Genomic DNA, 57,671 nt, shown 5'->3' on the forward strand with positions numbered 1-57,671 from the left:
ATTGACAAATTGGATGAAGATGATTGGTATAGGGGATAACGGTATAAAAGGTTTGTTGCCTCAATATATCGATTGGATTAATAACTGTGATGTTTTAGTTGGGGGAGAACGTCATTTAGCATTCTTCCCACACTTTTCTAAAGAGAAAAAGGTTATTAGAGGTGGTTTATCTAAGCTTGTTGCTGAACTACAACATGAAACTCGTAATGTTGTGATTTTAGTTTCGGGAGACCCGTTATTTTATGGGTTAGGTGGTGTAATTGCTAAAAAACTGCCAATAGAAATCTATCCTTATACAAGTTCTGTACAGTTGGCATTTTCTAAAATGCAGGAGAGTTGGCACGATGCTTATATCGTTAGTCTGCATGGGCGTTCTATAAAAGGATTTGCACAAAGAATTGATGGACGTAAAAAAATAGCAATTTTAACAGACGATAAAAACACACCTCAAGTAATTGCTTCCTATTTAAAATATTACGGTATGAATGAATATGAAGTATTTGTTGCTGAAAATTTAGAAGGGGACAATGAACGATGCTGTTATATGACATTAGATGAGATGGAACAAGCTGAGTTTTCCCCTTTAAACGTAGTTATTTTAAAACAGCGACATTCTGTGAAAAGAAGTCCACTTGGTATAGCAGATGAAGAGTTTCATCAGCGTAAACCAGAAAAAGGTTTAATAACGAAGAAAGAAATTCGAGTTCTTTGTATACAAGAATTACAGCTTCAAGAAGATAGCATCGTGTGGGATATCGGTACATGTACAGGTTCAGTGGCGATTGAGGCAGCGAAAATTGCGCGTAATGGTGCAGTTTATGCCATTGAAAAAAATGAAGGCGACTTAGAAAATTGCTTCCGAAACCAAGCAAAGCATCGTGTTGATATAACGGCCGTTCTAGGAAAAGCACCAGATCGCTTAGATGAATTTCCTGATCCAACCGCTATTTTTATAGGTGGCAACGGTGGTAATATGGAACATTTATTGGAAACATGTATTACACGTTTAATACCAGGTGGTCGCCTCGTGATGAATATCGCAACAATTGAAAATTTGGCAGATGCCGTGAAGTATTTGAAAAATTTGGGATGTGAAATTTCAATTTTACAAGCTCAAATTTCTAAAAGTAAGCCAATTTTAAACTTAACACGCTTTGAACCATTAAATCCCATTTTTATCGTGACAGCACAGAAAGGAAATGACAAATGACATTAGGTACTTTATATGGATTAGGCGTTGGTCCAGGAGATCCCGAATTAATTACAGTTAAGGCTTTCAGAAAATTACAGGAGTGTCCAGTAATAGCTTATCCAAAAAAACTTAAGGGTAGTAAATCCTATGCGCATCGTATTGTCGAAGTGTATATTAACCCATCTGAAAAGAATATGCTTGGTCTAGTGTTTCCAATGACAAAAGACGAAAAAACGCTTAACGTAGAATGGGCAAAATCAGTTGAAGCGATTTATAAATATCTAGAACAGGGACAAGATGTTGCATTTGTAACTGAAGGCGATCCCATGTTATTTAGTACATTTATTCACTTAATGAAATTGATGAAAGAAATGCATCCTGAAGTACAAATTGAGACAGTTGCAGGTATTTCATCATTTAACGGTTCAGCTAATCGTTTAGGAATTGCATTAGCTGATGGTGATGATCACGTAGCTATGGTTCCAGCAACGGAAGATATGGAGGAAATGCGACGTGTATTAGAGACACATGATGCGGTGGTGTTTATTAAAGTAGCAAAAGTTTTAGATAATCTGCTTGATCTACTTGAAGAAATGAATTTACTTTATGGTACTCATGTTGTCACAAAAGTAACGTCAGATGAGGAAATTATTTGGAATGTAGATGAATTGCGCGGCGCAGAGCTGAATTATTTATCGTGTATGGTGGTGCGTAAATAATGAAAAAAATATGGATTATTGGTGCAGGTCCTGGTGACCCGGATTTAATTACAGTAAAAGGTTTGAAGTTATTACAAACTGCAGATGTTGTCATGTATACAGATTCGTTAGTTAGTGACGAATTGGTTGCTCAAGCAAGACATGATGCAGAAGTAATTCGCACAGCAGGTATGCATTTAGAAGAAATGGTTAATTGTATCGTTGAGCGTGTAAATTCGGGAAAAACAGTTGTTCGTTTACATACTGGGGATCCAGCAATGTATGGTGCAACTATGGAACAAGTTGTACTTCTAAAACAGCATGATATTGGCTATGAAGTTGTACCTGGTGTAAGTTCCGTATTTGCTTCTGCAGCTGCTGTTGGAGCAGAACTAACGGTCCCTGATTTAACACAAACATTAATATTAACTCGCGCAGAAGGACGCACTCCTGTACCTGAACGTGAAAAATTACAAGCGCTGGCAAGTCATCATTGTACGATTGCGATGTTTTTAAGTGCAACATTAACGAAAAAAATTATGAAGGAGTTAAAAACGGCTGGCTGGGAAGATGATACTCCTGTTGCTGTTGTACAACGTGCATCTTGGCCAGATCAAAAAATCGTTCGCACTACTCTTTCACAACTGGATGAGGCAATGCGAGTAAATGGTATTCGTAAACATGCGATGATTTTAGCTGGTTGGGCACTTGATCCTAACATTCATGAAAAAGAATATCGTTCAAAATTATATGATAAAACATTTACACATGGTTTCCGTAAGGGTGTGAAGGAAGATGATTAGCTTACAAGAAGGCATTATTCCAAAAGTTGAGAAACGTAAGCCCTATGCCCTTGTTGCAATTACAAAGCATGGTGTGGAGCATGCACGTGGATATGCTGAAAAATTCCCTTATGTAGACCTATATTATATGAAGAAATTTGAACGTGGAGATGAATTAACTCGTCATATTCAATTATTTGATGGAACCGTTCGTCTATTATTACCAGCATTATTCAAAGAGTATAAAGCGGTTATCTGTATTATTTCACTCGGTGCGGTTGTCCGAATGATTGCACCGCTTCTTGAGGATAAGAAGAAAGATCCAGCTGTTTTGGTGATTGATGATAAGGGAGAGTATGTCATTAGCGTATTATCTGGGCATATTGGTGGTGCAAATGCATTAACCCATGAATTTGCAGAAGCAATTGGTGCACAACCTGTCATTACAACTGCTTCAGACGTGCAAAAAACAATTCCAGTAGATTTATTTGGCGCAAAATTTGGCTGGGTTTGGGATTCTGAAGAAAAGCTAACACCTGTAAGTGCTTCCGTTGTTAATGAAGAACATGTAGCAATTGTGCAGGAAACAGGAGAGACAAATTGGTGGATGCATGATACTCCAATGCCTGAAAACTTAAAGATATATCCTTCCACTGATTCAGCACAGGCAGCGAAACCAGATGCGACTTTACTAATTACTGATAGATTAATAGAAACTTATGAGGAAGAACTGCTAAAAAATGGTGTAATCTATCGACCAAAGTCACTTGTTCTAGGAATGGGATGTAATCGCGGTACATCGGCAGAAGAAATTGAAGAGCTTATTGACGAAACACTTAAAGAACTTAAATTGAGCAAAAAAAGTGTTAAAGCAATTGCAACGATTGATCTGAAAAAAGATGAGGAAGGGTTAATTAAAGTTGCAGCTAAAAACAACTGGCAGTTTGTTACTTATACGCCCGAACAATTAAACGAAATGCCTCTAAAAAACCCATCTCAAACGGTATTTAAATATACAGGTGCATATGGTGTTTGTGAGCCAGCAGCACTGCGTTATGCAAATGTGACTGAATGGGTGTTAGAGAAAAAGAAAGGCGAAAACGCAACAATTTCGGTTGCACGTATTTCATTTCATGAGGAGGCTTCACAATGAATCGATTTGTATTGGCGGGAACGGGAAGCGGCGTTGGTAAAACCACATTTACAATTGGTATTATGCGTGCCCTTATGAAAAGAGGTTTATCTGTTCAAGGTTTTAAATGCGGACCGGATTATATTGACCCGACATATCATACTGCGGTTACGAAAAGACCTTCTCGAAATATTGATAGTTTTATGATGGAGTATGATGTTGTTCGAGATATTGTTGCTCGAGCAAGTAAAGATGCAGACGTAAGTATCATTGAAGGAGTTATGGGGTTTTATGATGGTAAATCACCATTATCGAACGAAGGATCAGCAGCTCAAATTAGTGAATTGACAAATAGCCCAGTCATTCTAATTGTTAACGGAGCAAGTATGGCGCGGAGCGTAGCAGCGATAGTAAAAGGATTTCAAATGCTAGATGAAAATGCCAATATAGTTGGAGTGATTGCAAACCAATTAGGAAGTAAAAATCATTTTGAAATTGTGAAAACAGCAATTGAAGCAGAGTGTGAAGTTCCAGTTATTGGATATTTGCCAAAAGGAGCAGTTCCAACTTTACCAAGCCGTCATTTAGGACTTGTGCCTGCAATCGAACGTGGTGATTTAGATGATTATTTTGATGAGCTAGCTAATGCGATTGAGGAAACAGTTGATTTGGATCAATTACTTGAGATTACGGAGGCACCAGAAATTAAGGTTGATTTCTCAATTTTTGAAAAGAAACCAGATAGAAAATCTGTTCATATAGCAGTGGCAAAAGATGCAGCTTTTAACTTTTATTATGAGGAAAATTTAGAACTATTGCGTGGATATGGTGCTGAAATACACTTCTTTTCCCCTTTGTATAATGAAAAAGTGCCTCCACAAGCACAGGGATTGTATATCGGTGGTGGTTTCCCAGAGGAATTTGCCGAACAATTAGGTGAGAATACTGTCTCAAAAAATTCAATTCGTTCTGCCATTGAAAAAGGCTTACCGACATTAGCGGAATGTGGCGGGTTTATGTATTTAACACAAAGTATTACAAATCGTGCAGGGGAAACATATGAGATGCTTGGTGTAATTGAAGGGCATATAAAAATGCAAGAGAAATTAGCTGCTCTTGGCTACCGTGAAATTACTGGAGTTACAGGCAACTTTTTAATTAATGAAAATGAACATGCAAAAGGACATGAGTTTCATTATTCAACATATGAAGGTAATCATCAAACACCTGCGTACTTTAGTAAAGGACGTTTTAGAGCGCAACACGAAGGATATTTACGAAATAATTTAGTTGCAGGATATACACATTTCCATTTTGCTTCAAATCCGAAACTTGTACAAAATTGGTTAGAAAAATGTTTGGAGGAGAAACGATGAATTATTTTCCTTTATTACTAAATATCGAATTTAAAACTGCCGTAGTAGTAGGCGGCGGGCATGTTGCACGACAAAAGGTTGAGGCATTAATTCCAACAAAAGCTAATATTGTCGTGGTAAGTCCTATTATTACAGAAGAACTTGCGGTCTATGTTGAACAGCAAGCAGTGATATGGAAGCAAAAAGAGTTTGAACCATCAGACTTGGATGATGCAGTGTTAGTATTTGCCGTTACAGACAAGAAGGAAGTCAATGATGCAGTGGAAGAAGCAACTCAACATTGGCAGTTACTCAGCCGTGCAGATGCATTAGGGCGTGTAGACTTTATTAACCCAGCTGTTGTTCGCCGTGGAGATTTTATATTGACAGTATCTACATCTGGTGCAAGTCCACGTCTAACTCGACAGGTGAAAGAACAATTAGCGCAAACATATGGTGACTATTACGAACAATATGTTGCATTTTTAGGCCAAGCTCGTCGAAGAATTATCGAAACCGTCGATGGAGAGACTAAAAAACAATATTTAATAGATTTACTAGATCCACAATTATTAGAGTGGGTTAAGGATGGCCGATTAGATGATTGTGAAAATTGGCTACAACAAAAACTAGGAGATTAATTATGAGTGGAAAAGTTTTAATTGTTGGAGCTGGACCTGGAGACCCCAAATTATTAACGATAAGAGGTTTAGAGTGCATTCAACAAGCTGATGTAATTTTATATGATCGATTAGTGAATCCTGTTTTACTTAAACATGCAAAAGATAATGCTGAATTAATTTATTGCGGGAAAGAGCCTGGAAAACATGGCTTAATTCAAGAGGAAATTCATCGTGTACTAGTTGAAAAATCACTAGCTGGTCATATAGTTTTACGTTTAAAAGGGGGCGACCCTTTTGTGTTTGGCCGTGGTGCGGAGGAAGCAGCAGTATTACGGAAAGCAAATATCGACTATGAAATCGTACCTGGAATCACTGCGGGCATTGCAGCTCCAGCTTATGCAGGTATTCCTGTAACTCATCGTGATCACGCAACTAGCTTTGCCATTGTAACTGGTCATGGGCGTGCACAAAAAGGACAAGATTTTCTGAAATGGGATGCACTAAGCCACATTGATACATTAGCGTTCTATATGAGTGTTGGCAATATCGAACATATTGCAGCTAGATTAATAGAAAACGGAAAACCTAGTGAAACACCAGTAGCAGTCATCGAGTGGGGAACTACAGAAAAACAACGGACAATTGTTGGTACACTAGAAACAATAACGAATCAAATTAAAAAGGAATCTATCCAAAATCCTGCAATGATTTTAGTAGGTAATGTAGTAAGTGTTCGTGAAGAGATCGCCTGGTTTAAAGAAAAGGGGTATGAATTTTGTTAAATGCATTAAAGAAACGTAGAGCGATTCGCAAGTTCGAACCACGTGAGGTAGAACGTGAAAAAATTGAAACAATATTGGAAGCAGCTACCTATGCGCCAAATGATCGGATGCGAGAACCATGGCACCTTTATGTAATGCAAGGCGAAAGCTTAAAAGGCTATGAGAAAGTGGCACTGAAGTATTTAGAACAACGTTTTCCTACAAAACCTCAATTAATCGACAGTTCTATGGAGGCTATTACAAAAACTCCACTAATTATTGTTGTAACTTCAGCAATTGTAGAAGGGGATGAAGGTGCTACGAAAGACAATGAATTTGCAGTAAGTAGCGCTATTATGTCGATGTGGTTAATGGCTGAAGAGTTAGGCCTAGGAATGGTTTGGCGAACGCGTGGTGTAGGGTTAGTACACGATACAGCACTACATACCTATATCGGTGCAAGTAACCAGGAACAATTAGTAGGTACATTATGTATCGGGTATCCTGCAGAAACAATCACTACTCCTAAAAAGCGTACACCGTTTAAAGAAAAAACTACTTGGCTATAAGTGAAATAGTGTGGCAAGTGATTTTCACAATAGGTCGTGAAAATATAATAGATTCTGTTAAATATTTCGGTTATTTAACATTAATAACTAATTTACAAACAGTGTTATCTCCTTGAGTCAAATACAAAATTACATTTTGCAAAAAGAGAGGAGCTTCTACAGATGAATCGATCCCCTTTACAAATTGATTTTGAGCAGCTATGGAAACAGGGTATGTATGATTGGCATGGTAAGATGCCTGAACGGATGATAAACGATGAACTAGAAGAAGCATTTTGGACTGAATCAATAAAGAAAAAAACATATCGTCAAACAGATGCACATGCAAAGCCAATCTATGAAAAAATAAGAAAACACATTCCTGAAAATGCAACTTGTTTGGAAATTGGACCTGGATGGGGGAATTATACTTTCCCGCTTCGTGAGGATGTAAATCAATTAACATTAGTTGACAGTTCAGAAAGTGTACTTCGTTATTTACAACAATATTTTATCGATGATGATGCAGTGCGTTATGTTCATGCAAAATGGGAAGAATCAGAAATAGAACCACACGATGTTGTTGTTGGAGTTAATTGCTATTATCGGATATATGAAATGAATGCAGCCTTATTAAAAATGAATCATATTGCCAAAAAGCGTGCCATTATTGGTTTAACAACAGGTCAAATCCAGCCGCATTATGTGGTTCTCGATCAAAAGTATGGTTATGATATAAAATATCCACGCCGAGATTATATTGAAATTTTTAATATGTTATATCAACTTGGAATTTACGCAGATTGTGAAATGCTTCCACTTGAACGTACCTATTACTATGAGAGCTACGAAGATTTATATGTAGCGCAAAGTAAGAAGATTTTAAATGAAACTTTTCAACTTGAAGATGTGAAAAATGCATTAGCTGATTTTATAACAGAAGAGAATGGTCAAATCGTTTATCGCCATAAATTTTATGCAGCGATAATTAGTTGGCAACCAATTAATATTTAACTAATCGAACTTTTACTAAAAAGTTATCTTTGAAAACTGTTTAAGATTACTAATCTACTAAAAGCTTTATATATTAGGGGGATTATAATGACAACATGGAATTTGTTGCCTATGCAACGTCACCTTTTAATCTGTAATGGGGCTACCTGTATGGGGGCAGGTGCAGAAGAAGTAACCCAGCAGATCCGAGAGGAAATTCGGATTAATAACTTAGATGAAGTGATTCATACTTCACGTACCCGCTGCAATGGGCGTTGTAAAGATAAATGTGTAGTCATTGATTATCCAAAAGGTACATGGTATTCAGTACAACAACATGAGACTGCAAAAGCAATCGTGCATGAAAAAGTTTCTGAAGAAAATATTATTTATTCTATGGAAAAAGGTGAACGTTTGCTAGGTAAGAATCGTGTTAAAGGAATTGAAAAAAATAGAGAACGAAAAGGGAAAAAACAAACAGCTGTATTATTTGTTGGACATGGTAGCCGTTTAGAAGCAGGGAATGAAGAAGTACGTCGCTTTGTTAAAAAAATGTATTCTAGAATTGATCCAAAATTTATTGTTGAAACGTGTTTTTTAGAATTTGCATCTCCAAATATAGAGGATGGAATTCAGCTATGTATAGAACGTGGGGCTAATGAAATTCATGTTATACCGATTATTTTATTACATGCAGGACATTCAAAACTTCATATTCCAGCAGAAATCGAAGAAGCAAAAGAACAATTCCCAGACATTCGTTTTACATATGGTCAGACGATAGGCATTCACGACGAAATATTTGAAGTTCTAAAGTCTCGTTTACAAGAGGTTGGATTTGATCCATCTGTCAAGCACGAAGATACTGCAATATTATTAATTGCTCGAGGTAGCAGTGATCTTGATGCGAAAGGAGATTTTTATGAAATTTCTCGTAAGTTCTCAGAACAAGTGAATGTTCCAATTCTTGAGTGTGCATTTATGGGTATCACAACGCCAACTGTGGAACAAGGAATTGCAAGATGTATCGAATTGGGTGCAAAAAAAGTTATTATGCTACCATACTTTTTATTTACAGGTATTTTAATGGAGCGAATGGGACGTATGGCAAAAGAATTTTCTAAACAGAATCCAACTGTAGAAATTCAAATTGCAAATTATTTTGGATATCACCCGAAATTACAAAATATATTACTAGAACGCTTGCAACAAGCAATCGATGGTACTTCAACAGGAATACAAGACTTAGAGAATTTCCGAAAATATGTTGAAGAGCATGGATATGAGCATCATCACCATCATTAAGATATTAATTGATCTAAATCAATGAAAATTATATTTATAAAACAATTAATGACAATTTTGAAAGACAATGTTAAAATATTAAACGATGACGATAACTGAATAATAATTTTTGGCGCTTTTTAAAAGCTTAATAGGGAAGTACGGTGAAATTCCGTCGCTGTCCCGCAACTGTGACTCGGAGCATGTCTCAATTAAGCCACTGCATAATTATGTGGGAAGGCGAGATATGTGTTGAAGAGAAGCCAGGAGACCTACCAAAAATTTCGTAAATTCAACCTACGAGGATAGGTGCTAGAATAACAACATATAGTTGTTTTTTTGTGATGCACTTTTTCTCCTTAATAAAAGTGTGTTTTTTTATGCACTTTTTTCATCGTCATAAGGTAGTGTCAAAACTTCTATGAAAAATTGAAAAACACAAGGTATTGGGCGATAAGTACTCTCCGAACGAGGGGACAATCGCTCTTGACAAACATTCCGAAAAGGTTGCGCCCATATTTTTGAGGGCGAAGGGGAAAAAGTAGGCACACCAAATAACCCTCGCCAAATACCAATTTTAACCTTTTCTCCATTCGGTTTGTCAAGAGTTCGCTACGCCGATTGTCATTCGTATGTAGTTATTTGAGGGCTCTGCTAAAAAAAGTAGGCTGCGGTTATTTCGTTAACTCCAATTGGGCCAGTTCAATCAGTTTTGTCCAACGTGCTGGCATATGTGGCATCTGGTCCAACTCTGGAATCATGACCGGCACACGCTTTTCCAGCTTTGCATGCGGTCGAAGGAAATTAAAATAGGCCACAAACATCGTCACAAACGATACCGAGCCAGCTTCGGAACCAAAGCCTGTTGTCGCACGGTAATGCCCTTTAAATGTCCGGTTTAGACGTTCGATAATTTGTTTCAACCAACGATATTCGGCTGACACTGGATCTTCGTTCGTTAAGCCTATCACTTGTGTCACATCAAACCAAATGTCATGTTGTGCGAAAAAGTGTTGTGCTAATAAGTAAATGGGGTTGCCATCCACGATTAAATTCAGGTTTTCGGGAATCTCCTTGAACTTTTGTAAAACATCATCGATTGCTTTAATGGCAGACAATGTATCGCGATTAGGCGAAACACGGTAAGAGAGAATAACTTTTTTCGCCGCATCAAAGAAAAAGAATAAGTAATGCCATTTCCCATTAACCCGAATATACGTTTCGTCGCCACAAAATTGATCGGACAGTTCATAAGGATAACCATCAACGAAGGGCTTCATCAAGATGGAGACACTGTTCACGTAATTTAATATCGTTTGATGTGAAATGGAAACATTATGTATGTCTTGCATAATCGCTGCTGTTTTCCGTGCTGAAATACCGTAATTCACATGGTATGTCAAAATCAATCCAAGTGTATGGGATGACGTATGAATCCGTGATAAATCTACACGTGGTTTTACTGGTGATGCTGGAGATAAAGGTTGATAATCAAACAAAAATTCACGATAAATATAACGCACTTTAAACGCCTGTGGATCTTGTTTAAATCGGGTCTTTTCTTCCTTACTCATTCGACCTATATTGGATAAATAATAGGAACACTGATTACTTTTACACTTCCAAATGTGAAAATCTTTTCGCTCTTTAATTTTCTCTAAGGTCTTCATACAGTGGGGGCAACGAAGAATAGCCTCTTTCTGATAGCGACTTTTTTGATTAAATAAGCAATCACATACCTTACATTGATATTGTCCTTTTGCACCATTATTCGCATACAAATACGAGGAAGGTGCACCACACTTAGGACAACAGAGGTTTTCAGGTACTTTTGATTTGGACTTGGCGTGTCGTCTTACAGGCTTTAATTCTTTGCCATGTTCATGGAAGTAGGCGATTAGTAAATCCTGAAAGGATGCTTTTTCAGGTTGATACAGAATGGGTAACTTATCAACTTGTAACTTGCGGTATTCTTTATTAATTGGCTGTTCAGGACGCACACTTCCAACAGCCTTACCAAATATTATCACCATTAATATTTTAATTATTTTTTCTTGGTACTTGATAAATTCAATTAAATACGCTAATAATTGAGGGTACAAACTTGTCACTTCCTTTTTGGGTAGTTGTGTGGTGTGGTAACCTCAACTAACACCAAAATCCAGGGGGTGGCAAGTTTTTTTGCGTAAAAGACTATAAAACCAACGATTATTAGCGATTTATATATATAAGTTTTGACAATACGCGTCATAAAAAAGGAGGAATAGTATGAAAAACTTATTACCAAAGCTTGCGTACTTCGGTGTCGTATTTATGTTTATTCCGAAGCAAGCGTATGCCATGCACATTATGGAAGGTTTTTTACCAATCGGCTGGGCAATATTTTGGTTTGCCCTGTGCTTACCGTTTTTAGTCAAAGGGATTATAGCTATTCGAAAAGTAGTTAAGGAAAATCCCGAGAGTAGATTATTATTAGCATTATCAGGTGCGTTTACATTCGTATTATCTGCACTTAAGATCCCGTCTGTAACTGGCAGTTGTTCCCATCCAACTGGTGTAGGATTGGGGTCAGTGTTATTCGGACCGTTTGTAATGAGTGTATTAGGTTCTATTGTGTTATTATTCCAATCATTATTACTTGCTCATGGTGGTTTAACAACATTAGGTGCTAACATATTCTCAATGGCAATTGTTGGACCATTTATCGCAACTGGGGTATTTAAATTATCAACAAAATGGGGTTTATCCTTTAGTGTTGCTGTATTTTTGGCAGCAATGTTAGGAGATTTAGGTACCTATGTGATGACTTCAATCCAATTGGCACTTGCTTTCCCAGCGGCAGAAGGCGGTATTTTAGGTTCATTTGAAAAATTTGCAAGTATTTTTGCATTAACACAAATTCCTTTAGCTATTAGTGAAGGTTTACTAACTGTTATGATTATGAACTTCATACAAAAATACAATATGAGTGAGCTTGTTAAACTACGTATTTTAAAGGTAAAGGAGAACTAATATGCTGAAAAAAAACTTACTTTTATTATTTGGTGTTATTGTTCTTGCACTTTTACCATTATTATTTTTACAAGATGCTGAATTTGGTGGAGCAGATGGTGCTGCTGAAGAAGCTATTGTAGAAATTGCAAGTGATTATGAGCCTTGGTTTAGTTCTATATGGGAGCCTCCAAGTGGTGAAATCGAAAGCTTATTATTCGTACTTCAAGGTGTAATCGGTGCTTTAATCATTGGTTATTTCATTGGTTACATGCGTGGAAAGTACGTGAAAAATTCAGATGCTAAACATAGATAATATTGCTCACCAAAATGCACTACAAAAAGTAGCTGCAAGCCAAAAGCTTATAATAAGTTTATGTCCATTATTTATGGTGACAATTTCAAGAAATAATAGCATTGCACTTTGGACACTACTTTTTATGAGTAGTGTCATTGTCTTCTATGCGAAAGTGCCATGGAAGGTATATGCTACATTAATTCTAGCTCCGCTGGGTTTTAGCCTAGCTGGAATAGTGACGATTATTGTTTCAATTTCATTTAGCGGCGATGTACCAGATAATTCGCTTTGGAAAATTTCTACATTTTTTGTAGTGCTCTATATTTTGCCAAGTGACCTATGGAGGGCACTAAATATTTTTTTAGTCGCTTTTAGTTCGACAAGCTGTTTATACTTATTGATTTTAACCACTCCTATATATGAAATTAGCCCGTTACTTAAGAAATGTAAGTTACCAACAGTTGTAATTGAATTGATCGAGCTAATTTATCGATTTATATTTATTTTTTTACAAACATCATTGCAACTTCATACTGCACAACAGGCTAGATTAGGTTATAAAAACTATAAGGTTAGTTTTCAATCTTTGGTGCTTTTAATTAGTGCACTATTTCGATCCATATTCATCCATTATGAGAAAATGGTTTTTGCAATGAAAGCACGAAACATCGAAGAATTTATTATTCCAGATGTTTATTTGACGAAATATAAGTGGCAGTCCCTATTATCAATACTGATTATCGGTTACTTAGCAATTGCGGTTATATTACTTATTTTATAAGGAGGAACGAAATTGAAGACACCCTATTTTTCGTTTGAAAATGTATCGTTCCTTTATCCAGATGGTACAGAAGCAATAAAGAATATTTCCTTAACAGTTCCAATTGGGAAAAAAATTGCTATTTTAGGGGAGAACGGTTCAGGAAAGTCTACATTTTTTAAATTATTAATGGGACTTGAACGACCTACTAATGGGACAATCTTATTTAATGGTGAACCAATTGTTTACAATAAAAATGGCTTAAAGCACCTTCGTCAACAAGTAGGACTTGTGTTTCAAGAAGCGGATAATCAGTTGTTTGCTTCAACTGTAAAGCAAGATATATTGTATGGCCCGCTTAACTTAGATTGGTCGACAGAAACAGTGAAAGCTCAAGTAGATAAGGCCATTAAATTAACAGAGCTAGGGGAGATAGAAAATCGTCCTATTCATTTTTTGAGTGGGGGTCAAAAGAAACGGGTATCCATTGCAGGTGTTTATGCAATGGAACCGAAAGTATTAATTTTGGATGAACCAACCAGCAGTTTAGATTATTACTTTTCTACTCAACTAGCTGATTACTTGCAAAAGCTTGATACGGATAACCGAACGTTTTTATATTCTACTCACCAAATTAATTTAGTATATGGATGGGCAGACTATTATATTGTTCTACATAAAGGTGAGTTATTATATATTGGTGACGGTAATTCTTTATTCACAAATAATGCGGTACTAGAAAAAACACATATCGAAAAACCGTGGATTGTTTCAGTGACTGAGATGTTAAAAAATAACCATCCGCAATGGGAAAATTTGAATATGCCAGAGTCGAAAGAAGCGCTTATTAATCAACTTAATGTGTTGATGGAACAAAATAAAGTAGCTAAAAAATAGAGTCTAATAATAAGCAGGTAGTGCCTCAATGGCTTTACCTGCTTATATTAATATAAAGATATTTTTATATGGCAATAAAATAATATTGACTATTAAAAGAGCTATATTTTTTGATAGAAGATTTTTATTGTATGAATTATTTTAGGAGTTGAGATTGTGCTAATATTTGTGGTATGCGTTCTAGCTGTCATTATTGATCAATGGCTAGGAGATCCGAAGAAATGGAAACATCCTGTTATTTATATTGGCAATTTGATTGCAATATTCGAAAAGAATTGGAATAAAGGACAGTTTCGCAAATTTAAAGGATTTTTAACAGTTAGCATTGTTGTTCTTTGTACAGCTTTTATTGTATCTTTGTTAGTTTTTGTTGCCATGAAAATTAATATCATAGTGTGGTTTGTAGTAGAAGTTACATTGATTAGTCTAGCACTTGCACAAAAATCCTTAAAAGAAGCTGCTATGCTTGTATCAGATTCATTAGCAAAAGCGGATTTACCTGAGGCAAGAAAATACTAAAGCTGGATAGTTGGGAGAGACACAGAACATTTAGAGGAACCTGAAATTGTACGTGGAGTGATTGAAACTGTTTCAGAAAATACAAGTGATGGCATTACTGCCCCTCTATTTTATGCATTATGTTTTGGTGCTACAGGTGCATGGTGTTATAAAGCTATAAATACACTTGATTCAATGATTGGATATAAAAATGAACGCTACGGAGATTTTGGTTATTTTGCGGCAAAGCTTGATGATATAGCCAATTTTATTCCAAGCCGAATTTCAGGATTACTAATTGTGTTATTAACAAAAAACTATACAAATATATCTCTACGAAAACGATTGAAGTATTGGTGGTTTGATGCGAAAAAGCATCCAAGTCCGAATAGTGGGTACTTAGAAGCTGCTTCCGCTTATCAGTTAGGAATTCGATTAGGAGGCTATAATCGTTATGAACAAGTGGAATCTTTTCGAGCATATATGGGAAAGCAACTATTTATCATGGAAAGAGTACATATAAATAGAGCAATCAAGCAAATGCAACGATGTACATACGGATTTTTAATATTAGGGGGCATGTTTTATGCAATTACTAGCATATGGAGCTAATGCAGAAAGTTTATTTAAAACAATGGGACTTGAAATGCCCAATAACGTAATTGATTTAAGTGAGAATGTAAATACCTATGGCGCACCAGAGGAAAATTAGGGGAATTTATAGAAAGGTATCTTTAATTCAATTGTCCACATAGAATAGTATCCTTATATAATTTAGTTACGCTTCAAATTAGCGTAGCTTTTTTATTTTATAAAAAATTAAAAACCCCATGTCTCTTAATTTTGATTAAAAAGATATATAGAAAATAGCTAGTATAAAAAAATTGGAGAGGTGGAGCACATGGCAATTATTCGAGTTGAAAAAAAAAGAAAATTACGTGGTATTAGATCGAGGGTTACTAAACGATGCAAGATTGAGTTGGAAGGCAAAAGGAATCCTTGCCTATATGCTATCTATGCTAGATGATTGGGTTTTTTACGTGGAAGAATTAATGAAACATGGGTCTGACGGAGAAAGGTCATTCCGTTCGGGGTTTAACGAGCTGAAGAAATTTGGTTATCTCGAAAGATTCCCTGTCTATGAAAATCATCAAATCGTAAAATGGGAGACAATTGTCTATGAAGTACCCCAAAATTTACTTTCACAAAACGTCAATGTAAGCAACATCAATTCACATACGATAAACCAACAGAATGAAGCGCTACTAAATACTGACTTTAAACTAAATACTGAATTACTAAATACTGATAGTAAAGTTATTGTCGAGTTCGCCATTCCATACAAGGAAATCATCGACTACCTAAATAAACAAGCAAATACTAATTATCGGCATACCACAAAAACAACACAGAAGCATATCAAAGCAAGATTCAACGAAGGCTTTACAGAAGCAGACTTCAAAACGGTTATCGACAAGAAAGTTAGCACATGGCTACACGACGAGAACATGAATAAGTATCTACGCCCTGAAACACTTTTCGGAACGAAATTCGAATCATACCTAAATGAAAAGGTGAGCGGGGAAATGGTGAAGAATGAGCGAGAGCCATATGTGTTTAGTGATGGGATAAATTTTTAAATATATTTAGAGCTGAATGTAGATTGTAGTCGAGTCCATTAATTTTAAAGAACTATATTAACATAGAGTATCACACGTAAAATTCAAGTGCTGAAAGAAGGTACTAGATTATTTTCAACTGCCATCTAATATGCTGTAGGTCGTTAATTTGTAATGTAGATAAAAATTACTGTATTGATATTTATTTACAGATGAAATTATGTCACAATAATACTAGTTTTGTTATTGGAAGGAGCAAGTATATTTGAAAAAACTAGTATTTATCCTCTTAACATTGGTAGTTTCATTACTAACAGCATGTTCAGAGGAAGAGGCAAATCAAGAAGATAAGACTGTAGAAGAAACAACCGTAGACCAACAAGAAATGGAAGACTACACAGAAGAAGTACCTTCAGATTTAGATGATTTTGAAAATGTAACAGCGGAAATGTGGCAAACGCTTAGTGATGATGTGAAAAATTTTTATGTTGAAGATTATTTTAATCAACGTGAAATAGATTTGGGCGATGTAAATGAGGCATTCATCGACCTTTTGGATTATCAAGCAACCTATAGAACTATTTCTGATTATCCAATAGATATTATGGTCATGGCAGTAGAAGAAGTAAGAGATGCACAAGAACAAACCCAACAATATTTGGATGAACTTGCGATTGGCTTAAAAAACGAAGACAAAGAACATGTTTTGAGATATTTTAGTGGAAAAGATTTTGTGACAAGTGATAGAGAGTATGAAGATCTTTTTGAAGTGGCAGACATGGATTTTCAATTTGATGTGAAAAAAATTAATGGTATCGATCTTCAAGAACTATCAAAGTATTTTCAATTTGAAGTTGAGATCACCTATTCTGTTCAATTTGATGATGAAGCTATTCAATCCTATGTAGAAAAGATGCATGATAAAGGTTCTGGTGCAGATTCATTTTGGACTTCCATCTTTGACTCCAAAGACGGAGATATTATGAATAAAGTTGAAACCAAAAACATTATTTTCATAAAACGTCAAAATGGGGAAACTATTTACCATTTAGGGTACTATAGAATGTAGGTTATATACGCATGATTTATATGCACGCATTCACTTAATCGTGGGTGCGTTATTTTAAAATATATGAACTTCCAAATTCTGCAACCAATTATGAGACGATACGTTGATAATTGTAGAGTAAAAATATGGGAGGAATCATAGTGGAAAGTGAGAACATAGGAAGAGGTCTATTAATCTCAATTGGTATAATTATAGGACTATTTATTTTTAAAGAAATTTACTTTTACTTTTTCCCAGGAAAAGTTAAGCCGTGAAATGTACTTACTTATTTTCAATCAATATAATTTATTTCTTTTTCCAATTTAGTAGTTATAGAAATGTTTTGAATAATACGTAAAGGGTAGGCCCCATATAATACGCTTACGTATGCAAATATGATTCATTAGTAATCCTTCCAAAATCTATTGTAAAATATTACTATAATTTTTTACTGAAAATATGGTTATTTTAGTAGTATAATAGTTTTGTGTAAATATATTCATTAGGGAGGAAGAAAATGTCTTTATATGGTCTTATAGTTGTAATTCATGTAATTGCAGCAGTAGTTGGAATGGGTCCTGCTTTTGCCTTTCCGATTATCAGCAAAATCGCGAAAAATAGAGAACAATTAATGTTAATGCATTTATTAATGGAGAAAATCGAAAAACCGGTGAAAATCGGTAGTCTTACACTATTAGTAACAGGTCTTATCTTGGGTGCTTTAAATACATATTTATTTACACAAGCATGGTATATCACATCTATTATCCTATACTTTGTTGCTCAAATTTTCGTTATTGGCGTATCTGCTAAAGCAATGAAACAATCAAATGCTTTACTAGAAGCAGCAAAAACAGATGTCATCCCTGGAGCTGTTTTAACTTTAAATAAAAAATCAAATTCAGCATTAAACATTTCAAGTATTATTGCTGTAGTGATGATTATGTTAATGTCATTAAAACCATTTTAATAAACAAGTTTTTAACTATGAAAAAGTGGAAATTGGTACAGGTCAATTCCCACTTTTTTCGTTATTTTAAATCAACCCCAACTTACAAAGCTTTACGATGGCTTCGACTCGATTTTGCGCATTCAATTTTTTTATGGCTGATTTAATATACTGATTGACCGTTAAATCACTGATTTGAATGGCAGCAGCTATTTCTTTTGTACTTTCTCCTAAGGCAACATGTTGCATAACCTCTAATTCACGTTTACTTAACGGACAAACGTTATCCCCTTGTTTTTTCGACATAAAGAGTTCGCCCGTTAATCGACCGAACGATGTAAACGTTTCCAATAGAGTGCTGGACATTTGGAAATTTCCTTCAAACTCATCCCCACAAATATAGCCAATGGACACATTACCATGAAAAATTGGCACTACAATGAATTGTTCTGATCCTTCCCTTGAGACATATCTACTCGGCATGGATGTTAAATAGTCGATCCCCTTTACATAACGTGCGCGGCGTTCTTGTAAAGCCTGCATAATAATCGGCACGTTGCGAAGATCTTCCACATAATGCGTAATAAATTTGTAGCCTTCATCTATGTTGATGGAGATAATGCCTTGTCCAATATGGCCCATTGGAGAATAACGAAGTAATAGACCATTTTTGACGGGAAAACTATGCAAATATAAATCTAGTATTTTTACAAATAACTCCTCATGTGACTGAATGGTACGTAACGATAAAAAGGATTTTGAAAAGGTAGTAGATAGTTGCAGAAAGATTCCCCCTTATTGAGTATAGATTACCTTAATTTAGGTGAATATTCAATATTTGCAATATTCAATATAATGAAGTTGTACTCGATAAGGGGGGGACTAGTATGCAAAATCAAAAATATGTCGATGTAGTGGTTGTTGGTGCAGGATTTGCAGGTCTTTATATGCTTCATAAGCTTCGCGAATCGAACTTAAATGCAGTTGTTTATGAGGCAGGTACAGATGTTGGGGGTGTATGGTACTGGAATTTATACCCGGGTGCTAAGTGTGATATTGATAGCATCTATTATTGTTATACTTTTTCCGAAGAGTTATATAAAAAGTGGAATTGGACTTCCAAATACCCAAAACAAGAAGAAATATTAAATTACTTAAATTTTGTAGCAGACGAATTAGATTTAAGAAAAGATATCCAATTTAATACGCAAGTTTTAGGAGCAACCTTTGATGAAGAACATAACATTTGGAATGTCCAACTAAAAAAAGGAGAAATCGTAAAGGCGAAATATTTTATTTCCGCAGTGGGCTGTTTGTCGGCAACGAATATACCAAAAATTGAAGGCTTCGATCAATTTGAAGGGGAAGCGTATCATACTGGAAAATGGCCGAGAGAAGGTGTCGACCTAACGAACAAACGAGTGGGTGTTATAGGGACAGGATCAAGCGGTGTACAAACGATTCCCGAGGTTGCAAGAGTTGCCTCACAATTAACGGTGTTCCAACGTACGGCACAATACGTTTTACCAGCAAACAATTATGATTATACTCAAGGATTTATTGAGGAATCGAAAGAAAAATTTGAAGAAACTCGAAAACTCTTACACTATTCTCCATCTGGCAGTGCAATAGTACCTCGTAATAAATCAGCCCTTGAAGATACGGCAGAAGAGCGTGAAGCCGTATTTGAAGAAGCTTGGAAAATCGGTGGGTTCCAAATGACGACCACTTATTATGATTTAATGGTCAATGAACAAGCAAATGAGTATGTGTCAGAGTTTATCCGTAAAAAAATAAAAAATATAGTGAAAGACCCAGAAACAGCAGAAGCATTGACACCAAATTACATGTATGGGGTGAAACGTCTAACATTAGGGACGGACTATTATGAAACGTACAATCGCCCGAACGTACGCTTAGTGAATTTACGGAAAACCCCAATTGAAAAAATTACAGCAAAGGGTATTAAAACAACGACAAAAGAGATTGAATTGGATGTCCTTATCTTTGCAACAGGCTATGACGGTATGACAGGTCCTTTATTACGTATGGACATTAAAGGACGAAATGGCATGTCGTTAAATGAAAAATGGGAAAACGGAGGTAAAGTTCGAACATTCCTAGGTTTAGCTACGAAAGATTTCCCGAATTTCTTCATGATTACAGGACCAGAAAGCCCTTCAGTACTAGTCGTGATGCCGATTGCCATCGAGCAGCATGTTGATTGGATTGTAGATTGTATCAATTATATGGAAAAACAAAACATTGATGCAATTGAGCCTTCAAAGGATGCAGAAGAGGCATGGAGCAAACATAACCGTGAAATTGCAGAGATGACCCTGTATACAAAAGGAGACTCATGGTATACCGGTGCCAACATTGAAGGAAAACCTCGAAGCTTCTTAATTTATCTTGGTGGCTTTGATAATTACCGGAAAAAATGCGATGCAGTTGCGGCTTCAGGTTATGAAGAATTCCAACTTTATTCATCGATACGGGAAATTTAAGGAGTGTGAGTAATTTGTTACTTCAAGATAAGGTAGCGATTATTACAGGTGCAGCACAAGGCATTGGCAAAGCAACAGCACTACTTTTTGCGCAGCATGGGGCGAAAGTTGTTGTGACAGATATCCAATTAGAAAAAGCGAAGGAAACCGTAAGCGAAATTAACGCAAATAATGGAGAAGCCATCGCGTTAAAAGTGGATATTACGTCAGCGGAAGATGTAGAACAAGTATTTGAGCAAACTCTAGCAACCTATGGGAAAGTTGATATTGTCGTGAATAATGCGGGCTTTATGGATAATTTTTCTCCTGTAGGCGACGTACAGGATGAAAATTGTCAAAAATAATCGATATTAATTTGACCGGCACGATGAGAATGTGTCGCGCGGCTGCACAAACATTTTTACTTCAACAACACGGTACGATTATTAACTTATCCTCAGCAGCGGGTGTAGGTGGTTCCCGTGCTGGCGTGGCCTATACAGCTGCAAAGCATGGCATTATTGGGTTGACGAAAAATACGGCATTTATGTATGCGGATCAAGGGATACGTTGTAACGCATTGGCTCCAGGTGGGGTTAATACAGAAATGGGTACCGTATTTAAAAATCCACATCAGTTAGGGCAGCAAAAAGTAGGATCAGGCGCAATGAATGCTCCAAAATTAGCAGAAGCACAGGATGTTGCAAATGTTATATTACTAGTTGCGAGTGAACAGGGAAGCTTTATTAATGGTGCAGTGATTCCAGTTGATGCAGGTTGGTTGGCATATTAATAGTAGTTCCGTAATAGATTAATAGAGTAAAAAATGAAAGCGATAACATAGGGGGAATAAATATGATTAAACGTGTACATCCGGATTTAAGAGATTTATTAGATGCATTTCCGCCATTAAACTTAGATTACCTTGATGCAGTGCGCGAAGGAATGGCAAATTCACCAACAGCACCGATTGAAGAGGATATCCATGTAGAGGACAAGTTCATTAATGGTCCAGATGGCAATTCGTTACGCGTACGAATTTATCAGTTAAAAGGACGAACAGAAACAGTGCCTGCCTTGTTATGGATACATGGTGGGGGATATGTAATTGGTGTACCAGAGGGTGATGACGGACTTTGTCAGCGTTTCGTAAAAGAAGCAGGCTGTACAGTAGTGTCTGTTGACTATCGTTTAGCACCAGAGCATCCATATCCAGCACCTTTAGAAGATTGCTATAGTGCATTAAAGTGGATTGCTGATAATAGCCAAGCATTAAATATTGACGCAAATCGTATCGGTATTGCCGGTGCAAGCGCGGGTGGGGGCTTAACGGCAGCCTTAGCATTGTTAGCAAAAGATCGCAAAGGTCCAAACCTCATTTTCCAAATGCCTTTATATCCGATGATTAACGATTTAAATGATAACTTCTCGAATAAAGAAATTACAGGGAACTTCATTTGGAATTATAGTCTAAATGAAGCTGGCTGGTCGATGTATCTTGGCGATTTAAAGGGAACTGATAATATCCCTTACCACGCGGCGCCAGCTCGAGCAACGGTTGAAGATTTAAAAGGATTACCGTACACATACACTTGCGTTGGCCAACTGGATCCATTCCGTGATGAAACGTTACAATACGTAACGAAATTGGCACAAGCTGGTGTCGATGTTGACTTCCATTTATATGCAGGTGGATACCATGCCTTCGAGACATTAAATCCACACGCAGACATCGCAAACAAAGCGGTTCAAGAATATATTAATGCGGTGAAATTTGGATTGAATCGAACAATTGAAGTAGAAGTGAAATAGTTTTGAAGTGCCCGTCTGAAAAGTCCTTTGAGACGGGCCTTTTAACGATTCCGCTGTTTCAATTTACGATTTTTATAATTTTACTAATCCTTTAAATAGTTCAACTCCCGTTTTAATCAATTCATCACGGAAGTCATATTCATCTGTATGAATATGTGGATAATCTTCACCATTTCCGATAAAGAAAAACGCTCCTTTTGTTAACTTCGTATAATATCCAAAGTCTTCGGAACCTCGGATGGCTTCATGCAATTCTACTAATTTCATTCCTATTGCTTTTGCGACAAATCGAACTTTATCTGCATTTTCTTTATGATTTGCTGTTTCTGGGAATTCATCGTTATACTCAAAACTCACCTTTAATCCATGTTCTTCTGCTTGCACTTTTGCATAGTTTTCTAGGTTTTTTTGAAGACGGTCCAGTTCTTCTTCGTAAAGAGCACGGATTGTCATTCGAAGGTCACCTTTTGATGCAGCAATCCCAAAAGCTTTTTCCCAACATTAATTTGTATAACTGTACATAGGATTAGCCCCTTATTTTTTTCAGGGGAAGTGAATTTAGGAATTGCCCCAAGAATATTACCGATTGCAAAAGAAGGATTGATTCCTGTTTCTGGCTGACTTGCATGGGTTGGAATACCTTTGAAATGGATTGTCATTCCTTTTGATGCACACATGATTGTCCCATCCATAATGCCGACTGACTTATATGGTAAGCCACTCATATTACGGTAGTCATATACTTCATCAATTTGATGTTCTCTAATGAGTTCAACACATTGAATGCTTCTCCTGTTTCTTCAGCCGGCTGGAAAAGGAAAAAGATGTATTAATCTGCTCCTTCTTAATCGATTTCTAAGGCCAATCCTGCGAGAGTTGCTGAATGTCCATCATGACCACATTTGTGAGCAGTTCCTGGAATTTTTGATCCCCATGGTAGATCAATGACTTCATCCATTAGTAATGCGTCAAAATCTGCACGGAATGCAATGTTTGGTTTGTTTACTCCTGCACGATAAATGGCGTAGAACCAATTTCTTTTATCGACAAGTTCTAGATTTGTGTTTGCTTTTAAAAACTCCATTAAATATTGTTTCGTCCAAACTTCTTCATTAGAAAGCTCAGGATGTTGATGTAATTCATGACTTAGTTTCTTTGCCAACTCATAGTTTTGAACTTTCATCTTTTTACTCCTTCCGCATGAACTATTTTTCTAGTTTTAATTCATTTTAGCTGTATACCATCTGTGGTCTCATAGAAAAACAGACTTTATAAGAAGGGGACGCTCTAAAGAGATAGCCATAATTCTATCGTAATATAGTAGTGTCTGAATAATAGTTGTTTTGGAAATAGTGTCCCTACTGGAAGTACCCGTTACAGCGGCTCTCTAAACTGGGTGTAAGGGCGTTTCTTTCTGCCATAGGTCTAGACTCTTGTATATAATGGACTTATTGATGATGATAATTAACGAAACAAAGCTTTATAAAGGAGCTGAATAAACATGATCTCTACAAAAGTAGAAACCATACTTTCCCAGATCAACAGTAATACAAAGCTTGGCGACTTACGAAAAATCGCAAAAGAAATTAAAAAAGATCACGAACTTGCAATGGAACTTTGGTCAACGGAAGAGCATTTACCTAGACTATTAGCAATTTTAATTATGGATAAAAAACTTCTTACATCAGATGTGCTAGATAAAATTTGTAAAGATATGTTGATACACACTTTTGTTGAACGAAATACTTTAATGGATTGGTTGATGGCGAATCAACTCTCAAAAGATAAGAAGTTAATTGCATTAATGGAGTCATGGGAAAATAGTCCCTCAGCACTTCAAAGACGAACGTTTTGGTATTATCAAGGGCGTTTGAGATGGGCTGGTCAAACACCGCCAGATAACACTGAAGACTTACTCGCTACAATAGAAGCTACGATGATGCAGGAAGAACCGGAAGTTCAATGGGCGATGAATTTTCTAGCGGGCTGGATAGGCGTTTATGATGAAAATTATCGTGAGCGTTGTATTAAAATAGGGGAGAGAACGGGTCTTTACAAGGATGAACATGTATCAAAAGGATGTACACCGAACTATTTACCAGAGTTCATTCGGATTGAAGTGAATAAACGACAAAATAAATAATGAATAATTAAACTGACAATTCTTATAAAAATAGTTGACATTTTAATTCGTCTTATTTATTATTAATACCAATAAATAAACAATTTGGCTCACTGTACAAACTAGAGGCTCCTTTATCCAATAGATAAGGGAGTTTTTATTTGTATGACGGGGATGAATTCATTGTGAATGGCATAGTTTTAGTAATAACTAACTATTCTTATAAAAATAGTTGACATTACAATTGCCAATATTTATTATTAGTTACAACAAAATACTAATAAAGCTCACTAGTCAACCTAGAGGCTCCCAATCTAATTTAGATATGGGAGCCTTTTGCTTTAATAGAAAGGGGTTTATGCATTCTTCAATATAGAATAAAAGACTAATTTTTTTACACCTTAAGAATACTAAACTTATAGGAATAGTTATATAAGGAGGAGTATGATGGATAAAATTAAATTTGAACGAGTAACGAAAAAGTTTCTAGTTCGAGATGAACATAAAAAAGGAGCACAACGAGAATTTACAGCCATTCAGAATATTGAGTTTACAGTAAGCGAGGGTGAATTCATTACATTAGTAGGTCCAAGTGGATGTGGAAAGTCTACTTTACTTGATTTGCTAACAGGTTTAACAAAGCCAACAAAAGGTCGAATATTAATCGATGGTCGTGAAATTACAGGGCCAGGACTAGACCGAGGCATTGTCTTTCAACAATATGCCTTGTTTCCATGGAAAACAGCTCGAGGAAATATTGAGTTTGGATTAGAAGCAAAAGGGATTCCCAAAAGTGAACGGAAAGAAAAAGCGGAATATTATTTAGACTTAGTCGGATTAAAAAATTTTGCTGATCGCTATCCTCATGAACTATCTGGCGGGATGAAGCAGCGTGTAGCCATTGCAAGAAGTTTAGCTTTCAATCCAGATGTGTTGTTAATGGATGAACCATTTGCAGCTCTAGATGCACAAACTCGTGAAACACTACAAACTGAACTATTACGCATTTGGAAGAAGACAGGGAAAACGATTATTTTTATTACCCATGGCATTGATGAAGCAGTGTATTTAGGTGAGCGAGTGGTTGTACTAACAGCCAATCCAGGTACAGTGAAAAAAATTGTGGATATTCCACTAAAAGATCGTCTAGAGGATGCAGATGTGAAATCAAATCCGGCTTTCATCAGTGCTAGACGTGAGGTATGGAATTTACTACATGAGCCGGAGTTTCAAGGCGCTCATATTTAAGAAAAAGGAGGTTTTTTTACATGGTAACGATAAATAAACCAGCAACAAAACTGAATAAACCGAGTAAACCACAAAAGTCTTCTTCACCATCGCTATCGGCCTTTGTAAAAGCATTTAAAAATTCTATCGTCCTTATATTATTTGTTTTGTTATGGGAGCTTGCCCCACAGTTAGGGATAGTTGAAAGGACATTTTTACCACCTTTTTCAGAGGTAATACGTGCTTGGTGGGACTTACTTGTATCTGGCGAATTGTGGAGACACTTTCAAGCGAGTATATTACGTTCCTTATTTGGATTTTTATTAGCATTAGCAGTGGCAATTCCATTGGGGCTAATCATCGGTTGGTATCCATTAGCACGAGACCTACTAACACCGATTTTAGAACTATTTCGTAACACAGCGGCGTTAGCTTTATTACCAGTATTCATTTTAATCTTAGGTATTGGGGAAGTATCTAAAATTTCCATTGTATTATTTGCATGTACATGGCCGGTGTTACTAAATACAATTTCTGCCGTAAAAAACGTAGATCCATTACTAATTAAATCAGCACGCTCTATGAATATTTCATCCTTTAAATTATTCTACAAAGTTATTTTACCAGCCTCAGTACCAACGATTTTCACGGGGATTCGTATGGCTGGGACGGGGGCAATTTTAGTACTAATTGCAGCAGAGATGATTGGGGCAAAAGCTGGGCTTGGTTATTTCATTACGTACTCGCAATATAACTTCTTAATTGCCGAGATGTATGCAGGAATTATAACAATTTCATTATTAGGTTTATTAATTAACTACGGTCTTTCAAGTGCAGAACGTTACTTCTCACGTTGGAAGCAATAAGTGTAAATTTTTTAAGATTAATACCGACTAAAATTATTTGTTTTGTAAGGAAATGAGCTATTAAAAATATAAATAGAATGGGGAATAGAGTATGAGGAAAAATTGGTTATTTTTATTAGTAATAAGTGCTACTATAGCAATTTTAGCGGCATGTTCAAGTAGTGATGCAGCAAATAATGCAGAAGCAGACGGTCAAGATAAAGTTTTACAATACCAAAGTGTGCCGGGCAGTGTATACTACCCAGAATTAGCAGAAGCACTTGGATATTTAGGTGATATTAAGTTAGAAAAGGTAAGCGATCAAGTTGGTGGTCCAGAAAGTATTCAATTAACAGCAACAGGTGAAATCGATTTTGGTTTTGCATTTAATGGTGCCATTATTAAATCCTATGCACAAGGCGTAAAGATAAAATCCGTTGTAGCGTCTTATGGAAGTGATGAAAATACATTTGGTGGATATTATACATTAGAAGGTAGCGGAATTAAGACTGCGAAAGATTTAATCGGGAAAAAAGTAGGCGTTAATACGTTAGGAGCACAAAATGAATTTATCATTAAACAGTTTTTACGTGATGGGGGGTTAACAGAAGAAGAAATTAGCCATGTTGAGTTAGTTGTTATTCCAAGTGCAAGTGCTGAACAAATTTTACGTGCAGGTCAAGTGGATGTAGTAAGTCTTGGTGGTATTGGAAGAGATAGAGCACTTGAAAATGGCGGTCTGCATCTTTTATTTAGAGATATCGACTTGTTTGGCGAATTTACTGCTGGAGAATATTTCTTCACAGAAAAGTATATTAAAGAAAATCCAGATACAGTAAAAACATTTGTAGAAGGTGTAGCAAAAGCAATCGAATGGGCTAGAACAACGCCTCGTGAAGAAGTCATTGCAAAGTTTGAAGAAATTGTTTCGGCACGAGAAGGCAATGAAACGACTGAAAATTTAAAATACTGGAAGAGCACAGGGATTGCCGAAGAAGGTGGAGTAATTGCTGAAAAAGAATTCCAAGTTTGGATTGATTGGTTAGTAAAAAGCGGTGAAATAAAAGAAGGTCAAGTGAAAGTAGAAGACTTATATACAAATGAGTTTAATCCATATGCTAAATAATTTTTTGAATAAAAGTCTACTAAATTAATAGGAGTGATTGGAAATGGCAAAAAAACAATTAGCTTTAGGAGCATTTATTAATCTACCAGGACACCATGTGGCAAGCTGGAGACATCCTCAATCGGAAGTGCGAAAGGTAACAGATTTATCGTATTTAACAGAAATTGCGCAAATTGCAGAACGTGGTAAATTTGATAATTTATTCTTCGCAGATGTATTTGGACAACAGATTCAAGAGAATGCTCATTCAGGTTTAAAACTAGATCCAGTAGTTATTATCTCTGCATTAGCAGCTGTGACAAAAAATATTGGTTTAACAGCTACTTTAACAACGTCTTATAATGACCCATTCCATGTAGCACGTAAATTTGCGGCGATTGATCATTTATCAAATGGTCGTGCAGCTTGGAATGTTGTAACATCGGCAAATGAGCGTGAGGCACTGTTATTCGGACGTGATGCACACTATCAACATGCAGAGCGTTATGAGCGTGCTGATGAATTTGTGGATGTGGTGAAAAAGTTATGGTATTCGATTGATGAAGAAGCTTTGATTATTGATAAGGAAAGTGGTCGTTATTATGACTTAGAGAAAGTGACGGAACTTAATCATGAAGGGAAATTCTTTAAAGTAAAAGGAACATTAGATGCACCTTCTACACCACAAGGACACCCAGTAATTGTGCAGGCGGGTTCATCTGAGGCTGGAAAAGAATTAGCTGCTAAAACGGCTGAAGTGATTTTCACAGCATGGCAAACATTAGAGGATGCACAAGCGTTTTATAAAGACGTAAAAGGACGCTTAGCCAAATATGGTCGTGATCCGGAAGATTTAAAAGTTTTGCCAGGTGCTTTCATTGTCGTAGCAGAAACAGAAGAAGAAGCAATCGCAAAACACCAACAGCTAAATAACTATATTACTCCAGAAGTAGGATTAGCTTATTTATCTACCTTTACTGGAGTGGATTTATCAAATCATGACTTTGAAGGTCCAATTCCTGACTTTAATGGCCAACAAGTTGACGGAACGAATCCGAATATTCGCTCTGGTATTGTAAAGGGAATTGTTGAGAGAAAAGGATTAAAGACATTGCGCGAATTATACAACAATATTGCAGGAGCGCGCGGTCACCGTGAAATCGTAGGTACACCAACTCAAGTAGCAGATGCGTTACAAGAATGGTTTGAGAATGATGCGGCAGATGGTTTTAATATCATGGCACCAACTTTCCCACAAGGCTTAAATGACATTGTAGAACTTGTGATTCCAGAATTACAACGTCGCGGATTATTTAAAACAGAGTATACAGGGTCAACATTACGAGAAAACCTTGGTCTGAAACGCCCAACGAATCCGCATACTCAACAAAAAATCACACAAGAAGTATAAAATTTCCCCTAAATCCCTATTTAATCTGGAGGGATAATAGGTTAAAGGTGTGTAAGGCATGGAACAAAAGCTATGGACAAAGGAATTTATTGTTACGTCCTTTGTAAACTTTTTATTAACCATTATGTATTTCTTATTAATGGTGACAATGTCTAACTATGCAGTAGAAACATATCACGTGTCAGTCAGCACGGCTGGTTTGGCAGCAAGCATCTTTGTTTTGGGATCCCTAATAGGAAGATTATTAGTTGGGAAGTTCATTGCAAAGTTTGGCATATTGCATGTACTTGTTTCTGGTCTTTTGGGATCAGTACTCGTATCAATTTGTTACTTTTTCGCAAATGGGATTGAAATGTTATTACTTATTCGCATGTTACATGGCTTTACAGTTGGACTTGTCACCACATCAACAGGAACAATTTGCGTACAAATTACACCTCCTTCTCGAAAAGGGGAAGGGATTAGCTACTATGGCTTAAGTGCCGTTCTTGGTTCAGCAATTGGTCCATTCATTGGCATGTTATTAACTAGTTTAAATAACGGGTTTGAATGGATGTTTGCTTTAAATATCCTAGCAAGCGTTGTGTGTATTCTAATCTTTAAGTTTGTTCGTATACAGCTACCAGAAAGTGAAACATCAGTTGTATCTGAGAAAACAAAAGCATTTCGTATTTCCGATTATATCGATAAGCAAGCCGTTCCGATTTCACTGTTAATGCTAACCATTGGATTTAGTTTTTCTAGTGTAACATCCTACTTAACGCTGTATGGGAAGGAAACAGGATTAATAGAAGTAGCGGGTTATTTCTTTTTCATCCATTCAATGTGTGTAATCTGTTCTAGACCATTTACAGGGAAAGTGATTGATGCAAGAGGTGCAAATATTGTTGTGTATCCATGCATGCTCTTATTTGCAACAGGGATGTTTGTATATAGTCAATCAACAGCACCTTGGATGATTATACTAGCAGCTGCTTGCATGGGGCTAGGTTTTGGGAACTTTAACTCAGCAGCACAAACCATTGCGTTGAAAAATGCGGATCCATCTCGTCTAGCTCTTGCAACTGCTACTTACTTTATGTTTCTCGATTTAGGCTTTGGCTTAGGGCCGTATATTTTAGGTCACATTATCGAAGGGCTCGGCTACCGTTCGTTGTACATGATAATATCCTGCATCGGATTAATCTGTATACCAATTTACTATTTGATTTACGGAAATAAAGAAAAACGGGCTTTTGCATCAAGTTAATGGAGGAGGAATTTAGAATGACAAAAACTGTGATTATCAATGGAGCAAATGCACGTACTTCACGTGTCAATGCGATTCAACAGTATATTGTAGAAAATGTAAAAGAGGTATCAACAATTGAGGTATTCGATTTACCTGCCAATGATTTAATCTCAGCCAATTTTGCAAGTGAGGCAATCAAAGCAACAAATACGTTAGTGGAACAGGCAGATGTAGTCGTTTTATTAACACCGGTTTATAAAGGCGCTTATTCCGGGATTTTAAAAACTTATTTAGATTTAATTCCGCAAAAAGGATTTGAAAATAAACAAATTATCCCGATTGCTGTAGGTGGGACAGCGCATCATTTATTAGCCATTGATTATGCCTTAAAGCCAGTTATTTCAGCATTAGGCGCGACAAGCATTTCGCAAGGTGTGTTTATTGTAGATAAACAAATTGAACGATCAGAGCAAGGCTTTACGATTGAGGAAGGCATTAAAGAAAGAATTCATCAACAACTGATTCAGGATCAAGTAACAGTTTAATAGTAACTTGCTAACTAGAAAACTAGAGGCTCCTCTCTCTTTTAAAGAGTGTGGGAGCTTTTATTTTATAAAAAAATATATAAAAAGGAGAAATGACAATGAGCAAAAAACAATTAAAATTAGGAGCATTCTTTAGTTTACCAGGACAACATTTCGCGAGCTGGCGTTTTCCGACAACACAACCAGAACGATCATTAGATTTAGATTATTTCATAGAGTTAGCCAAAATTGCTGAGCGTGGCAAGTTTGATACGATTTTCTTTGCGGATGGGTTTGGCCAGGAGTTAGAAGAAAATTCACCATCTGGCATTAAATTAGATCCAATCATTATTCAATCAGCACTAGCTGCAGTAACAAAAAATATTGGATTAGTTGCAACAGTAACTACTTCTTATAATGAGCCATTCCAATTAGCTCGAAAATTTATCGGCATTGACCATCTATCAAAAGGGCGTGCTGCATGGAATGTTGTTACATCAAACAGTGCCAAAGAAGCACCTTTATTTGGTAGAGATAAACATTTAGCTCATGCAGAACGCTATGAACGTGCAGGAGAGTTCGTAGATGTTGTGAAAAAGCTTTGGCAGTCTATAGATAAAGAAGCACTTGTGATTGATAAGGAATCAGGTAAATATCTGGACTTAACGAAAGTACACCCAGTAAATCATGAAGGAAAATGGTTTAAAGTAAAAGGGACACTGGACGCACCAACATCACCACAGGGACATCCGGTCGTTGTGCAAGCGGGTTCTTCAGAGGCTGGTAAAGAATTAGCTGCTCGTACAGCAGATGTAGTTTTCACAGCATGGCAAACGTTAGAAGAAGCACAAGCATTTTATCGCGACTTAAAAGGACGTTTAGCAAAATATGGTCGTAATCCAGAGGACTTAAAAATTATGCCAGGTGTCTTCATTACAGTAGCGAAAACAGAAGAGGAAGCCATTGCGAAACGTAACGAATTAAATTCTTATATACTTCCAGAAGTCGGGTTAAAATATCTATCATTCTTCTATGGGGCAGATTTAACAGGTTATGATGTAGAAGGTCCTCTACCAGAGCATTATGATGTTGAAGATGAAACAAACCCAAATATTCGTGCCAACATTGTACGTGATATTGCGAAGCGTAATAATATAAAAACAATTCGAGAGTTATACGAATTTATTGGAGGTGGACGTGGACATCGTGAAATTGTCGGTACACCGGAACAAATTGCAGATCAATTGCAAGAATGGTTTGAAAATGACGCAGCAGACGGCTTTAATGTGCTACCACCAACATTCCCAGATGGGCTAAACGATATTGTAGATTTAGTAATTCCAGAATTACAACGCCGAGGCATTTTCCGTACTGAATACGAAGGAACAACTTTACGCGAAAACCTAGGCTTAAAAATACCAACAAGTTCTGAACAGAATTTAACTGTAAAACAATAAATTAAACTATCTTTCCAGAGTGAAAAAAATATGAAAAAAGCAAGCTTTGAAGTCCCCCCTTAGATTTTGATAGCTTGCAAGGAATGAGTTCGATATTACATATTTCATCGAACTCATTTTTTTATTTGTATAACAGAAAAATGTTAACTAGAAGAACATCTCAAACCCCGCTATTGAAAATAAACAAAAAAATGGAGGTGTCCAAAAAGTAATAATTTTTTGGACACCTCTTTTCTTTCTTTTTTGATAAATATCTCTTATGAATTATTGCTCCTGCGGTGGTTGTCACTATCCTCGTCGCAAAGGAGCTGTCTCAAAATGAATTTTCAGACAACTCCATTTCTTACGATTAGTCAAGTATATTTAAGTTATTTCTTTTATTTTAATGAATTAGTTTTAGAAGGGAGGGGTACCCCTCCCTTCTAAAACTAATTTTTTCATGCCGAAAAAACCTAACGATTTTTATTTTTTTCGAAAGGTCTATATGATATAGTTGTATTACGTTTTATTACGATTTCTGAGCTGGTAGTGCGGACTCATAATCGTATAGGATTCCTCGTGTTAATAACTGAAAGGTCACTTTCAAAAATTTATTAACACAAGCTATCATCGCAACCTTATGAGGCTTTCTCTGAGGTTGCTTTTTTAATTTATAATAGTAATCCGCAAAATGATTGGGTTTTTCTTTTAACATAAGCATCCCTTGTATCATGAAATATAAAATTTTTCGCAAATGTTTATTCCCACGCTTATTGATTCGGTCCCGATATTGTGTGTTGCCAGATTGATAACGCATAATATCAATTCCTGCGTATGCATTTAATTGTTTCGCATTTTTAAAACGGCGAATATCACCGATTTCACCTATCAGACGACAAGCGGTTGAATCGCCCACACCAGGAATAGAACGTAATACAAGATATTCTTGACGTTCTTTTGATAACGTCTTCATCTGTTGGACAAGCGCTTCTTTTTTATCTTTCAATTCTGCAATCCGTATGGCGTAATCCTTTACTTGATCACATCGAACATCTGTCGGTTTAATGGCTGGATAACTATTTTGCGCTGCTTCGATTAGCTCAATTGCTTTTTTCTCTGCACGAGTAAGTGAAAGGTTCTTTTTTGTATTTGCCTTTAAATGATTTTTAATTACTGTTTTTGAATGGGCTAATACAAGTGCTGGATGTGGATACAGCTGCACGATATTTAAGAATAAAGCAGAACTTGGTGTAATGAGTTTTTCAAGCTCTGGGAAGCTCATATGCAAAATCGCATGCATCCGACTTTTAAGTAAAATTATTTCTTCATCCACTTCATCGTAATAACGTGTGAGAGCTCGCATCTGTTCATAATAATCCTCTTGAACGTATGTCGTTTCACGCTCCATTTTAAAGTGTGTTTTCGCTAATTCGTGTGCATCACTTACATCCGTCTTATGACGTCGCATTTTTGCCATTTGTAGGTTCGCTTCAAGCGGGTTCATCCGACTATATGTATAACCATGATTTTTTAAAAATGCTTCTACCGATTTCGAATAGACACCAGTTGCTTCAAAGACAATTTCAGGTGCTTGTCCATCAAACTTCGTTATTTCTTCAATACGATTATGTAATCGTTCAAAATCAACTCGGGTATGATTTAGTTCACCTTCATATTCACATTGTCGATATTGATTATACATAACTACCGAACTTTTCCCTTTACTCACATCTAACGCAATGACATGATTCATCATTCTATTCTCCTTTTTAGCCAATCATAGAAGTCCTCACATTGCCTTATCGATTCCACTTTCTTATACACGATCTCTTGGACCCAACATACTAAACTGATTCATATAAGGATGTGAAGTTAGCCGGTTTTTTTTACGGACTCTCATACGTCCCTGGAGCTGTTCGACTTTCCTTCACTTCTACTATAAAAAAATAGTAGCACAAACCATGGCCTTGGTTTGTACTACTAATGTTAGTATGTTTTAGTTACAATAATTAGGTACATTTTCTGATTAAACATACCGTTTTAGTAGTCTATTGTTCTAAAAAATTTTTTTCACTAAATTGTTGTAAAGCTGCAGATAGATTTCCATGTCCAAATGTAAAATATTTTTTCGACTTTAGTTCATCAAATATAATATGTTTTTCTAAAAAAGTAATAATGGCATTGCGTCGTTCTCGTATATCCTCAAAACCTGCCTCATATAGTTTTTCATCAATCGTATTATAAACTCCTCGGTTAATGGCATACGTGTCTTCACACCATTTTACAAATCGTAAATCGGGTAAGTGATATAAATTTTTCACTACTCTATTATTCATCTCCGTCACTCCTTTTAAAAAATGAATGTCCGTATCATAAAGTACAATTATTTTTATGGGTATAGTTCAAAACATGATCTGTTTTATAAATGTCTTATACTTTATGAAAAGAACATTTATAAAAAAAGAGGTCCCTTATTATTAGAATAAGGAACCTCTAGTTGACTAGTTGGTTAAAATTAAATACGAAATATTTAGATATTTGTATAATATACTTAAAAACATACAATGTAAAGTGGTTTTGTATGTTTTTGTTAAATTGTTATTATTGGTTATTTTCTTTGAAGAAAAGGAGAAATTTATAATTCTTATAAAAATAGTTGACATTATATATGGCTCTTATTTATTATTCCAATATATAACGAATTTAGCTTACTAGAAAACTAGAGGCTCCCTTATCTTTTGATAGGGGAGTCATTTGTTTAATTACGATGGAAATGAAATAATTCTGTAGATTTTTAGAATCATAAATAAAGAAAACTGATAATTCTTATAAAAATAGTTGACATTATATTTACCTTAATTTAATATCAATAACAATAAATGACTAACAAGCTTACTAGATAATCTAGAGGCTCTACCATTGTAGATAAGAAAGCTTTTGTTTCATCTCAATGGGAAAAAATAATTAGGAATTGTATCGGTTTAGTGATAATGTACTATTCCTACAAAAATAGTTGACATTATAAATTCCTTTATTTATGATAAATAACAATAAAAAACAAATTTAGCTTACTAGACAACTAGAGGCTCCCTATCAAAATTGATATGGGAGCCTTTTGCTTTAATAAAGAGAGAGGAGTATATGTATTTATCAAAATAGATAAAAAAATTTTTACTTCATAAACATACTAAATTTATAGGAATAGTAATTATAAGGAGGGATACGATGGATAAAATCAAATTTGAACGAGTAACGAAAAAGTTTTTAGTTCGAGATGAATATAAAAAAGGTGCACAACGTGAATTTACAGCGATTAAAGATATTGAATTTTCAGTAAAAGAGGGAGAATTCATTACATTAGTAGGTCCAAGTGGATGTGGAAAGTCTACTTTACTTGATCTATTAACAGGGTTAACACAGCCAACAAAAGGACGAATTTTAATCGATGGTCGTGAAATTACAGGACCAGGACTAGATCGTGGTATTGTTTTTCAACAGTATGCGTTGTTTCCATGGAAAACGGCTCGAGGAAATATTGAGTTTGGATTAGAAGCAAAAGGGATTCCAAAAAGTGAACGGAAAGAGAAAGCGGAATATTATTTAGACTTAGTCGGATTAAAGAATTTTGCTGATCGCTATCCTCATGAACTATCTGGCGGGATGAAGCAGCGTGTAGCCATCGCAAGAAGCTTAGCTTTTAATCCAGATGTGTTGTTAATGGATGAACCGTTCGCCGCTCTTGATGCACAAACTCGCGAAACACTACAAACTGAATTATTACGCATTTGGAAGAAAACAGGCAAAACGATTATTTTTATTACACATGGTATTGATGAAGCAGTGTACTTAGGAGAAAGAGTTGTTGTGCTTTCAGCGAATCCAGGGACAGTGAAAAAAATTGTGGATATTCCATTAAAAGATCGTCTAGAGGATGCAGATATAAAATCTAATCCGGCTTTTATAAATGCTAGACGTGAGGTATGGAATTTACTACATGAGCCGGAATTCCAAGGAGCTCATATTTAAGAAAAGGAGGGTTTTTTAGATGGTAACAATTAATAAACCAGCAACAAAACTGAATGAACCGAGTAAACCACAAAAGTCTTCTTCTCCATCACTAACAGCTTTTGTAAAAGCATTTAAAAATTCCATCGTTCTTATAGTGTTTATATTATTATGGGAGCTAGCCCCACAGCTAGGGTTTGTCGAAAAGACATTTCTACCACCTTTTTCAGAGGTAGTGCAAGCTTGGTGGGAGTTACTAGTAACAGGAGAATTGTGGAGACACTTTGAAGCGAGTATTTTACGTTCCTTATTTGGATTTTTATTAGCATTAGCACTGGCAATTCCATTAGGGTTAATCATTGGATGGTATCCATTAGCACGAGATTTACTGACACCGATTTTAGAACTATTCCGTAACACAGCGGCGTTAGCATTATTGCCAGTGTTTATTCTAATTTTAGGAATTGGTGAAGTGTCCAAAATTTCCATTGTATTATTTGCATGTACATGGCCAGTGTTACTAAATACGATTTCTGCGGTAAAAAATGTTGATCCCCTGTTGATTAAATCAGCACGTTCAATGAATATTTCATCGTTTAAGTTATTTTATAAAGTCATTTTACCAGCGTCCGTACCAACGATTTTCACAGGGATTCGCATGGCAGGGACAGGTGCAATATTAGTATTAATCGCTGCTGAGATGATTGGCGCAAAAGCTGGACTTGGTTATTTCATTACGTATTCACAGTATAACTTCTTAATTCCAGAAATGTATGCAGGCATTATTACAATTTCATTATTAGGTTTATTAATTAACTACGGTCTTTCAAGTGCAGAACGCTACTTCTCTCGTTGGAAGCAGTAAAGTAACTTTTTTGGTTTAATTCCTATTAAATTTATTTGTTTAATTAGTAATTAGACAACATGAAAAAACAGAATGGAGAATAAAAGTATGAAGAAAAATTGGTTATTTTTATTAGTATTAGGTGCTATTACAGCAATCTTAGCAGCGTGCTCAAGCGATGAATCTGCAAGTGCAACAGGCGAAAAGGAACAAGATAAAGTATTACAATATCAAAGTGTGCCGGGCAGTGTATACTTCCCAGAATTAGCCGAGGCGCTTGGATATTTAGGAGACATTAAGTTAGAAAAAGTAAGTGATATGACAGGTGGTCCAGAAAGTATTCAATTAACAGCAACAGGTGAAATCGATTTTGGTTACGCATTTAACGGTGCCATTATCAAATCCCATGCAAAAGGAGTAAAGCTTCAATCAGTTGTAGGTGCATACGGTAGTGATAATAAAACTTATGGTGGTTACTATGTTTTAGAAGATAGCGGTATTAAAACGGCAAAAGATTTCATCGGTAAAAAAGTCGCTGTTAATACGTTAGGTGCACAAGCTGAATTTATCATCAAGCAGTTTTTACGTGATGGTGGGTTAACAGATGAAGAAATTAAGCAAGTTGAATTAGTCGTGGTACCAGCTGCAAGTGCAGAACAAGTGTTACGTTCTGGTCAAGCGGATGTTGTAGGACTTAGTGGTGTTGGAAGAGATAAAGCATTAGAAACTGGCGGAATTCGTTTAATTTTTAATGATATCGATTTATTTGGTGAATATACAGCAGGATCTTATTTCTTCTCTGATAAGTATATTGAGGAAAATCCAGATACAGTGAAGACATTTGTAGAAGGTGTAGCTAAAGCAATTGAATGGGCAAGAACAACACCTCGTGAAGAAGTCATTGCAAAGTTTGAAGAAATTGTTTCTGGACGTGAAGGCAATGAAACAACAGATAACTTAAAATTCTGGCAGAGCCCAGGGATTGGTCAAGAAGGTGGTCAAATAGAGGAAAAAGAATTCCAAGTTTGGCTTGATTGGTTAGTAAACAGCGGCGAATTAGAAGAAGGCGAAGTAAAAGTGGAAGATTTATTTACAAATGAATTCAATCCATATGCAAAATAATAAATTTACAGAAAAATATCGTGCTTACTAGACAACTAGAGGCTCCGTCACTCTTTCAATAGGGTAGTGGAGCCTTTGCTTTACCCAAATACATAAAAAGGAGCAATTAGGATGAGCAAAAAACAATTAAAATTAGGTGCATTCTTTTATTTAACAGGACATCATTTCGCGAGCTGGCGTTATCCGACAACACAGCCAGAGCGTACATTGGATTTAGATTATTTTGTGGAGCTAGCGCAAATTGCAGAGCGTGGGAAGTTTGATACGATTTTCTTTGCAGATGCGTTTGGTCAAAAGTTAGAAGAATCTGGACCATCCGGCATTAGAATAGATCCAAGCATTGTTCATGCTGCACTGGCTGGAGCGACAAAAAATATTGGATTAGTAGCTACGGTAACAACATCGTATAATGAGCCTTTCCAAGTAGCACGAAAGTTTATTGGCATTGACCATTTATCGAAGGGGCGGGCTGCTTGGAATGTTGTAACATCTGCCAATGATAACGAAGCACCTTTGTTTGGTAGAGATAAGCATCTCGCACATGCAGAACGTTATGAACGGGCAGAGGAGTTCGTAGATGTTGTGAAAAAGTTATGGACTTCAATTGATAAAGAAGCGCTTGTTATTAATAAGGAATCAGGACAATACCTTGATTTAACAAAGGTGCAACCAGTAAATCATGAAGGTAAGTGGTTTAAAGTAAAAGGTACTCTTGATGCACCAACATCTGCACAGGGACATCCGGTTATTGTTCAAGCGGGTTCTTCTGAAGCAGGTAAAGAGTTGGCAGCTCGTACAGCAGAAGTCGTGTTTACAGCAGCACAAACATTAGAAGAGGCACAAGCATTTTATCGTGATTTAAAAGGACGTTTAGCAAAATATGGTCGCGAATCAGAGGATCTAAAAATTATGCCTGGTGTTTTCATTACTGTAGCAAAAACAGAAGCAGAAGCAATTGCGAAACGGAAAGAGTTAAATTCATATATTCATCCGGAAGCTGGGGTCAAATATCTCTCCTTTATATATGGTACTGATTTATCAGGTTATGATATTGATGGTCCTCTACCTGACATTGAACGTGAGGATAAAACAAATCCGAATATTCGTGTAAACATTATACGTGATATTGCAAAGCGTGAAAATTTAAAAACAATTCGCGAGATATACGAGTTTATTGCGGGTGCACGTGGTCATCGCGAAATTGTCGGTACACCGGAACAAATCGCAGATCAATTGCAGGAATGGTTCGAAAATGAAGCTGCAGATGGCTTTAATGTAATGTCACCAACTTTCCCAGATGGACTAAACGATATTGTGGATTTGGTGATTCCAGAATTACAACGCCGAGGCATTTTCCGTACAGAATACGAAGGAACAACTTTACGGGAAAACTTAGGTTTAAAAAATCCAACACATAGACTACAAAAGCAATAATTGTAGCTTACTAGACATCTAGAGGCTCCCTATCCAATTTAGATTTGGGAGTCTTTGATTTACGAATTAAAACCTATTAAATAGATTTGATTAATATGTAATAGGTGAATAGAGAAATAGAATGGAGAATAAAAGTATGAAGAAAAATTGGTTATTTTTATTAATATTAGGAGCTATCACAGCAATCTTAGCAGCGTGCTCAAGTAGTGACGCAGCAGAAACCAAAGGCGAAAACGGTCAAGATCAAGTTTTACAATACCAAAGCTTGCCAGGCAGTGTATACCCAGCAGAATTAGCGGAAGCACTTGGTTATTTAGGTGATGTAAAGCTAGAGAAAGTAGGAGACATGGTTGGCGGTCCTGAAATGATTCAATTAACAGCAACTGGTGAAATAGATTTTGGTCAGGCGTTTAATGGCGCTCTTATTAAATCCTATGCACAGGGTGTAAAGATTAAATCAGTAGTAGGTGCATACGGAAGTGACGAAAATACATTTATTGGTTATTACACGTTGGAAGATAGCGACATTAAAACTGCGAAAGATTTAATCGGTAAAAAAGTTGGTGTGAATATTTTAGGCGCACACTCTGAATTTGCAGTGAAACAGTTTTTACGCGATAACGGTTTAACAGAAGATGAAATAAAACAAGTGGAATTAGTTGTTGTACCATATGGCAGTGCAGAACAAATTTTACGTGCTGGTCAAATTGATGTGGTAAACCTTAGTGGTATTTCGAAAGATAGAGCTTTAGAAAATGGCGGTATTCGTCCAGTCTTTAAAGATATAGACTTATTTGGCGAGTTTACTGCAGGAGAATATTTCTTCACAGAAAAATATATTGAGGAAAATCCAGATACAGTGAAAACATTTGTAGAAGGTGTAGCAAAAGCGATTGAATGGGCAAGAACAACGCCTCGTGAAGAAGTCATTGCAAAGTTTGAAGAAATTGTTTCAGGACGTGAAGGTAATGAAACAACAGAAAACTTAAAATACTGGAAGAGTATAGGGATTGCCGAAGAAGGTGGTCAAATTGCGGAGAAAGAATTCCAAGTTTGGCTTGATTGGTTAGTGGAAAGTGGGGACTTAGAAGAAGGTCAAGTGAAATTAGAAGATTTATATACAAATGAATTCAATCCATATGCAAAATAATTTTAGTTTATAGAAATAAGAAAAGTAGATGGATGTATCAACATCATGAGGAGGACTTTAACATGACAAAGACAGTTATTATCAATGGAGCCAATGCACGTACATCACGTGTCAACGCAATTCAGCAATATATTTTAGAAAATGTAGGAGCAACAACAATCGAGGTGTTTGACTTACCTGCCCAAGATTTAATCTCAGCTAATTTTGCAAGTGCAGCGATTAAAGCAGCAAATGCATTAGTGGAACAGGCAGATGTAGTTGTTGTATTAACACCGGTATATAAAGCAGCTTATTCAGGGATTTTAAAAACTTATTTAGATTTAATTCCACAAAAAGGATTTGAAAATAAACATATAATTCCGATTGCAGTTGGAGGTACTGCGCATCATCTTTTAGCAATTGATTATGCCTTGAAGCCGGTATTTTCAGCGTTAGGTGCTACAAGCATTTCACAAGGCGTGTTTATTTTAGATAAACAAATTGAACGAACAGAGCAAGGCTTTGTAATTGAAGCTGTGATTAAAGAAAGAATACAGCAACAACTGATTCGAGAATTAGTAACAGTTTAATTTTACGTGCTTACTAGACAACTAAATGCTACTTATCTAATGAAGATATGGTGGCCTTTTAATTAGATTAAATCCTACTAAATTGATTGGAGTGGTTGTCATGTCGAAAAAACAATTAAAACTAGGTGCGTTCTTTATGCTTCCTGGTCATCATGTTGCAGCGTGGAGATATCCAACTGTAAAATCTGAACACATTTATAATTTTGAATTTGTGAAACAGCAGGCCTTAATCGCAGAGCGTGGTAAGTTCGATATGGTGTTTTTAGCAGATGGGCCAACAGCGAATTATCGTACTTCCGCTTTTGAACAACAATCATGGGCTTTCTTTGAGCCATTTACATTACTTTCAAGTCTTGCAGCAGTTACTACGAAAATTGGTTTAGTTGGTACAGTATCTACAACATACAATGAGCCATTTAACGTAGCTCGTAAGTTTGCTTCATTGGATCATATAAGTGGCGGACGTGCCGCATGGAATGTTGTAACAAGCGCAGGGATAGAGGCTGCCAATAACTTTGGGTTAAAGGAAGAACTATTACATGCAGAGCGGTATGAACGTGCAGAAGAGTTCGTCGATGTTGCGAAGAAGTTATGGGATAGTTGGGAAGATGACGCAATTGTTTTTGATAAAGAGAATGCACAGTTTGTAGATAAAGCAAAAGTTCATCAAATAGATCATGAAGGAAAATGGTTAAGTGTTACTGGACCGCTTAATATTGCCCGACCAGTACAAGGTCATCCGGTCGTTGTTCAGGCAGGATCCTCAGAGGCTGGGAAAGAATTAGCTGCAAAAACAGCAGAGGTTATTTTTACAGCATGGCAAACATTGGAGGATGCACAGGCGTTTTATCGCGATGTGAAAAGTCGCTTAGCGAAATATGGACGTCACCCGGATGAGCTGAAAATTATGCCCGGCGTATTCCCGATTGTTGGAAAAACAATTGAAGAAGCAGAGGCAAAACGCCAAAAGCTATTAGATTTAGTACCTGAAACGTTAGGTGTTTCCCGCTTATCGCAGCAGTTAGGTGTTGATTTAAGTGGTTATCCAATCGATGGACCACTACCTAAATTACCAGATATATCAGAAGTAAATGGTTTAAAAAGCCGTTTCCAATTGGTGAAAGATTTAGCTGATCGCGAGCAACTAACGATTCGTCAGTTGTATCAACGTATTGCAGGTGCACGTGGCCATCGTGAAATTATTGGGACACCCGAACAAATTGCAGACCAGTTACAAGAATGGTTTGAACAAGGAGCTGCAGATGGCTTCAATGTAATGCCACCAACATTCCCAGATGGTTTAAATGATTTTGTAGAATTGGTAATCCCAGAGTTACAAAAAAGAGGGATTTTCAGAACAGAATATGAGGGCTCAACATTACGTGAACATTTAGGCTTAGAAAGACCAGCAAATCAGTTTTCTATAAAATCACTTGTTTAAAAAGAACAGTTAGCTAGAGACATGCTAATTAACTATAAACGAACCAATTAGAGGAGGAAGAAAAATGAGTAAAAAACTAATCGTTGTTGTGGGAGCAGGCCCTGGTATTGGAAATCATGTCGCAAAAAAATTCGGGGACAATAACTTCCGTGTTGTGTTGGTTTCACGTAATCAGGATGCATTAAATCAATATGTAGAGGAACTAAAATCACAAGAAATCGAGGCATACGCTGTAGTTGCGGATGCCGCAAGTACTGAATCAGTGGATGCAGCTTTTGAGCAAATCAAGAAAGATTTTGGTCCAGTCGATGTACTAGTATATAATGCTGCGATTGTACAGGGGGGCCGTCCAACTTCGCTAACACCAGAATCACTATTAAAACACTATCAGGTTGATGTAGTAGGTGCTTTGCGTAGCGCATTGAAAGTAATTCCGGATCAAGTTGCGAATAAATCCGGTACGATTCTCTTTACTGGTGGTGGATTGGCATTACATCCTGCTGCAGATTATGCTGCTTTATCGTTGGGCAAAGCAGGGATTCGTACTCTAGCTCTTACACTAGCAGAAGAATTAAAGCCTCAAGGGGTATTTGTAGGAACGGTGACAGTTGCAGGAGGTGTTAAGAAAGGTACACACTTTGCCCCTGAACTCATTGCTGAGAAATATTGGGACTTATATGAAAAACAAGAAGAACATGAGATTGTGTATAGTTAAATAGATAATCAGCCTCGTTTGGTAACGAGGCTGACTTCGTTGTTAAAGCAATTCTAAATATCCCCAAAAGTCTAGTTCCTGTAATTTCCCAAAATGTCTTGATATAATAAATTTTGTGAATAAATATGAAAGAGGGCGAAATGATGAACGCTTACGATGAGTACATGAGAGGGATTGTTCAACCAATGCGTCAAGAGTTAGTAGACGCAGGGTTTACAGAATTAACAACTCCTGATGAAGTGAATGAATTTATGGCAACTGCTAAAGGAGTATCCTTAGTAGTAATTAACTCAGTTTGTGGTTGTGCAGCTGGTTTAGCTCGTCCGGCAGTTCGCAAAGCCATTGAGCAAGTAAAGCCAGACCATTTAGTTACAGTTTTCGCGGGGCAAGATCGTGAAGCAACTGAAGCAATGCGTGCTTTCTTTGAAGAGGTTCCACCAAGCTCACCATCGATTGCAGTTTTACGTGATGGTCAACTAGAATACTTTATCCCACGTGACCAAATCGAAGGCCACCCAGTTGAACAAATTACAGACCACTTAACAGGTGTTTTAAAACAAGCTTGTGGTCAATAATTGCATTCAATTTACTAAGAGATATCTACGGATGTCTCTTTTTTGTTTATATGAAAAAAGAAAGATCTCTCTTAAGATAAGAGAAAATCTTTCTATAGCTAACCACTACTAATATATGAAATTTTGTGTGGAAACTCTACATGTAAATGTTGGAGCGGTTTACAGTTCTGCGTAGCTTTTCTATTAACTACATGAAAGGTTCTAGTTAGGGTAATGTTTTACCTAGAATTAGGCAAACAAAAAGACCCCTTTTTTACGAAGAGGTCCTTGGGTTCAACTAATCTGTATAGACATGTTTAGTTTTTATTAAACGATTTTACATTCATAATGATATTTTGTTCTAGCTCTTCATTTTTGCGCTCAATGCGTTTTCCAATAAAGAATACATCAATTAAAGCCCAAAAACCAAGACCACCAAGTGTTAATGTCATTGCGATACCCATACCAATATCTCCTGCATAATAACGGTGACCGCCGATTCCACCGAAGAAGAACCAAATCAAGTAAGCAATCCCTTTTGATTTTTGTTTATTGTTCATTTCGCTATTCACGATAGCTAGTTCCTGAGTTGATAGGTCTTGCTTTAATAATAAGTTGTTCATTTATGTAATCCTCTTCTTTTTTATATTTTGTCCACTATAATGGTTTAACTGATATAGTCTAGTAGCATAGAGCTTTTATTCATTAAAAAAAGATACCCTATTAGAAAATACGAAATCTTCCTACAAACCTTTATTATTGTATTTAATTTAGAGAAAACAAGCTACATGTATATGTTGGAGGCTTTTACACATCTATGTAGTATTTCTATTAACTAAATGAAGGTTACTTTCAATAAGAAATTAACTTATTTACAAATCCACATGACAAACTATGATAGAATATCAAAAAGTGCAAAAAAATAGGAGGGAACACATGCAGCCAATCACCGTTGTGACGACAGCAGGCCGCCCTGACGAAATTTCCATCACATTAGCGCAAAAAGCATGTGACGAACTCGGTTTACGATTTGAAGAAAGAAAAAAACGTTCTGTAGCAAAAATTGGTGAACATTTAAATGCCAACGTAATTGTTGCTGGGAAAAACCGATATGAGTATTATCCGAAAGATGCAAAGGCTCCTTTCTTTTTCCATCCCAATTCTGCCGCTTTCCGCTTAAAACGCGTGGCTAGGGGAGAGCATGATCCTCTGCTAGATGTATGTCAGTTAGAAAAGGGCGATTCCTTTTTAGATTGCACATTAGGAATCGGTTCAGATTCCATGTTGGCCGCCTATCAAGTGGGGGAAGAGGGCACAGTTGTTGGTTTAGAAGCCGACCCGAACGTTGCTTTCATTGTTCAAAAGGGAATGGCTACATATGATACGAGCGAATTGCCTTTAACAAAATGTATGCGTCAAATAAAAGTTATCCAAAGTGAAGCAGTAGCATTTTTACAAAAACAACCAGCAAACGCTTTTGATGTTGTTTATTTGGACCCAATGTTTGAAGAAGTTATTGAGGAATCTAACAACTTTGAAGCTCTTCGTGATGCGGGTCAGCATATCACACTTACTGAAGAATGGGTATGTGAGGCAATACGAGTGGCGAAAAAAAGAGTGGTATTAAAAGCACATTTTCGCTCAACTGCATTCGAGCATTTTGGCTTTAAACGTGACATTCGACTTACCTCAAAATTCCATTATGGAGTCATCGAGAAGTGACAAACTATCAATGAATTTTACTTTACACATAAAGTGTGTTAAGATAAGTTATGTGCTATTTAGGTAGCAGGTAAATAAATTTGGCGTTTCGCTAAAGTTTTTGAAGATACTTATTCACACTGGCGCAAGTAGAGGCTTGCAAGGACGTAAAAGTAGGTAGGGTTTACGTTGCTTAAGTTAGAAAGCGTTTAGTGGAATTTTACCGTGGCTGAATTGATGCAAAAGTGCATCTATTATAAAATTCCCCTGATGATAGGGTTGAGACTTAATTTATTTATATGTTGCCTTAAAATACTAAAGGGGTGTCGATTATAATCGGCACCCCTTGTCCAATTTAAAAGAACTACTTCATTAGTAGTACTTCGAAATTAGTTCGTGAAACACATTGAAGTTAAATAAGCTAATAATAAAAATAGTCCAATTCCAATACTAATACTTGCCATTATGTAGTACCTCCTTTAATTAAAAAAACACTGGCATAATTCCCTTTTCATTGTACAATGAATTACAAAAAGATGAAACCTTTTTCAAGCTGAAACGTACCTATTAATAGTAGGATTTAACAAATTTGTACGAGATTGAAGGTGATTCCATGAAAAAATGGTGGCAAAAAACCCTAGTCCTATCTGTAGCATTATTAACATTTGGATTAATTACACCCAATCATGAAATTTGGGATGTTTTAGAAAATGGACAAGCTTCGAATAATTCTCAAAGTAGTAACATTCAAGCAAATGATCAACCAAAAACCCAGGTCTCTGCAGTTGTCGAAGAATCCATTTCGACAGAGGAAGAAACACCAAGGCAATCTATTGAATCTATATTATTTGCAGCAAAAGAACAATCATACATAAAATTTGGCTCTCGTATTGCACCAGTGATTGGTGATGAATTCGAAGAGCGCATTTTCCCAAAAATTGCGGAAGCCATCGAACAGACGCTAACTCGAATGGATGATGAGTCGATTAAATACTTAGCGATTACAAATCGTCCAAGTCAAAATGGAGAGAAGATTTTCCATATAACAAATGAGGAAACTGGAAAAGATTTAATTCGCTTCCACGTACGTACAGAAAAAAGACCACAAGATGGTTTTTTCTATAACTTCCATTACCACACAGCAGAAGACCATTTCGTCGCCCATCACACACTTGGCGATATCTATTGGTCCAAAAACACTCCACCGAAATGGTTATCATAACACTCGCATCCCGCGGGTGTTTTTTATGGTAAAATTTACTTAAATAGGTAAATGTGGAGTTGAAGTATCATGAAAAAAAGGAATGGATTGCTATTTGTTCTAACCTTATGTATCGAGGCAGTTATCACTATTATTGTTGCAAGTGCGTTCTCGGTTCGGTTTGTTGAGGTAATGGGCATTGTTGGAGCATTATGTAGCTGTTTAATTTATCTTTTAACAAGTGGAGGTGGACCGATTACGGACTTCTTTAATGCCCAAAATGCTGCCATTACGGGTATTATTCAAGAAAGAGAAACCTTTGTTTTTAGAAGAGGACCAGTATTTTTCGCATCTCTTATTTACTTTGGTATCGGCTTGTTATTATTTATTTTGTTAGTGAATGGTGTCATCCCACCCGCGTAAAATTAGGTTATTTTAAGGTCATCAAAAAAGCACCCTGTATTCAACTGGATAAAAACCCGTTGAAATTGGGCGCTTTAATATTAAAAATAAATAGAAGTGGGAACTTATTGGTTTTATAAATCTTTAATACTATCTGTTAATCCATCTGCAGAATTCGCGCACATTTCGGTAGTGGCATTAATCTCTGAAATAATATGGGAGATTTTTGTTATCTCATCGGTTGTGTGTTGACTTTCCACTCTTATGCCAGACATACAAGAAACGATATCGTTAAAGGTCGAGTAAATATTGGAATATGTTTCGTTAACTTGATGAATTTCGTTATTTACTTCCATTACATACTTCGACATATCCTTTATACCTATATCCGTCTGTTTAATTAATTCGGAAACATTTTCGATCGCCTTTTTTGTTTCCTCCGCAAGTTTTCGTACTTCCGCAGCAACGACAGCAAAACCAGCGCCGTGTTCACCAGCTCGGGCAGCTTCAATTGAGGCATTTAACGCAAGTAAATTGGTTTGGTTTGCAATCGATGTCACGAGGCCTACAATTTCTCGAATCTTGGTAGAGGAGTGCTGAAATTCTTGCATCTTTTGTTTAAATAAATCAACTTGATGATCAACTCGTTCGGTTTGTTCCAGTTGTACGGAAAGTAACACTTGACCTGATTTTGCTTTTTCTTCGGTATCTTTAACAAACGAGAGATTTTGTATTGTAAAATCCTTAATAGTATCAATTTGTGCGGTTAACTGATCCACTGCCGCACTTGTTTCTGCACTAATTGCAGCCAAATCATTTACTACATTATAAACGTTTTTCTTTAATTCATCTTGCTTACTCCGAACTTCTAGGCGTTGTCGATTATTTTCTTCCTCATAAGCTGCTAATACTAATTGTTGTTCAAAATTCAGTATTTTATTAAGTGCATTCAGTATAGCAAGCTTATTTTCTTCTGATAAATCCAATCTAAAAATAAAATTGTTTAATTCGAAATAGAGCGTTTCAAAAGCACCAATATACCATCTAGGTTCTAAACCAATTTTGACATGAATCAACGCAACCCTTTTTCTTTTTTCTAAATAATTGTCATCCACAACTCCACTAAACATTTCAAATAGGTGTTGATATAGCGTGTTTTTAAGCCGGTCCACTGTACTATGAGATGAGATGATATTGACTAATGTGCGTTCCCTTTCGAGAGTGCGATAAAAAGAATCGACAACGGAATGTAAGGTTTCACGAATCATCGGTTGTAGATAATGCAGTAGAGCTAAATCCTTTTTAGTTAATCGAATAAAGAAAATTTGTTTTTGAACCTCAGGGTGTTCTGAAATTTCAATAGAAGACGCCAAAGAATCAGGAGTAATCATCATCAACTTCTCTTTTTTAAAAAACCTCATGTAATTTGTTCCCCTTCTCATGTGGTTTAACAAAAGTTAATTACTATTTAAATATTAGTTACCTTGTTTACTGGAATAGAATAACATGGATAATATTGGAGATACTAGGGAGGATTTTCATAAGATAATACGAATAGGCAATAAGATTCATGAAGAAAACTATCATACAAAAATTAGGATTTGTATATATTATGTGAATTTCGATATAAAAATGTGTAAAAACGCTGGAAAATTGACGGGAAAAATTTTATTGAAATACCTTACAAAACGATGTCACAATTGTAAAACCATTCTAATTTCCTAACGGTGAGTATTATAATGCATGTTTTTTTGATACAGCAAATAACATCACTTGAGAAGCAAATAAATTCAATCTAAAAGCAAATAACCTAGATTAAAAAGCAAATAAATTAAGACCAAAAGCAAATATAACCACATAAAAAAATAAAAAACTAACTACGTATGAAAAAAATCTTGAGTTCACAAAATAAAATAACACTTCTTTTTAAAGAACACTTTTTACCGAAATTGAGTAAATTAAAATAAAATAGAAAATATTTATCGCATATTGATGAAAATTTGTTCATAAAAATGTAAAATAAGAAGTGTAAAACATTTTGAGGAGGATGCCGATGATAACCGGTCAGTTAGAGCGAGCGTTTCAATTAGCAGAGAAACATAAACTCGACGTAAGCACAATTTTAGAATTAAACAAAATTATTATGAAGGAGGTAAATTCATCTCCTAAAGTTGAAGAAAAAATTTTACAACAAATTATTCAGATTCTTGTTAACAACAAGCAATACTTAAAGGAGGCAACATAACAATTGCAAAAACAAATTGAATTGTATGATGATTTAGACACATTTGATTAAAGGCGCTGCTTAGCCATGATTATTCAAGCAGCGCCTTTGTTAATTTTTAAATATAGGACTATTGTCTCTTTTTTCGAAAATGCTTATGGTCTATTTTGCACCTTCCATACATAAAAATAAGTAAGTATAGGCAATTAAAATGAAAATATAACCAGTTTCTGTTAATATATGTAATATGTATTTTGAAAAAGTGAGATGATACGTATGGATGATCGTGAGCAATTACTAATTAAAAGTGAAATCATTAAGCAAAATCTTCATAAGATTAGTTTATTAAATAGGGTTTTTACTATTGTCATTGTGTTTTTATTTTTATTCACAAATATCATTACGAATATTCCAATTTTAAATTTAGATAACCTTATTAATATTAGCTATTTCAACTTCTTTTCATTATTTACTTTTAATTTTTTGATCTTTTTAATCGTAGATATTCGAAAAATCCAAATTAATAATGACAACATCAAGAAGGTTGAACTTTTCATCACCTTATATGTCACATTTTTCCTTTCCATTGGTGCATTTATTTCAATGAGAGAGCAGGAAATTTATAATCCCTTACTAATTTATACAATGATTTTATTTACTTGCAGCTCCTTCCTCGTTTTATCTGTTAAGCAAGTATCAATTCCGTTAATAACTTCAACCTGTGTACTTCTTCTAGGTCTTTATTTACAACATGGCTTTGACCAAATATTTATTTTACAACTGCTGTATATTGCATCTATAATTCCAATTGCCTTTTTTATTTCGCAATCATTCTATTATTCTTTTAAACGATCGATAAAATTTCAAATTGAAATGGTTCGGGAGGCTCAAATTTCAAGAGAGCTAACAAAAAAACTACGTGAGGCAAATCGGAAATTAGAATTGCAATCCATGTTAGATCCGCTCACAAGCTTGTTTAACAGGCGAGCATACAATAATTATTTGAAAGAGTTACAAACTAAAATATTGGAAAATTCATACGATTTGTCTGTTATCATGATTGATGTGGATTGTTTTAAAATGTATAACGATACGTACGGGCATGCAGAAGGAGATAAAGTTCTGTTAAAAATTGCGCAAGTGTTAAAGGACCTTGCCGATGAGTACCATTGTTTTGCGACTCGTTGGGGTGGAGAGGAATTTGCTTTGCTACTTTTCGATGTACCAGAGGCTTTTGTAAAAGAAATGTGTAATGAAGTGAAAACGAGAGTGAATCAATTGCAAATAAATCATAATACTTCACATATTTCAGATGTTGTGTCTGTTAGTATCGGCGCTAGTACGAAAACAATTTTGCAACCAGACGATATATTAGCTTGTATTAAGCAAGCGGATGAGGCGCTCTATTTTGTAAAAGAGCACGGAAGAAATAATTTTGAGCATGTGATCTAGACAGGGTGTCCTTAAAATAGAGGATATCCTTTTTATTTACCTCAACTATGCGAGATGTGCATTTTTAGTTGAGCGGTGGGTGAAAATATTGTAGGCTTACTATAGGTTTTGACATTGGAGGGTACACATGAATCAGGTAGATTTAGAATATCAGAGATTAGGTCGAATGATTTTAGAAAATGGTATTGAAAAAGGAGATCGTACAGGGACTGGCACAATTAGTATGTTCGGATCTCAAATACGTTTTGATTTGAAAAAAGAAGGATTTCCCTTACTAACAACAAAACGTGTCGCATTTCGTTTAATCGTAAGCGAACTATTATGGTTTTTAAAAGGCGATACAAATCTTCGTTATTTATTGCAACATAATAATCATATTTGGGACGAGTGGGGCTTCCAAAAATGGGTAGAGTCCGAAGATTACAAAGGACCAGACATGACAAACTTTGGTCTTCGCTCACAAAAAGACCCTGAATTTAATGAATTATATCAAGAGCAATTAAAAATATATCAAGATAAAGTTTTAACAGATGATGACTTTGCCAAAAAATATGGTGATTTAGGGGAAGTATATGGAAAGCAATGGCGCAGTTGGGAAGGCGCAGATGGAAAAGTATATGACCAAATTCAATATATCATCGATGAAATTAAACGAAATCCAGATTCTCGCCGTTTAATTTGTTCGAGCTGGTCCATTTCTTCATTGGAACAACAACAGCTTCCGCCATGTCATTACGCGTTTCAGTTTTATGTAGCAGAAGGGAAATTAAGTTGCATGTTCTCAATGCGTAGTGTGGACTATTTCCTAGGTTTACCATATAACATTTCGAGTTACGCATTGCTTACATATTTACTAGCTCATGAATGTGGCTTAGATGTAGGCGAACTTATCTTTACGGGAGCAGATACACATATTTACTTAAATCATTTGGAGCAAGTAAAAGAGCAACTATCCCGCGAACCACGTCAATTACCAACATTAAAACTAAATCCAGACAAAAAATCAATTTTTGATTTTGAAATAGAAGATATCGTGCTAGAAGGCTATGACCCACATCCAGCCATCAAAGCACCGGTAGCGGTATAATTGGACAAGCAGCTAGCACGAACTAGCTGCTTTTTTATATTCAATCTTAAGAATAACTTAAGATTCTCATGGAATGTATCTTAATAATTATTTTAATAGAATTCAGGAAGTTATAAACATTTGGAAGCGCGGCCTACTACTGTAAGCCGCGAAAAAATTACAGAAAAATTAGTATGCTAATTTTTAAGTGAGAGGACTGTACAAAAGCACGAAGACAAGTCGTAGAGACAACAACAAGTTGGCTCTGCGGCTTGTGTGCTGAGTCCTCTCACAACAGGAAAATACTACTTTTGAATACAGATAAGTATGAAATTTTATGGTACCGTTTATTAATCGTGTTGGCTCTGCGGCTTGTGTGCTGAGTCCTCTCACAACAGGGAAATACTATTTTCGAATACAGATTAGTATATAATATTTGAAGGGTATTCGAACTAACAATTTTTACAAATCATCTTTCAGTCGAACAAATCATACAGTCTTACTAAAGGGAGAGATTCTATGAACGACTGGGAGAGAGCCATACAATCCCTTTCTAAAATAACCATTCATTCCAATCCCAAAAACCAACCCGTAACCATCCATGGCGTGCCAGACGACTTGAAATGTATAGGAGTTGGGACCGATGCGGCCGTCTTCCAATCTCCCCAAGTCCCTGCATATGCATATAAAAAATATGCCGCAGACAAAAAAGAAAAAGTTAAAAGTGAAGCAGAAGTTTATGAAAAACTCGGTGCTTCCCCTTATTTTACAAAGTGTTTCCATGCCCATGACGATATTCTAGTAATAAGTTACGAAGAAGGACCGACTCTGTTTGATTGCATCTTACAAGGGATCCATATTCCCAAACAAGTAATTATGGATGTTGAAGATGCAAGGGAATATGTTCGCAGTAAAGGGCTAAATCCCCGTGATATTCATCTGAAAAACATTTTGTTGCAACAGGGAAGGGCAAAGATACTAGATGTCTCTGAATATATTCAACCAGGCAATGATTATCGATGGGAGCACCTGAAAAAAGGCTATGAACTTTATTATCATTTAATCGATGGAAAGCCTATTCCTTTCCGGTTAGTCGAAACTGTTCGAAAATGGTATAACCAACGTAATCATCATTTTTCCTTTGATGATTTTTCAAGGAAAGTTTTAAATTTATTGTATAAAAATAATGCACATGACTAAACGAAAAGTTTAGTTGTGTGCATTTTTTATATGTACTTTTAAATTCTCTGTTTTACAGTGGAGATTAAAGAGAAATCTTGTACCCATAGATGTTTAACTGCAATCGTGTCGTTCATTTTCATTTTAGGGACCATTTTTCTTACTGTTTCGGGCTATAGCCTCCTCAAATAGTTTTAATTTATTAAATAAAAACTGAACTAATACAAAATTAGTTCAGCATAATAGTAAATTTAGTTTATTTTAAACAACGATTTTGTCCAAATTTCTGTTGACGACGGGTGATTACTTTCGAAAAGTGCATACCTTTCAGCGTAGGGAAGTAGTTCTTGATTGATGAAAGGCTTTAAGGATTTTGGACAAGCATTAATTATAATCGAGTTCTTTTTCAGTGAAGCAATTTGTTTCAAGAAGTTATCTTTCATCTGTGGAATCTCACTCCACATTTTTATCCAAACCTTATCCCGTAACTCGCGATAGGCATTGTTCATGTTCTTTTGATGAATGTGATACAAGGAAGTTTGAACACTGATGGCATTCATAATAATGATACGATACTCGTGATTCTCTTCAATCACGTTAAACAAGTTCAAAAAATGAATGAGGGATTCGATATTTCGCTCAATTTTTTTCCCCGTTTGACCTTGAGCGGGGGCAATAGGCGTTAGCTTTTCTACGTTGGGTTCATACTCGTCTATATGAGGTGCTTCTAACATAATCACAATCGATTTGTTTTTGTCTTTTGCGCGGATCTCTTCATCATTGCATTGTTCAATGTTTACATGAGATCCATCGAAACAGCCCTTGTAACGGATGACATTCAAAACTTGCTTATTATTTTTAAAAAATGACTTCTTTAGTAGGATGTTTTCTTGATCGACAACAATATATTTACTTCCACTATTCTTCAAATCTTCAAAAACGATTTTACTAATCTCGGTTTTAATAGAATATCCTTCGAGTTGAATCGACGATTTTTGAGTGATGATTACCATATATAAACCACGTCCTTTGCTAGGAAATATATTACGAATAAGTATATTAATGATATATTAAAAATATTGTAAAAATATGAGTGATTTCGTAAAATTAATCACTCTATTTCATTTAATTAGAAATAATATCCTAAATAATAGAATATATCTGTTAATGCGAGCAATTTCTTGTGGATAAATTTTATTTATGTTACAGTTTTTCTAGATGAATATACTTATTTAGTATTTCTATCCATATTTTAGTAGAAGAAAGGGGTTATTTTATTGACAATTAAAGTAGGACTATTTGGTTTTGGACGAACGGGAAGTGTGGTAGCTGGTGAAATTATTCGTGATTCTGAATGTGAATTAGAGTGGGTTATTCGACAAACTCCTTCACATCACAATGAGTATGCTAGTAATTTACTAGGTTTTGACCATTTAGAAGGCAAGATTATTCATTTTAAAGAAGTGGACTTTGACCAATTTTTTAAAGAAAATCCAGTAGATGTTATTATTGATTTCTCCTCATCCTCTGCAGTTAGTGAATATGCTAGTGTAGTAAAACACGGGTGCAAAATTGTCTCTGCGATTTCCAATTATGAAAAGAATGATTTTGAACAATTGGAAATGTTGAGCCAACAAACAGCCGTTTTATATTCCCCAAACATCACTGTAGGTATCAACTTTTTAATGGAAGCCTCTAAATTACTACAAAAAATCGCTCCTCATGCAGATATTGAAATAATTGAAGAACATTTTAGAGGAAAGAAAGATGTATCTGGAACTGCATTGCGCATTGCAGAACAACTTGGTCTTGATAAAAATGAGCACGTAAACTCAATTAGAGTCGGCGGAATTGTAGGAAAACATGAAGTCGTCTTTGGATTGCCAAATCAAACTATTCGAATTATACATGAATCTCACAATCGAGCTGCTTTCGGGCAAGGGGCTATTTATGCAGCGAAATGGATTTTGGGGAAAGAACAAGGGTTATATAGTATGGAAGAAGCATTGTCACTAATGATGACTCAATCCAATTCACCTCAAAAAGAACCCATTGCAATCCGTTAATATCATTCATTTGAGCCAATTCCATAAATGGGGAATGAAAAAATAATACTATGAAATTGACTCAATTAAATGAATTTACCCCTATTAACTACAGTGAAATTTGGGAATCCTTCTAAATGGAGAGAGTTTTTGTTAAAATTAAGAAAATCGTATAGAAGAATTTAGGAGAGATTACATGATTTCACTGATTGTTGCTCATGATAAAAATCGAGTAATTGGGCATGAAAATAAAATGCCATGGTATTTACCAGGGGAGTTAAAGTATTTTAAAGAACAAACGATGGGTAAGCCGATGATTATGGGGAGAAAAACTTTCGAATCGATTGGACGACCATTACCAGGAAGAAGAAATATTGTCATTACGAGAAATGCCTTTTATCGCCATGAAGGTATTGAAATAGCGACATCTTTAGATGAGGCATTGCAAATGGCAGGGGATGTTCCGGAAGTGATGATCATCGGTGGAGAACAGATTTTTGATATGGCACTGGAGATTGCAGATCGTTTATATATTACAAAAATTAATCATGAATTCCCAGGAGACACATTTTTCCCGACTTACGGTGATGAATGGAAACTCGTTTCCGAAAGTGAGCCAGTTGAAACGCCAGACGGATATACATTTACGTATTGTATTTATGAACGATAAAAAGCTAAAAGCACATCACTTATTTTGGAGTGGTGTGCTTTAAGTTTATTTATATTAATCTATAATGTTCGCTCCAAGGAAAATATTACAGTGGTTGGGGTTCGGACAGAATACTGTGTAGATACAACTTGTCGAAGAGCGTTATCACTAGGCTATCAAGTCACTCTTATAGCGGACGGTCACACGACAATAGACGATATTCTGCCTGCAAAACAAATCATCGAGCACCATAATATAAACTTAAGTAAATTAAGTGCAGCAGATTGTAAAATAGCAGTTGTCTCTTCTAGTGAACACGTTTTTTAAATAGGTATTTACATATAGTTTGTTAAAATGCCATTTAGCAACAAATGATCAGTATTTTATTTTCTATTAATATACAGTAACAAGAATAACGTGATGTTTGGGCGCTTTCTAAAAAAATAGCAAAGTGCTTTTTCATTTATTTAAGGTACACATATGATGAAATTTTAGCCTTTCATATTAGAATATATTTTAGTGGATTGTTTAGATACTTATAAGAAAAATCTATATTACTTTCCCCCTTTACTAATCACAGGTATGGTAGTGGTTATTGAGGGTATTAAAAAACTATTTAATTGTTAGGGTAGAGAGTATGAATGCTTATTTTTTGTGAAATAATCAAATGAAAATTGTGTTTCTTGTTTACTTTTCTAGTAATTAGGATATTTAATAAAAGAGTCTGGCATTACAGTTCTCTTGGACAACTATTGCCAGCAAAAATGATTATCTATATAATAAAGACCTAAAATTTTTAGGAGGAAAGTAAATGAATATAGATTTAGGATCAATTCCTTATTTAGCAATAATTTTAAGCGCGCTTGCAATTTGTATTTTCGGTTCCATCTGGTATTCACCTAAAGTATTCTGGAATACTTGACTAAAGTTAAAGGGGTTAAATGAGGATAAATTACCAAGCGTGGGAAAAGTGATGTCAGGTTCAATTTTAATGGCTATAGTGAATTCCTTTTTATTAGCGATTATTGCTGGGTGGGTAAATATTGAAGGTTTAATCGATGGATTATGGCTCGGGTTAGTAGTAGGATTAGTCATCGCCGGCACCTCTGCCACGAATGCCATGTATGAAGGAATGAAGTTAAAACTTTACATGATAACAGCTGGTTTTCATGTAATTAGTATGATTATAGCAGGAATTATTATCGGCAGTTTTGCTTGATCGATTCATTGAAAATGCGCGGCACATAAAACATTTACTTAATAAACTTAGTAAAAAACATCGATTCTCAAA

Annotated in this window: 58 protein-coding genes, 3 pseudogenes and 1 riboswitch (1 of these 62 only partly in view); of the genes and pseudogenes, 51 read left to right on the forward strand and 10 right to left on the reverse strand. The window is 35.8% G+C overall.

Annotation, left to right across the window (positions count from 1 at the left end):
* From NKR20_RS06875 to NKR20_RS06925, 11 genes are all read left to right on the forward strand, one after another.
* On the forward strand, window positions 1-39 hold the final stretch of the coding sequence (locus NKR20_RS06875; RefSeq protein WP_366519774.1) for a cobalt-precorrin-5B (C(1))-methyltransferase. 1,098 nt of this gene lie to the left of the window's left edge; 39 of the gene's 1,137 nt are visible here — the last part of the coding sequence; its start codon lies beyond the left edge, outside the window; the stop codon is at window positions 37-39.
* Complete coding sequence (cbiE, locus tag NKR20_RS06880; RefSeq protein ID WP_253428080.1) at window positions 14-1,210, forward strand: precorrin-6y C5,15-methyltransferase (decarboxylating) subunit CbiE; 1,197 nt, start codon at window positions 14-16, stop codon at window positions 1,208-1,210. The genes NKR20_RS06875 and cbiE overlap by 26 nt, the downstream gene beginning before the upstream one ends.
* On the forward strand, window positions 1,207-1,911 hold the full coding sequence (cobI, locus tag NKR20_RS06885) for a precorrin-2 C(20)-methyltransferase (RefSeq protein WP_253424728.1): 705 nt from the start codon (window positions 1,207-1,209) through the stop codon (window positions 1,909-1,911). Before cbiE ends, cobI begins: the two co-directional genes overlap by 4 nt.
* On the forward strand, window positions 1,911-2,693 hold the full coding sequence (gene cobM, locus NKR20_RS06890) for a precorrin-4 C(11)-methyltransferase (RefSeq protein ID WP_253424732.1): 783 nt from the start codon (window positions 1,911-1,913) through the stop codon (window positions 2,691-2,693). The genes cobI and cobM overlap by 1 nt, the downstream gene beginning before the upstream one ends.
* Window positions 2,686-3,825 (forward strand): cobalt-precorrin 5A hydrolase, encoded by a 1,140-nt coding sequence (locus tag NKR20_RS06895; RefSeq protein ID WP_253424735.1) that lies wholly within the window; start codon window positions 2,686-2,688, stop codon window positions 3,823-3,825. Before cobM ends, NKR20_RS06895 begins: the two co-directional genes overlap by 8 nt.
* Window positions 3,822-5,180, forward strand: coding sequence for a cobyrinic acid a,c-diamide synthase CobB (locus tag NKR20_RS06900; RefSeq protein ID WP_253424738.1), 1,359 nt, complete (start codon window positions 3,822-3,824; stop codon window positions 5,178-5,180). The genes NKR20_RS06895 and NKR20_RS06900 overlap by 4 nt, the downstream gene beginning before the upstream one ends.
* Window positions 5,177-5,800 carry a precorrin-2 dehydrogenase/sirohydrochlorin ferrochelatase family protein gene (locus NKR20_RS06905; protein WP_253424742.1) on the forward strand — a complete coding sequence of 208 codons (624 nt, stop codon included), beginning with the start codon at window positions 5,177-5,179 and terminating at the stop codon, window positions 5,798-5,800. Before NKR20_RS06900 ends, NKR20_RS06905 begins: the two co-directional genes overlap by 4 nt.
* A gap of 2 nt (window positions 5,801-5,802) precedes the next feature.
* Window positions 5,803-6,564 carry a uroporphyrinogen-III C-methyltransferase gene (cobA, locus tag NKR20_RS06910; protein ID WP_253424746.1) on the forward strand — a complete coding sequence of 254 codons (762 nt, stop codon included), beginning with the start codon at window positions 5,803-5,805 and terminating at the stop codon, window positions 6,562-6,564.
* Window positions 6,558-7,112 carry a nitroreductase family protein gene (locus tag NKR20_RS06915; protein WP_253424749.1) on the forward strand — a complete coding sequence of 185 codons (555 nt, stop codon included), beginning with the start codon at window positions 6,558-6,560 and terminating at the stop codon, window positions 7,110-7,112. The genes cobA and NKR20_RS06915 overlap by 7 nt, the downstream gene beginning before the upstream one ends.
* A 162-nt stretch (window positions 7,113-7,274) precedes the next feature.
* A complete protein-coding gene (locus NKR20_RS06920) occupies window positions 7,275-8,105 on the forward strand; it encodes a class I SAM-dependent methyltransferase (protein ID WP_253424751.1) in 831 nt (276 codons plus the stop codon).
* Window positions 8,106-8,192: 87 nt separating this feature from the next.
* Entirely contained in the window at window positions 8,193-9,389 is a 1,197-nt protein-coding gene (locus tag NKR20_RS06925) for a CbiX/SirB N-terminal domain-containing protein (RefSeq protein ID WP_253424754.1), read from the forward strand.
* Between the two features lie 93 nt (window positions 9,390-9,482).
* A riboswitch (cobalamin riboswitch) is annotated at window positions 9,483-9,662 on the forward strand.
* Window positions 9,663-10,042: 380 nt separating this feature from the next.
* Here NKR20_RS06925 and NKR20_RS06930 read toward each other — a convergent pair.
* Entirely contained in the window at window positions 10,043-11,470 is a 1,428-nt protein-coding gene (locus NKR20_RS06930) for a DDE-type integrase/transposase/recombinase (RefSeq protein ID WP_253428046.1), read from the reverse strand.
* 166 nt (window positions 11,471-11,636) lie between these two features.
* Here NKR20_RS06930 and NKR20_RS06935 point away from each other — a divergent pair, with 166 nt between their 5' ends.
* The 9 genes and pseudogenes from NKR20_RS06935 to NKR20_RS06970 all read left to right on the forward strand — a co-directional run bounded on the left by NKR20_RS06935 (window position 11,637) and on the right by NKR20_RS06970 (window position 18,449).
* Window positions 11,637-12,380 carry an energy-coupling factor ABC transporter permease gene (locus NKR20_RS06935; protein WP_253424756.1) on the forward strand — a complete coding sequence of 248 codons (744 nt, stop codon included), beginning with the start codon at window positions 11,637-11,639 and terminating at the stop codon, window positions 12,378-12,380.
* Between the two features lie 4 nt (window positions 12,381-12,384).
* Window positions 12,385-12,675, forward strand: coding sequence for an energy-coupling factor ABC transporter substrate-binding protein (locus NKR20_RS06940; RefSeq protein ID WP_253428082.1), 291 nt, complete (start codon window positions 12,385-12,387; stop codon window positions 12,673-12,675).
* The gene (gene cbiQ / locus NKR20_RS06945; RefSeq protein ID WP_253424760.1) at window positions 12,659-13,438 is read left to right on the forward strand and encodes a cobalt ECF transporter T component CbiQ; all 780 of its coding nucleotides are present in this window, start codon (window positions 12,659-12,661) and stop codon (window positions 13,436-13,438) included. The genes NKR20_RS06940 and cbiQ overlap by 17 nt, the downstream gene beginning before the upstream one ends.
* Window positions 13,439-13,450: 12 nt before the next feature.
* Window positions 13,451-14,314 (forward strand): energy-coupling factor ABC transporter ATP-binding protein, encoded by an 864-nt coding sequence (locus NKR20_RS06950; RefSeq protein ID WP_253424763.1) that lies wholly within the window; start codon window positions 13,451-13,453, stop codon window positions 14,312-14,314.
* A 153-nt stretch (window positions 14,315-14,467) separates the two neighbouring features.
* Window positions 14,468-15,424 (forward strand): annotated as a pseudogene (gene cbiB / locus NKR20_RS06955) (adenosylcobinamide-phosphate synthase CbiB).
* Window positions 15,399-15,524, forward strand: coding sequence for a hypothetical protein (locus tag NKR20_RS19415; RefSeq protein WP_301285902.1), 126 nt, complete (start codon window positions 15,399-15,401; stop codon window positions 15,522-15,524). Before cbiB ends, NKR20_RS19415 begins: the two are co-directional and overlap by 26 nt.
* Window positions 15,525-15,750: 226 nt before the next feature.
* Window positions 15,751-16,452: a conserved phage C-terminal domain-containing protein gene (locus tag NKR20_RS06960; protein ID WP_253424765.1), complete on the forward strand. Its 702-nt coding sequence runs from the start codon at window positions 15,751-15,753 to the stop codon at window positions 16,450-16,452.
* A gap of 244 nt (window positions 16,453-16,696) precedes the next feature.
* Complete coding sequence (locus NKR20_RS06965) at window positions 16,697-17,500, forward strand: hypothetical protein (protein WP_253424768.1); 804 nt, start codon at window positions 16,697-16,699, stop codon at window positions 17,498-17,500.
* Window positions 17,501-17,996: 496 nt separating this feature from the next.
* Window positions 17,997-18,449 (forward strand): DUF2269 family protein, encoded by a 453-nt coding sequence (locus NKR20_RS06970; protein ID WP_253424771.1) that lies wholly within the window; start codon window positions 17,997-17,999, stop codon window positions 18,447-18,449.
* A gap of 66 nt (window positions 18,450-18,515) precedes the next feature.
* On the opposite strand, the gene NKR20_RS06975 is transcribed toward NKR20_RS06970, so the two are convergent.
* Window positions 18,516-19,118 carry a helix-turn-helix transcriptional regulator gene (locus NKR20_RS06975; protein ID WP_253424774.1) on the reverse strand — a complete coding sequence of 201 codons (603 nt, stop codon included), beginning with the start codon at window positions 19,116-19,118 and terminating at the stop codon, window positions 18,516-18,518.
* Window positions 19,119-19,315: 197 nt separating this feature from the next.
* On the opposite strand from NKR20_RS06975, the gene NKR20_RS06980 reads away from it, so the two are divergent.
* The 3 genes and pseudogenes from NKR20_RS06980 to NKR20_RS06990 all read left to right on the forward strand — a co-directional run bounded on the left by NKR20_RS06980 (window position 19,316) and on the right by NKR20_RS06990 (window position 22,726).
* On the forward strand, window positions 19,316-20,935 hold the full coding sequence (locus NKR20_RS06980) for a flavin-containing monooxygenase (RefSeq protein WP_253424776.1): 1,620 nt from the start codon (window positions 19,316-19,318) through the stop codon (window positions 20,933-20,935).
* A 5-nt stretch (window positions 20,936-20,940) separates the two neighbouring features.
* Window positions 20,941-21,707, forward strand: a pseudogene (locus tag NKR20_RS06985) (SDR family oxidoreductase).
* A 62-nt stretch (window positions 21,708-21,769) separates the two neighbouring features.
* Window positions 21,770-22,726 (forward strand): alpha/beta hydrolase, encoded by a 957-nt coding sequence (locus NKR20_RS06990; protein ID WP_253424779.1) that lies wholly within the window; start codon window positions 21,770-21,772, stop codon window positions 22,724-22,726.
* Between the two features lie 72 nt (window positions 22,727-22,798).
* On the opposite strand, the gene NKR20_RS06995 is transcribed toward NKR20_RS06990, so the two are convergent.
* The 3 genes from NKR20_RS06995 to NKR20_RS07005 all read right to left on the reverse strand — a co-directional run bounded on the left by NKR20_RS06995 (window position 22,799) and on the right by NKR20_RS07005 (window position 23,909).
* Complete coding sequence (locus tag NKR20_RS06995; protein ID WP_253424782.1) at window positions 22,799-23,179, reverse strand: M20/M25/M40 family metallo-hydrolase; 381 nt, start codon at window positions 23,177-23,179, stop codon at window positions 22,799-22,801.
* Window positions 23,176-23,451, reverse strand: a complete 276-nt coding sequence (locus tag NKR20_RS07000) for a zinc-binding metallopeptidase family protein (protein ID WP_253424786.1) — start codon at window positions 23,449-23,451, stop codon at window positions 23,176-23,178. The genes NKR20_RS06995 and NKR20_RS07000 overlap by 4 nt, the downstream gene beginning before the upstream one ends.
* Window positions 23,452-23,570: 119 nt before the next feature.
* Window positions 23,571-23,909 carry a hypothetical protein gene (locus tag NKR20_RS07005; RefSeq protein WP_253424789.1) on the reverse strand — a complete coding sequence of 113 codons (339 nt, stop codon included), beginning with the start codon at window positions 23,907-23,909 and terminating at the stop codon, window positions 23,571-23,573.
* A 318-nt stretch (window positions 23,910-24,227) separates the two neighbouring features.
* On the opposite strand from NKR20_RS07005, the gene NKR20_RS07010 reads away from it, so the two are divergent.
* The 8 genes from NKR20_RS07010 to NKR20_RS07045 all read left to right on the forward strand — a co-directional run bounded on the left by NKR20_RS07010 (window position 24,228) and on the right by NKR20_RS07045 (window position 32,648).
* Window positions 24,228-24,869, forward strand: a complete 642-nt coding sequence (locus NKR20_RS07010; protein ID WP_253424791.1) for a DNA alkylation repair protein — start codon at window positions 24,228-24,230, stop codon at window positions 24,867-24,869.
* A 423-nt stretch (window positions 24,870-25,292) separates the two neighbouring features.
* Entirely contained in the window at window positions 25,293-26,096 is an 804-nt protein-coding gene (locus tag NKR20_RS07015; RefSeq protein ID WP_253424794.1) for an ABC transporter ATP-binding protein, read from the forward strand.
* 20 nt (window positions 26,097-26,116) lie between these two features.
* Window positions 26,117-26,941: an ABC transporter permease gene (locus NKR20_RS07020; RefSeq protein ID WP_121215541.1), complete on the forward strand. Its 825-nt coding sequence runs from the start codon at window positions 26,117-26,119 to the stop codon at window positions 26,939-26,941.
* Window positions 26,942-27,032: 91 nt separating this feature from the next.
* Complete coding sequence (locus NKR20_RS07025) at window positions 27,033-28,046, forward strand: ABC transporter substrate-binding protein (protein WP_121215542.1); 1,014 nt, start codon at window positions 27,033-27,035, stop codon at window positions 28,044-28,046.
* Window positions 28,047-28,089: 43 nt separating this feature from the next.
* Window positions 28,090-29,436 carry an LLM class flavin-dependent oxidoreductase gene (locus NKR20_RS07030; RefSeq protein WP_253424798.1) on the forward strand — a complete coding sequence of 449 codons (1,347 nt, stop codon included), beginning with the start codon at window positions 28,090-28,092 and terminating at the stop codon, window positions 29,434-29,436.
* 58 nt (window positions 29,437-29,494) lie between these two features.
* On the forward strand, window positions 29,495-30,685 hold the full coding sequence (locus tag NKR20_RS07035; protein ID WP_121215544.1) for an MFS transporter: 1,191 nt from the start codon (window positions 29,495-29,497) through the stop codon (window positions 30,683-30,685).
* Between the two features lie 17 nt (window positions 30,686-30,702).
* Complete coding sequence (gene ssuE, locus NKR20_RS07040; RefSeq protein ID WP_121215545.1) at window positions 30,703-31,212, forward strand: NADPH-dependent FMN reductase; 510 nt, start codon at window positions 30,703-30,705, stop codon at window positions 31,210-31,212.
* A 98-nt stretch (window positions 31,213-31,310) separates the two neighbouring features.
* Window positions 31,311-32,648: an LLM class flavin-dependent oxidoreductase gene (locus NKR20_RS07045; RefSeq protein WP_121215546.1), complete on the forward strand. Its 1,338-nt coding sequence runs from the start codon at window positions 31,311-31,313 to the stop codon at window positions 32,646-32,648.
* A gap of 508 nt (window positions 32,649-33,156) precedes the next feature.
* Here NKR20_RS07045 and NKR20_RS07050 read toward each other — a convergent pair.
* A complete protein-coding gene (locus NKR20_RS07050) occupies window positions 33,157-34,380 on the reverse strand; it encodes an IS110 family RNA-guided transposase (protein WP_121216054.1) in 1,224 nt (407 codons plus the stop codon).
* 295 nt (window positions 34,381-34,675) lie between these two features.
* A complete protein-coding gene (locus NKR20_RS07055) occupies window positions 34,676-34,963 on the reverse strand; it encodes a hypothetical protein (protein ID WP_121215548.1) in 288 nt (95 codons plus the stop codon).
* A gap of 889 nt (window positions 34,964-35,852) precedes the next feature.
* Between NKR20_RS07055 and NKR20_RS07060 the strand changes: the two genes are divergently transcribed.
* From NKR20_RS07060 to NKR20_RS07100, 9 genes are all read left to right on the forward strand, one after another.
* The gene (locus NKR20_RS07060) at window positions 35,853-36,653 is read left to right on the forward strand and encodes an ABC transporter ATP-binding protein (protein WP_121215549.1); all 801 of its coding nucleotides are present in this window, start codon (window positions 35,853-35,855) and stop codon (window positions 36,651-36,653) included.
* Window positions 36,654-36,672: 19 nt separating this feature from the next.
* A complete protein-coding gene (locus tag NKR20_RS07065; RefSeq protein ID WP_121215550.1) occupies window positions 36,673-37,497 on the forward strand; it encodes an ABC transporter permease in 825 nt (274 codons plus the stop codon).
* An 87-nt stretch (window positions 37,498-37,584) separates the two neighbouring features.
* Window positions 37,585-38,598: an ABC transporter substrate-binding protein gene (locus NKR20_RS07070; protein ID WP_121215551.1), complete on the forward strand. Its 1,014-nt coding sequence runs from the start codon at window positions 37,585-37,587 to the stop codon at window positions 38,596-38,598.
* Between the two features lie 111 nt (window positions 38,599-38,709).
* Complete coding sequence (locus NKR20_RS07075; protein WP_253424801.1) at window positions 38,710-40,032, forward strand: LLM class flavin-dependent oxidoreductase; 1,323 nt, start codon at window positions 38,710-38,712, stop codon at window positions 40,030-40,032.
* Window positions 40,033-40,168: 136 nt separating this feature from the next.
* Complete coding sequence (locus NKR20_RS07080; protein WP_253424804.1) at window positions 40,169-41,182, forward strand: ABC transporter substrate-binding protein; 1,014 nt, start codon at window positions 40,169-40,171, stop codon at window positions 41,180-41,182.
* Between the two features lie 62 nt (window positions 41,183-41,244).
* On the forward strand, window positions 41,245-41,751 hold the full coding sequence (gene ssuE, locus NKR20_RS07085) for an NADPH-dependent FMN reductase (protein ID WP_253424808.1): 507 nt from the start codon (window positions 41,245-41,247) through the stop codon (window positions 41,749-41,751).
* Window positions 41,752-41,851: 100 nt separating this feature from the next.
* A complete protein-coding gene (locus NKR20_RS07090) occupies window positions 41,852-43,192 on the forward strand; it encodes an LLM class flavin-dependent oxidoreductase (RefSeq protein WP_253424810.1) in 1,341 nt (446 codons plus the stop codon).
* 64 nt (window positions 43,193-43,256) lie between these two features.
* The gene (locus tag NKR20_RS07095; RefSeq protein ID WP_253424813.1) at window positions 43,257-43,907 is read left to right on the forward strand and encodes an SDR family NAD(P)-dependent oxidoreductase; all 651 of its coding nucleotides are present in this window, start codon (window positions 43,257-43,259) and stop codon (window positions 43,905-43,907) included.
* Between the two features lie 143 nt (window positions 43,908-44,050).
* Window positions 44,051-44,482: a BrxA/BrxB family bacilliredoxin gene (locus NKR20_RS07100; protein ID WP_301285990.1), complete on the forward strand. Its 432-nt coding sequence runs from the start codon at window positions 44,051-44,053 to the stop codon at window positions 44,480-44,482.
* 296 nt (window positions 44,483-44,778) lie between these two features.
* Here NKR20_RS07100 and NKR20_RS07105 read toward each other — a convergent pair whose 3' ends face one another.
* The gene (locus NKR20_RS07105) at window positions 44,779-45,084 is read right to left on the reverse strand and encodes a TM2 domain-containing protein (protein WP_121215558.1); all 306 of its coding nucleotides are present in this window, start codon (window positions 45,082-45,084) and stop codon (window positions 44,779-44,781) included.
* 313 nt (window positions 45,085-45,397) lie between these two features.
* On the opposite strand from NKR20_RS07105, the gene NKR20_RS07110 reads away from it, so the two are divergent.
* The 3 genes from NKR20_RS07110 to NKR20_RS07120 all read left to right on the forward strand — a co-directional run bounded on the left by NKR20_RS07110 (window position 45,398) and on the right by NKR20_RS07120 (window position 47,786).
* Complete coding sequence (locus NKR20_RS07110; RefSeq protein WP_253424819.1) at window positions 45,398-46,183, forward strand: class I SAM-dependent methyltransferase; 786 nt, start codon at window positions 45,398-45,400, stop codon at window positions 46,181-46,183.
* A 592-nt stretch (window positions 46,184-46,775) separates the two neighbouring features.
* On the forward strand, window positions 46,776-47,384 hold the full coding sequence (locus tag NKR20_RS07115; RefSeq protein ID WP_253424822.1) for a YpjP family protein: 609 nt from the start codon (window positions 46,776-46,778) through the stop codon (window positions 47,382-47,384).
* A 69-nt stretch (window positions 47,385-47,453) separates the two neighbouring features.
* A complete protein-coding gene (locus NKR20_RS07120) occupies window positions 47,454-47,786 on the forward strand; it encodes a hypothetical protein (RefSeq protein WP_253424825.1) in 333 nt (110 codons plus the stop codon).
* A 113-nt stretch (window positions 47,787-47,899) separates the two neighbouring features.
* On the opposite strand, the gene NKR20_RS07125 is transcribed toward NKR20_RS07120, so the two are convergent.
* Window positions 47,900-49,186, reverse strand: coding sequence for a globin-coupled sensor protein (locus NKR20_RS07125; protein ID WP_253424829.1), 1,287 nt, complete (start codon window positions 49,184-49,186; stop codon window positions 47,900-47,902).
* Between the two features lie 632 nt (window positions 49,187-49,818).
* Between NKR20_RS07125 and NKR20_RS07130 the strand changes: the two genes are divergently transcribed.
* The 4 genes from NKR20_RS07130 (at window position 49,819) to NKR20_RS07145 (ending at window position 53,707) form a co-directional block, all read left to right on the forward strand.
* The gene (locus tag NKR20_RS07130; RefSeq protein WP_121215765.1) at window positions 49,819-50,010 is read left to right on the forward strand and encodes an ABC transporter permease; all 192 of its coding nucleotides are present in this window, start codon (window positions 49,819-49,821) and stop codon (window positions 50,008-50,010) included.
* Between the two features lie 255 nt (window positions 50,011-50,265).
* The gene (locus NKR20_RS07135; RefSeq protein WP_253424832.1) at window positions 50,266-51,441 is read left to right on the forward strand and encodes a GGDEF domain-containing protein; all 1,176 of its coding nucleotides are present in this window, start codon (window positions 50,266-50,268) and stop codon (window positions 51,439-51,441) included.
* Between the two features lie 127 nt (window positions 51,442-51,568).
* Window positions 51,569-52,528, forward strand: coding sequence for a thymidylate synthase (locus tag NKR20_RS07140; RefSeq protein WP_253424837.1), 960 nt, complete (start codon window positions 51,569-51,571; stop codon window positions 52,526-52,528).
* Between the two features lie 498 nt (window positions 52,529-53,026).
* Window positions 53,027-53,707, forward strand: coding sequence for a serine/threonine protein kinase (locus NKR20_RS07145; RefSeq protein WP_253424840.1), 681 nt, complete (start codon window positions 53,027-53,029; stop codon window positions 53,705-53,707).
* A gap of 230 nt (window positions 53,708-53,937) precedes the next feature.
* Here NKR20_RS07145 and NKR20_RS07150 read toward each other — a convergent pair whose 3' ends face one another.
* Window positions 53,938-54,699, reverse strand: a complete 762-nt coding sequence (locus tag NKR20_RS07150; RefSeq protein WP_121215769.1) for a hypothetical protein — start codon at window positions 54,697-54,699, stop codon at window positions 53,938-53,940.
* Window positions 54,700-54,963: 264 nt separating this feature from the next.
* Between NKR20_RS07150 and dapB the strand changes: the two genes are divergently transcribed.
* From dapB to NKR20_RS07170, 4 genes and pseudogenes are all read left to right on the forward strand, one after another.
* On the forward strand, window positions 54,964-55,752 hold the full coding sequence (gene dapB, locus NKR20_RS07155) for a 4-hydroxy-tetrahydrodipicolinate reductase (protein ID WP_253424843.1): 789 nt from the start codon (window positions 54,964-54,966) through the stop codon (window positions 55,750-55,752).
* A gap of 175 nt (window positions 55,753-55,927) precedes the next feature.
* Window positions 55,928-56,401, forward strand: a complete 474-nt coding sequence (locus NKR20_RS07160; RefSeq protein WP_121215771.1) for a dihydrofolate reductase — start codon at window positions 55,928-55,930, stop codon at window positions 56,399-56,401.
* Window positions 56,402-56,425: 24 nt separating this feature from the next.
* Window positions 56,426-56,707 carry an isochorismatase family protein gene (locus NKR20_RS07165; protein WP_301285903.1) on the forward strand — a complete coding sequence of 94 codons (282 nt, stop codon included), beginning with the start codon at window positions 56,426-56,428 and terminating at the stop codon, window positions 56,705-56,707.
* A 625-nt stretch (window positions 56,708-57,332) separates the two neighbouring features.
* Window positions 57,333-57,599: pseudogene (locus NKR20_RS07170) on the forward strand (DUF1761 family protein); the annotation flags it as partial.
* Window positions 57,600-57,671 lie beyond the last annotated feature (72 nt).

Origin of the sequence: Ureibacillus endophyticus, from assembly GCF_024159215.1 — a bacterium.
Taxonomy (GTDB): domain Bacteria; phylum Bacillota; class Bacilli; order Bacillales_A; family Planococcaceae; genus Ureibacillus; species Ureibacillus endophyticus.

Bases quoted from the DNA above. Each gene is read 5' to 3' on its own strand.
- NKR20_RS07000 (WP_253424786.1), bottom strand. From the start codon at position 23,451: ATGAGTGGCTTACCATATAAGTCAGTCGGCATTATGGATGGGACAATC.
- NKR20_RS07010 (WP_253424791.1), top strand. From the start codon at position 24,228: ATGATCTCTACAAAAGTAGAAACCATACTTTCCCAGATCAACAGTAAT.
- NKR20_RS07105 (WP_121215558.1), bottom strand. From the start codon at position 45,084: ATGAACAACTTATTATTAAAGCAAGACCTATCAACTCAGGAACTAGCT.
- NKR20_RS19415 (WP_301285902.1), top strand. From the start codon at position 15,399: ATGCAATTACTAGCATATGGAGCTAATGCAGAAAGTTTATTTAAAACA.
- NKR20_RS07020 (WP_121215541.1), top strand. From the start codon at position 26,117: ATGGTAACGATAAATAAACCAGCAACAAAACTGAATAAACCGAGTAAA.
- NKR20_RS07130 (WP_121215765.1), top strand. From the start codon at position 49,819: ATGATAACCGGTCAGTTAGAGCGAGCGTTTCAATTAGCAGAGAAACAT.
- ssuE (WP_121215545.1), top strand. From the start codon at position 30,703: ATGACAAAAACTGTGATTATCAATGGAGCAAATGCACGTACTTCACGT.
- cobI (WP_253424728.1), top strand. From the start codon at position 1,207: ATGACATTAGGTACTTTATATGGATTAGGCGTTGGTCCAGGAGATCCC.
- NKR20_RS07065 (WP_121215550.1), top strand. From the start codon at position 36,673: ATGGTAACAATTAATAAACCAGCAACAAAACTGAATGAACCGAGTAAA.
- NKR20_RS07090 (WP_253424810.1), top strand. From the start codon at position 41,852: ATGTCGAAAAAACAATTAAAACTAGGTGCGTTCTTTATGCTTCCTGGT.
- NKR20_RS07110 (WP_253424819.1), top strand. From the start codon at position 45,398: ATGCAGCCAATCACCGTTGTGACGACAGCAGGCCGCCCTGACGAAATT.
- cobM (WP_253424732.1), top strand. From the start codon at position 1,911: ATGAAAAAAATATGGATTATTGGTGCAGGTCCTGGTGACCCGGATTTA.
- NKR20_RS06905 (WP_253424742.1), top strand. From the start codon at position 5,177: ATGAATTATTTTCCTTTATTACTAAATATCGAATTTAAAACTGCCGTA.
- NKR20_RS07050 (WP_121216054.1), bottom strand. From the start codon at position 34,380: ATGAATCATGTCATTGCGTTAGATGTGAGTAAAGGGAAAAGTTCGGTA.
- NKR20_RS07100 (WP_301285990.1), top strand. From the start codon at position 44,051: ATGAACGCTTACGATGAGTACATGAGAGGGATTGTTCAACCAATGCGT.
- NKR20_RS06980 (WP_253424776.1), top strand. From the start codon at position 19,316: ATGCAAAATCAAAAATATGTCGATGTAGTGGTTGTTGGTGCAGGATTT.
- cbiE (WP_253428080.1), top strand. From the start codon at position 14: ATGAAGATGATTGGTATAGGGGATAACGGTATAAAAGGTTTGTTGCCT.
- NKR20_RS07115 (WP_253424822.1), top strand. From the start codon at position 46,776: ATGAAAAAATGGTGGCAAAAAACCCTAGTCCTATCTGTAGCATTATTA.
- NKR20_RS07025 (WP_121215542.1), top strand. From the start codon at position 27,033: ATGAGGAAAAATTGGTTATTTTTATTAGTAATAAGTGCTACTATAGCA.
- NKR20_RS07145 (WP_253424840.1), top strand. From the start codon at position 53,027: ATGAACGACTGGGAGAGAGCCATACAATCCCTTTCTAAAATAACCATT.
- NKR20_RS06920 (WP_253424751.1), top strand. From the start codon at position 7,275: ATGAATCGATCCCCTTTACAAATTGATTTTGAGCAGCTATGGAAACAG.
- NKR20_RS06900 (WP_253424738.1), top strand. From the start codon at position 3,822: ATGAATCGATTTGTATTGGCGGGAACGGGAAGCGGCGTTGGTAAAACC.
- NKR20_RS07150 (WP_121215769.1), bottom strand. From the start codon at position 54,699: ATGGTAATCATCACTCAAAAATCGTCGATTCAACTCGAAGGATATTCT.
- NKR20_RS07005 (WP_253424789.1), bottom strand. From the start codon at position 23,909: ATGAAAGTTCAAAACTATGAGTTGGCAAAGAAACTAAGTCATGAATTA.
- NKR20_RS07055 (WP_121215548.1), bottom strand. From the start codon at position 34,963: ATGAATAATAGAGTAGTGAAAAATTTATATCACTTACCCGATTTACGA.
- NKR20_RS07135 (WP_253424832.1), top strand. From the start codon at position 50,266: ATGGATGATCGTGAGCAATTACTAATTAAAAGTGAAATCATTAAGCAA.
- NKR20_RS06970 (WP_253424771.1), top strand. From the start codon at position 17,997: ATGTCTTTATATGGTCTTATAGTTGTAATTCATGTAATTGCAGCAGTA.
- NKR20_RS07075 (WP_253424801.1), top strand. From the start codon at position 38,710: ATGAGCAAAAAACAATTAAAATTAGGTGCATTCTTTTATTTAACAGGA.
- NKR20_RS07160 (WP_121215771.1), top strand. From the start codon at position 55,928: ATGATTTCACTGATTGTTGCTCATGATAAAAATCGAGTAATTGGGCAT.
- NKR20_RS07080 (WP_253424804.1), top strand. From the start codon at position 40,169: ATGAAGAAAAATTGGTTATTTTTATTAATATTAGGAGCTATCACAGCA.
- NKR20_RS06935 (WP_253424756.1), top strand. From the start codon at position 11,637: ATGAAAAACTTATTACCAAAGCTTGCGTACTTCGGTGTCGTATTTATG.
- ssuE (WP_253424808.1), top strand. From the start codon at position 41,245: ATGACAAAGACAGTTATTATCAATGGAGCCAATGCACGTACATCACGT.
- NKR20_RS07035 (WP_121215544.1), top strand. From the start codon at position 29,495: ATGGAACAAAAGCTATGGACAAAGGAATTTATTGTTACGTCCTTTGTA.
- cbiQ (WP_253424760.1), top strand. From the start codon at position 12,659: ATGCTAAACATAGATAATATTGCTCACCAAAATGCACTACAAAAAGTA.
- NKR20_RS07045 (WP_121215546.1), top strand. From the start codon at position 31,311: ATGAGCAAAAAACAATTAAAATTAGGAGCATTCTTTAGTTTACCAGGA.
- NKR20_RS06895 (WP_253424735.1), top strand. From the start codon at position 2,686: ATGATTAGCTTACAAGAAGGCATTATTCCAAAAGTTGAGAAACGTAAG.
- NKR20_RS07070 (WP_121215551.1), top strand. From the start codon at position 37,585: ATGAAGAAAAATTGGTTATTTTTATTAGTATTAGGTGCTATTACAGCA.
- NKR20_RS06995 (WP_253424782.1), bottom strand. From the start codon at position 23,179: ATGACAATCCGTGCTCTTTACGAAGAAGAACTGGACCGTCTTCAAAAA.
- NKR20_RS07060 (WP_121215549.1), top strand. From the start codon at position 35,853: ATGGATAAAATCAAATTTGAACGAGTAACGAAAAAGTTTTTAGTTCGA.
- NKR20_RS07015 (WP_253424794.1), top strand. From the start codon at position 25,293: ATGATGGATAAAATTAAATTTGAACGAGTAACGAAAAAGTTTCTAGTT.
- NKR20_RS07095 (WP_253424813.1), top strand. From the start codon at position 43,257: ATGAGTAAAAAACTAATCGTTGTTGTGGGAGCAGGCCCTGGTATTGGA.
- NKR20_RS07125 (WP_253424829.1), bottom strand. From the start codon at position 49,186: ATGAGGTTTTTTAAAAAAGAGAAGTTGATGATGATTACTCCTGATTCT.
- NKR20_RS07140 (WP_253424837.1), top strand. From the start codon at position 51,569: ATGAATCAGGTAGATTTAGAATATCAGAGATTAGGTCGAATGATTTTA.
- NKR20_RS06925 (WP_253424754.1), top strand. From the start codon at position 8,193: ATGACAACATGGAATTTGTTGCCTATGCAACGTCACCTTTTAATCTGT.
- NKR20_RS06990 (WP_253424779.1), top strand. From the start codon at position 21,770: ATGATTAAACGTGTACATCCGGATTTAAGAGATTTATTAGATGCATTT.
- NKR20_RS07120 (WP_253424825.1), top strand. From the start codon at position 47,454: ATGAAAAAAAGGAATGGATTGCTATTTGTTCTAACCTTATGTATCGAG.
- cobA (WP_253424746.1), top strand. From the start codon at position 5,803: ATGAGTGGAAAAGTTTTAATTGTTGGAGCTGGACCTGGAGACCCCAAA.
- NKR20_RS07030 (WP_253424798.1), top strand. From the start codon at position 28,090: ATGGCAAAAAAACAATTAGCTTTAGGAGCATTTATTAATCTACCAGGA.